Source organism: Thalassococcus sp. (genome assembly GCF_982780845.1).
In genome coordinates, this window is record NZ_CEYADA010000011.1 from 1 (window position 1) to 55,990 (window position 55,990).

Below are 55,990 nucleotides of genomic sequence, written 5' to 3' on the forward strand. Positions count from 1 at the left end.
GTTCCGTTCAGCGTGTAGCCTTCGTTCGTGCGGTCTGCGCGGGTTTTCAGTGCGGCTGCGTCCGAGCCCGATCCCGGTTCGGTCAGACAGTAGCTCAGCACCTTTTCCATGCTGATCGCATCGGGCAGCAGACGCGCCTTCATTTCGTCAGATCCGAACTTGTCGATCATGCCTGCACACATGTTGTGGATCGACAGGAATGCCGCAACGGACGGGCAGGCCATCGACAGCGCTTCAAAGATCAGGGTGCAGTCCAGGCGCGACAGGCCAGCGCCGTCGTTTTCCTCGGATACGATCAGCCCGCCAAAGCCGAGTTCGGCCAGTTGCGGCCATAGCTCTTTCGGGATGGTTCCGTCTTTTTCCCACTGCTGGGCATGGGGTGCGATGTGTTCCTGACCGAACGCATAAGCCATGTCGAAAATAGCCTGCTGGTCATCACCGAGCGCAAAATCCATCGGCTCCTCCTCCGTTGGAAAGTGTCTGAACGTTTGTTCATTTTTTGGCAGGGTTTTGAGGCCTTGGCAATATCCGGAATGCAAAATGATTTTGCGAGGATGCGTCACAATCGAATGGCGCGCGCAAATTGTATTGGTCAGCTATGTGAGACAAAGCAGCCAATGCAGATTAGGCCGTCAACGACCGATCCCAGCCCTTTTGGGGCCTTCATTCTGCAATTGCATCGGATAGCTAGACTGAGCCGCGCAGCGCAACTCTGGACGGAGCCCACCGGGGCGCTCAACTCGTGTTTTAGGTGCAGGACTTTGTTCTGGCTGGAAAAATAAGATGGCACAGAGTCCTGTGCCGGTTTAAAAAACAGAAACGGAATGCAGCGCTGATCTTTTGGAATGAAATTATGACGGAAAAGAAATTCGAAAAAGGACATTGCCCAGAGTGCGGCGCTGAACGTGCTGATGTGGTCGCACAGCACAAAGAGGAATACGACTACGGCGGCATATATGGCGCAACCTATTATTCGATTCTCGAGTGTGGCGGGTGTGGCCATCACTATTTCAAAACACTGAGTTGGAACTCGGAAGATCTCGACCATGAACACAACCCAATCACGGGTGAGTGTGACACAATAGCTCACGAACGAATTGCCTTCTGGCCTCCGGCTGCAAAGCGGCGTCGGCCAGAGTGGGCCGATGAGATCGGCTTTGAGGACCGGGTTCTGGGGTCGTTGTTCGATGATGTCTATACCGCGCTAAGCAATAATCTGGGGGTTCTTGCTGCCATCGGCATGAGGACGGTATTTGACCGGGCTTCTGAATTGCTCAAAATTGACCCGGCCAAGACGTTTCAACAAAAGCTTAATGAGTTGAAGGCTGGCGATCACATCACAGAAAAGGAAAAGGCAGTTCTCGGCGCGTTGATTGACGCCGGGAGCGCAGCGGCGCATCGAGGCTGGCAGCCAAAGCCTAAGCAACTCGATGCCATGATGACCATTCTCGAAGCCTTTCTGCATCGCGCTTTCCTGCTTGAGGATATTGGAGCCGAACTCGGCAAGGGCGTTCCTAAGCGACAACCCAAGGGCACGAAGGGAAAGAGCACTTAGAGCCCAGCAGAACGCGGTTAGGCGGGATGGGGCATGGACTAGGTGCGAGGATCGAGACAGGCGGCGCTCGCCTTTCAATCGTTCCTGATTTTGTAAGCTCCGCTATCTGTGCAACGCGGCCATTGGGTGAGAATGCAGCATCCGGCCTTTGGCCTCAAAGAAGACCTAGGCTGTGCGCCACCCATGAGGTGGTGTGAAGGATGCAAATGACCAACACGGTTGGCTGACAACCCCAAAGAAAAAGCCCGCAGGATGACCTGCGGGCTTTCTGTTTCCGTTTTTGAACCGCATCAGTCCATGGCTTTGAAGTTGAACTCGCCGCCTTCTTTGATGCCCGAGAACCAACGCGCCGTGACGGTTTTGGTCTTGGTGTAGAAGCGGAAGGCGTCGGGGCCGTATTGGTTCAGGTCACCGAATGCCGATTTCTTCCAGCCGCCAAAGGTGTGGTAGCTCAGCGGAACAGGGATCGGGAAGTTGATGCCGACCATGCCGACGTTCACGCGGTGCGCAAAGTCACGGGCTGTGTCGCCATCCGCTGTGTAGATCGCGGTGCCGTTGCCATAGGGGTTGTCGATGATCAGGTTCAGCGCGTCCTCATATGTGTCCGCACGAACCTGGCTCAGAACCGGACCAAAGATTTCTTCTTTGTAGATGTCCATGTCAGGCGTGACATTGTCGAAGAAGGACGGGCCAACAAAGAAGCCGTCTTCGTAACCCTGAAGCTGGAAGCCACGACCGTCGATCAGCAGGTCCGCACCTTGTTCGACGCCCGAATCGATCAGGCCTTCGATGCGCTGTTTTGCAGCCGCTGTGATGACGGGGCCGTAGTCGACTTCTTCGTCAGCAGTGTAGGGGCCGACTTTCAGCTTTTCGATGCGCGGCGTCAGTTTTTCAACCAGCTTGTCGGCTGTTTCCTTCCCAACCGGAACCGCAACCGAAATCGCCATGCAACGTTCGCCAGCCGCGCCAAAGCCCGCGCCGACCAGGGCGTCCGCAGCTTTGTCCAGATCGGCGTCCGGCATGATGATCATGTGGTTCTTTGCACCGCCGAAGCACTGCGCGCGTTTGCCGTTCGATGCCGCGCGGCCATAGATATACTGCGCGATCGGGGTCGAGCCGACAAAACCGACAGCTGCGATGGTTTCGTTGTCGAGGATCGCGTCAACGGCTTCTTTGTCGCCGTTCACAACCTGCAGAATACCATCGGGCAGGCCCGCTTCTTTCAGAAGTTCGGCCAGACGCAGCGATGTGGACGGGCAGCGTTCGGACGGCTTCAGGATCATGGCGTTACCGGACACGATCGCGGGGGCCATTTTCCACAGCGGGATCATTGCGGGGAAGTTGAACGGCGTGATGCCGGCCACAACACCCAGCGGCTGACGCATGGAGTAGAGGTCAATGCCGGGGCCGCCGTCATCGGTGAACTCGCCCTTCAGCATGTGCGGCGCGCCCATGCAGACTTCGACCACTTCCAGACCACGCTGAACGTCACCACGGCCATCGGGCAGGGTTTTACCGTGCTCGCGGCTGACCAGCTCAGCCAGTTCGTCCATATGTTCATTGATCAGGGCGCCGAACTTCATCATGACGCGTGCACGACGCTGGGGGTTGGTTGCGCCCCATGCTTTCTGTGCTTCTTCCGCTTTCGCGATAGCCGCGTTCATTTCTTCTACGGTTGCCAGTGGCACCTTGGCCTGAACCTCGCCGGTGGCGGGGTTGAAGACTTCTGTGAAACGGCCGGACGTGCCTTTGACGTGCTCACCGTTGATGTAGTGGGTCAGTTCGGTCATCGAGTTTCTCCTCTCTCGGAATTGACACAAATAATAGTCTTGCGAATTTGCCCGATACAGAGGCAAGTTTTCAAAAAGGTTTTGCGAAAATGCGGGGGTGTGATCATGGACAGCTGGGACGACATGCGAGTGTTTCTTTCGGTGGCGCGGAACGAAAGTCTGTCAGGGGCCGGACGTGTTCTGAAACTGGATCCGGCAACGGTTGGTCGACGCGTCGCGCGGCTTGAGGAAAATTTCGGAACGCCTTTGTTCATCAAAAGCCCCCAAGGCTACGCATTGACCGAAGCAGGTTTGCGTCTTTTGCGGCATGCGGAAGAGGCCGAACAAGCGATGACTGCGGCCAACGAGGATGTGGCAGGTCGGTCCGAAGGTCTGTCGGGGCAGATTCGAATTGGTGCGCCTGATGGCTGTGCAAACTTCGTTCTGCCGCAGGTATGTTCTGCAATTGTCGAACAAAATCCCGACCTTGATGTGCAAATCGTGTCCCTTCCGCGGGTCGTCAATCTGTCCAAGCGAGAGGCCGATCTTGCCGTCGCGGTCAGTGCGCCCACGGCAGGTCGCCTGACGGTCCAAAAGATCACCGACTATAAACTGCATCTTGCCGCCAGCCGCGGCTATTTGCGGAACGCGCCGCCGATCACGTCGTTGGACGATTTGGCGGGCCACAAATTGATTGGCTACATTCCGGATATGATTTTTGACAAGGAATTGGACTACTTAGCGGACTTGGGCGTTGAGCGTGTCCGCTTGGCATCGAACTCGGTCATGGTTCAGTTTCAGTGGATTTTGGGCAATGCGGGGATGGGTATCGTGCATGATTTTGCATTGGCCGGGATCAACCGTTTGACCAAGATCCTGCCCGAAGAATTGTCGCTTACCCGGAGCTTCTATCTGGTGCGCCATGCGGATGATCGGCGTCTTGATCGCCTGAACCGTTTCTCGGAATTGCTGAGCGAGGGCATACGAAAGGAGGTGCTGCGCCTTGAAGGTCTGTCTTGACAGATAGGTGCGGCAATACGACGCTGTAAGGACAGTGCAATGACAAAAGGAGGAATTTGTCGTGCAGGTCCAACATATCTTGAAAAATAAAGCAGATGATGGCGTTGTCACTGTATCCCCGACGACTTTGCTGCGTGATGCGGCCAAAATTCTGGCTGAACGGCGCATCGGTACGGTGGTCGTTTCCGAAGATGGTGAAACGGCGGTCGGGATTTTGTCAGAACGTGACATCGTTCGCGTTCTGTCCATGCGCGGCGCAAGCTGCCTTGATGCTCAGGTCGACGAATATATGACCCGCAACCTTCAAACATGTGCCCGTGGTGACAGTGCGGACGATGTTTTGCGTCGTATGACCGAAGGTCGTTTCCGTCACATGCCGGTTCTTGAAGAGGGGCGTCTGGTCGGTCTAATCACCATCGGTGATGCGGTCAAAGCGCGCCTGACAGAATTGGCGATGGAAAAGGATGCACTTGAAGGAATGCTGACCAACAATTGGTAAAGGGTTCATTTCTCGGTTGCATCTGGTCGGGTAATATTGTTGCGTGCGCCGGATAACTACGGAGGTCCGGCCATGCGAACAGGTCTTTATCCCGGAACTTTTGACCCGATTACAAAGGGTCACATCGATATCATTCGTCGCGCCACATCGCTGGTGGATCGTCTGGTGATCGGTGTTGCCATCAACCGCGATAAGGGCCCGCTGTTCACGCTTGATGAACGGGTTGCAATGATCGAGGCCGAGTGTGTGAAGCTTTCGGAGCAGACGGATACCGAGATCGTGGTTCATCCGTTCGAAAACCTGCTTGTACACTGCGCCCACGATGTTGGAGCATCGGTGATCGTTCGTGGGCTGCGTGCGGTTTCGGATTTCGAGTATGAGTTTCAGATGGTCGGCATGAACCGTGCGCTGGACGACTCAATCGAAACCGTGTTCCTGATGGCAGAAGCCCGCCATCAGGCGATTGCGTCAAAACTGGTAAAAGAGGTTGCCCGTCTTGGCGGCGACATTTCAAACTTCGTGTCGCCCGAGGTACAATCAGCGCTGATCAAACGCCTTCACCCGTAAATCGCGCGGAAGGCGATTTCTTTTTCACAGCCATAGACTTCAAGGTCGAGCGCCACGCGCTGCGGCATCGCGCGCAGTTCAGCCAGTGTTTTGCGATAGGCAAGATGTTTTGCCAGACGGGATTGAAGAGAAGTCAAAGTCGCCATTTCGGATGCTCCTAGAAAATGCGTCTCCCATGATTGCTATATTGGGCATGCTGCGCCGCAGCACAAATGACGGTTTTACGGATCGGGCATGCGTTTTTTGCAATTCTCGACACCGCAGCTAAGTGCCGTAAACGAAAACAGCAGGCCGATGGCCTGCTGCGTTGAGTGTGTCTATCTGATTGAAATCAGATGAATTTCGCCATCGCAACAGCGGTGTCCGCCATGCGGTTCGAAAAGCCCCATTCGTTGTCGTACCAGCTGAGGATACGGACAAAGTTGCCGTCCATGACCTTGGTCTGGTCTGTGGCAAAGATCGACGAATGCGGATCGTGGTTAAAGTCCATGCTGACCAGCTTGGAGTCTGTCACGCCCAGAATGCCTTTTAGCGGGCCTTCTGCTGCCGCGTGGATCGCCGCATTGATTTCTTCGGCTGTCACGTCACGGCCAGCTTCGAAAGTCAGGTCAACCACGGACACGTTCGGGGTGGGAACGCGGATAGCCACGCCGTCCAGCTTGCCGTTCAGTTCGGGAAGAACCAGACCAACGGCCTTGGCCGCACCTGTGGATGTCGGGATCATGGACAGGGCAGCAGCGCGGGCGCGATACAGATCTTTGTGCATGGTATCCAGCGTCGGCTGGTCGCCTGTGTAGCTGTGGATCGTTGTCATGAACCCGCGCGTGATACCGAACGCGTCGTTCAGAACCTTTGCGACGGGGGACAGGCAGTTTGTGGTGCAGGATGCGTTGGAAACAACCAAATCATCTGCCGTCAGCGTATCATCGTTCACGCCGTAAACGATGGTCTTGTCTGCCTCAGAGCAAGGCGCCGAAACCAGAACGCGCTTGGATCCGTTTTCCAGATGTAGGGCTGCTTTTTCCTTGGATGTGAAAATGCCGGTGCATTCCATCACAACGTCAACATCACCCCAGGGCAGTTCTTTGGGATCGCGAATGGCGGTTACGCGGATCGGGCCGCGGCCAACATCGATCGAGTCTTCGCCGACTTTAACCTCAACAGGGAAGCGGCCGTGAACGCTGTCGTATTGCAGAAGGTGTGCGTTTGTTTCGACCGGGCCCAAGTCGTTGATAGCGACGACTTCGACATCCGTGCGGCCGGATTCAATGATGGCGCGCAGAACGTTACGTCCGATGCGGCCAAAGCCGTTGATGGCTACCTTAACAGTCATAGGTGTGTGTCTCCGGGAGTTAGCGATACCGTTACCGCTAACAACCAAAGGCAAGCAATAAAGTCAAGCTGGCGCGTTGTCTGAATGTCAGATTGTTAACGCCAAACAGCGACCCAATCCAAAAGGTCGATGCCTTTTTTGGCAAGAAACAGAAGGTGTTCGGGTCCGTAAAACAGATAATCCGCACCGATCGCCAGAAGCAGGCCAATTCCCAGATAAACCGCAATCGTGTTCGTCATACTCGTCTTCTGCCTGTTGCCCCTGATGGTTGTCTTTTGATGCCAGAGCCCACGCCCTAAGTCACGACCGGAATTTGCCCAAGAAAAAAGCCGCCCCGAACATATCGGAGCGGCCTTTGGAATTCGTTTAAAGCGAAAGCGCTTAGTGCAGTGTGCGACCCATCGCGGCTGCGACGTCTGCCATACGGGCAGAGAAGCCCCATTCGTTGTCGTACCATGCCAGAACACGCACCAGACGCTTGCCGCTGACCTTGGTCTGGTCGGGTGCGAAGATGGACGATGCGGTGGTGTGGTTGAAGTCGATGGAAACCTTCGGCTCGGGATCGTAATCCAGAACCATGCCCATGTGGCCACCGGCAGCTTCGGCAACGATGCTGTTCACGTCGTCAACGGTCACGTCTTTGCCAGCGACAAATGTCAGGTCAACAGCGGAAACGTTCGGCGTAGGGACGCGCATCGCGGTGCCGTCCAGCTTGCCCTTTAGGTTCGGCAGAACCTCGCCCAGTGCTTTGGCGGCACCTGTGGACGTCGGGATCATCGCCATCGCAGCTGCGCGGGCGCGGTACAGGTCTTTGTGACGACGGTCCAGCGTCGGCTGGTCGCCTGTGTAGCTGTGGATCGTTGTCATCAGTCCGGATTCGATGCCGATGGCTTCGTCCAGAACCTTGGCCAGCGGTGCGAGGCAATTCGTTGTGCAAGAGCCGTTGGACACCATGTTGTCTTCGGCTGTCAGGCTGCGGTGGTTCACACCGTAAACGACAGTGCGCTGAACGTTCGACGCGGGCGCCGAGATCAGAACTTTCTTCGCGCCACGTTCAAGGTGGATCGCGGATTTCTTGCCGTCGTTGAAGTTGCCTGTGCATTCCAGAACAACATCACAACCGGACCAGTCCAGTTCTTCGGGATTATAGGTCGAGAACATCTGCATCGGGCCGCGGCCCAGATCCATTGTGTCGCCCGAAACCTTGACCTCACCGGGGAAACGGCCATGAACGCTGTCATAGCGCAGCAGGTGTGCGGATGTTTCCAGCGGTCCTGTTGCGTTGATTTTGACAACCTGCACATCGTTGCGTGCGCTTTCGGCGATATGAGCCAAAGTGCAGCGACCGATGCGGCCAAATCCGTTAATCCCAACTGTGACGGTCATGGAGGAATTCCTTCACTGGTTTGCTTGAGCGCTGTCTACAGTTCGGGGGGCGTTTGCGCAAAGGATAAAAGCTATATTTGACAATGTGTTAGCGATAACTTGGGGTGGTTTTGGGCTGATTGCGCTAACGCCCGAGCCGGTTTTGCGCTAACACGATTTCCCGTTTGCGCTCACTTTGATGTTCGGCGACTCGGTCTTGGGGGCGTAATTAGTGGGCGCTGAGAAAACCAAACGAATTTCCCCCATGACCGCGATCTCTTTACGCACTATGTCGTAACATCTGGCCAGAGGGCGCCGAAAGTCGCGGAGTAAGCGGGCTTTTGCGCTTGCGTGGTTGGAAGGGGCCGTTAGGCTCGGGCTAACTTTGTATTTGGCTGGAAACGGCCAAGCATATGATTTGGGGGCATTAAGATGAGTGGTTTGTTTGCGCTTTTGGACGACGTGGCAGGCATTGCCAAAGTCGCCGCCGCATCCGTAGACGATGTGGCGACACAAGCGCTTAAGGCGGGGTCGAAGGCCGCAGGTGCGGTGATCGACGACGCGGCCGTGACGCCGAAATACGTGCACGGCTTTCATCCGGCTCGTGAACTGCCAATTATCTGGAAGATTGCGCGCGGGTCCTTCATCAACAAACTGGTGATCCTGCTTCCCGTCGGGCTTATACTGTCTAACTTTGCGCCTTGGGCAATCTGGCCTCTGCTTTTGTTGGGCGGTTTGTATTTGTGTTTCGAAGGCGCAGAAAAGCTGTTCCATGCGTTTTTCCACCATGAAGAAAATGGCCGGAGCCCCGAAGAAAAGGTGCTGTCTGAGCAGCACCTTGAAAAATCCAAAGTCGAAGGGGCGATCAAGACCGACTTCATCCTGTCCGCGGAAATCATGACCATCGCTTTGTCGGCAATTCCGCAATCCACCTTTTGGATGGAGGCCGCAACCTTGGCGGCTGTGGCCATTCTGATCACCGTGGCGGTTTACGGAGTTGTGGCTTTGATCGTCAAAATGGATGACGTCGGCCTGTGGATGGCCGAGGTCGGCAGAACATCGGTGACACGCAAGCTCGGCATGGCGATTGTAAAATTCATGCCGCACCTTCTGAAGCTTCTGACCATTGTCGGTACCGCTGCAATGCTGTGGGTTGGTGGATCGATTATCGTGCATAGCGTTGCGATGATGGGCTGGCATTTGCCCGAGGAAGTGATCCATCACGCGGCAGAGGCGGTGGCACAGGGCGTACCTGCCGATTGGCAGGCCGCCGTTCAGTGGATCGTGACCGCCGCGATTGATGGTGTGCTGGGCATTGTTCTGGGATTCATCATGATCCCGATCGGAACCAAGATTGTTGGTCCGATCTGGGGCATGTTTTCGAAAAAGTCCGACGCGTAATCACTTCGGGCTTAGGCGCACCAGCTGACCGTTGGGGTTAGCATCGATCAGGGCGAGAATTGTCCCGTCCTGATCCTGCACCAGATCACGGACACGTCCGATACCGGTGACCAGCCGCTCTTCTTCTGTCACGCGATTACCATCAATGGACAGGCGCACCACGCCACCGGGGTTGAGCGACCCGATCAGAACATCGTTCTTCCATGCTCCAAATGCGCTGCCGGTGTAGGTCAACATGCCTGCGGGCGCGATTACCGGATCCCAGAAGTAGACGGGCTGTTCGAGGCCATCTGCGGCGGCTTTGCCAGAGCCGACAGACGAGCCATTGTAATTCTCGCCATACGAAATGATGGGCCAGCCATAGTTCTTTCCCGCTTCGATCCGGTTCAGTTCGTCGCCGCCTGCAGGTCCGTGTTCAATCGTCCAGAGCATGCCATCACGGAACATTGCACCTTGGATATTGCGATGGCCGAGCGAATAGATTTCAGGGCGTGCGCCGCTCGTTGACGTGTAGGGATTTCGAACAGGCACAGTCCCATCGATGTTGACGCGTACTGTCTTGCCAAAGGTGCTGTCCAGATCCTGTGCCTTCCGGCGATTGGTCAGGGAAAAGCGTTCGCCGGTGGTGACAAAAATGGTGTCGTTATCTTCGAACACAACGCGGCTGCCAAAGTGCATGTGCTGGCTGACGGCCGGAGTTTGCACAAACACATCGCGCAGGTCATCAATCCGGTTTTCTGCAATGTCGTAGGTGCCGCAAGCAGCGGCTGTTGCGCTTCCGTCGATCCCAATCGGTTTAGCATAGCTGAGGCAAACTACGCCGCTTTGTGCAAAATCTGGGGCCAGCGTGATGTCTAACAATCCACCCTGACGTTCGGCTTTGACCGCAGGTACACCGTCGATTTGTGTCTTGCTGCCGTCGGGGCCGATTTTCCACAACGTTCCGGTACGTTCGGTAACCAGATAGCCGCTGCCATCGGGCAGAACATCGACACCCCAAGGGTTTTCCAGCCCCGATGCAATCGCGGCGACAGCAGGCTTAATCCCGCTGTCGGTCAAAGGCGCGCGTGTTTGTTCGGGAAAGGCGGGGGCGAAATCGGTGTTCCGATCACCCCATTCCCACGGGTCGGCAAGGGCAGGGGTTGCGGCAATGGCGCAAAGGGTCAGGATGGTTTTGAACATCAAAGGCTCCTGTACAAAATGGTTTGGTTAGAATGTGGGGCGTAGGAACGATTTGGCATCTCAATTATTTGTCAGCACGCGCCTTTTCGCGTCCATAAAATGAAAAAGCCCCGAACCGAAGTTCGGGGCCATCTCATTTCAAATGCCGGATCGATTACAGCAGCGCTTTGACCTGCTCGACGATCGCATCGGCTGTGATGCCAAAGTGTTCGTACAGTTCCTCGGCCGGTGCAGATGCGCCAAAGCCCTTCATGCCGACAAAGCCGGCTTTCTGGTACTTGCCGCGCTCGCCGCACAGCCATTTGTCCCAGCCCATCTGAGCGCCAGCTTCGACAGCGACGCGAACAGGGCCAGCAGGCAGAACGCGCTTGCGGTAGGCTTCATCCTGCTGTTCGAACAGTTCCATGCAGGGCATGGACACAACGCGCGTACCGATGCCTTCGGCCTGCAGTTTTTCACGGGCTTCCAATGCCAGAGACACTTCGGAGCCAGTCGCCATGATGATCGCCTGACGTTTGCCTTCGGCATCGGCCAGAACGTAGGCACCTTGTTCGACCAGGTTCTTCGCTTTGTTTTCCTTGCGCACGGCCGGCAGGTTCTGACGGGATAGCACCAGAACCGACGGTGTCGATTTCTGTGTCAGTGCCAGTTCCCATGCTTCCGCTGTTTCAACAGTGTCAGCAGGGCGGAATGTCAGCGTGTTCGGGGTTGCGCGGCAGATTGCCAGATGCTCGACCGGCTGGTGTGTTGGGCCGTCTTCGCCCAGACCGATGGAGTCGTGGGTCATGACAAACACCGAAGGCACCTTTTGCAGCGCGGCCAGACGCATCGCAGGACGCGCGTAGTCGGTGAAGCAGAAGAATGTACCGCCGTAGGGGCGGATACCGCCGTGCAGCGCCATACCGTTCATCGCTGCGGCCATACCGTGTTCACGGATGCCGTAGTAGACGTAGCGACCTTTGCGGTTCTCGATGTCGAAGATGCCCAGATCGGCAGTCTTGGTGTTGTTGGAACCAGTCAGGTCAGCCGAGCCACCGATGGTTTCCGGCATGATGGGGTTCACGACCTCAAGCACCATTTCCGAGCTTTTGCGCGAAGCGACTTTGGGCTGTGTTTCGACCAGTTGCTTTTTCAGCGCGCGGATCGTGCCAGCCAATTTCTTGGGTGCTTCACCTGCCATTGTGCGTGCGAACTCTGCCTGACGGGATGCAGACATCGCTTCTAGACGGGTTTCCCATTCTTCACGGTCTGCTGCACCACGGCTGCCGATCGCTTCCCACTGGGATTTGATGTCGGCGGGCACTTCGAACGGGCCGGTTGTCCAGCCGTAGGCGGCTTTCGCTGCTGCCATCTGGTCTGCGTCTGTCAGCGCGCCGTGGCCTTTGGACGTGTCCTGAGCAGCGTGGCCAAGCGCAATGTGCGTTTTGCACGCGATCATCGACGGCTTGCCTGCAGCCTTGGCCGCTGTGATTGCCGCGTCGATGGCTTCGGGATCGTGACCGTCGATTTCCTGCACGTGCCAGCCCGATGCCTTAAAGCGTGCGACCTGATCAGTGCGGTCAGAGATGTCGACCGTGCCGTCGATGGTGATGTTGTTGTTGTCCCAGAAGACGATCAGCTTGGACAGTTGCTGACGACCTGCCAGTGCGATGGCTTCTTGGCTGACGCCTTCCATCAAACAACCATCACCGGCGATGACATATGTATAGTGATCGACCAGCTTCTTGGTGAAGCGGGCGCGCAGTGCTTCTTCGGCCATGGCGAAACCAACAGACATCGCGATGCCCTGACCCAGCGGGCCTGTTGTGGTCTCGATGCCTTTGGCAAGGAAGTTTTCCGGGTGACCGGCTGTCTTCGCGCCCAGCTGACGGAAGTTTTTGACCTCATCCAGCGTGATCTCTGGGTCGCCTGTCAGATACAGCAGCGAATAGATCAGCATCGAGCCGTGGCCCGCAGACAGGATAAAGCGGTCACGGTCGTGCCAGTCGGGGCGGGCTGCGTCGAACTTCAGGTGCTTTCCAAACAGCACTGTTGCAACGTCTGCCATGCCGATGGGCATGCCCGAGTGGCCGGAATTCGCCGCTGCTACTGCATCCAGTGTCAGCGCGCGGATGGCCGCGGCTTTGTTCCAGTGTTCGGGGTTCTTGGCTTTGAGCGCTTCGATATCCACGAGATCGTCCTTTGTCGCGAAGGTTTTCAAACCCGCTCATACCAGCGTTAGGGGGAAGATCAAGCGTGCCCCTTAAGCGCTTGACATATAAGGGGGCGCATTTTTGCATCCGGCTTGTTACAATTTGTCGTAACAGGGGTCTGATGATTCGCGTGCGTATCGTTGTAAGAGCACCCTGAAAATGAATTTTTGTGAGGGCATAAAGCAGACCCATGACCGAAATCGAAGAGTTTGAACGGCGGATCAACGCCGCGCTCGACCGGATCGCTTATCAGGTCGAAACTTTCGGGGATAGTTCGCCGGTTACCGCGCCTGCGGGGAATGACAGCAGCGAAGACATCGAAAAGCTGAAGTCGGACCTTGCGGATGAACGTCTTGCCAACGAACAGTTAGAAGAGCGTGTAAAGGCTATTCGTGACCGTCAGGAAAGCCAGGTGTCCGAGCTTCAGGCACAAGTCGCGGGCTTCAAGGCATCTATCGGTGACCTGGACGCAGAGCTTCAGCGTCTGCGCCATGCAAACGATCAATTGACGGCAAACAACGCCGAACTTCGCGAAGCGCTTGAGAAAAACGTCAGTGAACCACATCTGATCAATCGCGCGATGTTGGCCGAACTGGAAGGTCTGCGCGCTGCGCGGAGTGCTGATCGCGCTGAAACCCAGACATTGATCGATACACTGGAACCATTGCTGGCCGCTGCCGCACAAGAGGAGAGCGCCTGATGCCCGAAGTCGAAATCTTGATTGGGGGTCGTAGCTTTAGTGTGGCCTGTCAGGAAGGCGAAGAGCAGTACCTGTATTCTGCCGCGCATATTCTGGATGGCGAAGCGCAGGTTCTGGTCGACCAGATCGGTCGTATGCCTGAATCGCGACTTTTGTTGATGGCGGGCCTGATGCTGGCGGATAAAACCGGCGGTCTGGAAGACAAACTCAAGGCGGCAGAGGCCGAGTTGGCGACTGCGCGAAAAATGATTGGCGATCTGGAAAACCGTCCGGCACCCGATCCGGAACGTGTCGAAGTGCCCGTGCTGCCTGCAGGCGTGTCCGAGACGATGGCAGAGATTGCCGCGCGGACAGAAGCGCTAGCGACCGAACTGGAAGAAAAAGCGGGCTAGCAGAGTTTGCTAAGCACAAAAAAACGCCCGCGGTTTCGCGGGCGTTTTTTTTATTTCGATCAGATCAAGCGTTTGCTTCGCGGATCTTGTCGGCTGCTTCTTTGTCAAAGCTGACACCGTTTTCATCAAACAGCGTGTCCAGTTCGCCAGACAGAGTCATTTCGGTGATGATATCGCAGCCGCCGACGAATTCGCCTTTGACGTAAAGCTGCGGGATCGTCGGCCAATCCGAGAAATCCTTGATGCCCTGACGGATTTCTTCGTCAGCCAGAACGTTCACATCGGCGAAATCAACGCCCATGTAGTTCAGGACACCGGCAACACGGCTGGAAAAGCCGCACTGGGGCATGGATTTCGTGCCCTTCATGTAAAGAACAACGTCGTTGCCTTTGATGGTTTCTTCGATCCGAGACTTTGCATCAGTCATCGTGTTTCTCCGTATGGTCTGTGCGCTTTGGGCCGGTTTTCATATAGGGGCGCAGCGCGCCGTATGTGATCAAACCAACCAAAGCGAGTGATCCTAGAATGGGCCAGGTGTTTGCCAGAAAATCCGCCACACCCGTTCCTTTAGTCTGGCGCTTTTGTTGTCAGGGCCAGTGCGTGTAGTTCGGCATTTGCCCCGTCCATTTTGCCTTTCAGCGCTGCAAAGACAGCGCGCTGCTGCTGGACACGGTTCTTACCACGGAAGCTTTCGTCAACGACCATGGCAGACATGTGAACACCATCGCTGCCTTCGACAATGATTTTGGCATCGGGGAAGGATTCGCGCAGAAGATCTTCGATCTCTTGGGCATGCATCGGCATTTAGTGGCTCCGCGTATTTTGTTTAAGAATATGTAGGACGGCTAACGATAGGGCGCAAGCCGTCGCTCGGGATGTGTCATGCGGCAAGTTCGACCAGAACCGGTACGTGATCAGACGGTTTGTCCATCGCGCGGGCATCCTTGTCGATATAACAATCAGACAAAAGATCGGCGCAGGACGGCGTCAAAAGGAAATGGTCGATGCGGATGCCGTTGTTCCGCTGCCATGCGCCCGCCTGATAATCCCAAAAGGAATAGTGCCCCGGTCCTTGGGTGCGGGCACGGAATGCTTCGGTAAAGCCAAGGTTCAGAATACGGCGGAACGCTTCACGCGTTTCAGGCATGAACAATGCGTCGTCGCGCCAGCTGTCGGGCTTGGCCGCGTCTTCGGCTTGGGGGATGACGTTATAATCGCCAGCCATCAGGGCAGGGGTTTCGTCTGCCAAAAGCTGTTTGGCACGCTCTTCCAGCCGTTTCATCCACGCCAGTTTGTAATCGTATTTGGGGCCGGGTGCCGGATTGCCGTTGGGTAGATACAGGCCGCACAAACGGACAGCATGCGTTTCGCCCATGACGGTCGCTTCGATCCAACGGGCCTGTTCATCGCTGTCGTCACCGGGAAGCCCGCGCGTCACATCTTCTAGGGGAAGCTTTGACAGGATCGCGACGCCATTAAACGATTTCTGTCCGTGCGTTTCGACCTGATAGCCCATATCTTCGAAGTGTTCTCGTGGAAACGCTTCGTCGACAGATTTGATTTCCTGCAGCAGGGCAACATCCGGCTGCGCCTCTTCAAGCCATTTTGTCAGAGTTTCGATCCGGGCCTTGATGCCGTTGATATTGAACGTGGCGATTTTCATACCGTCCCCTTTTGGCTTGTTCGTATATCGCGCCAAGAGCGTTGGATGTGCAAGTCAAAGACCGTTTTGGGCCCGAAAATCGCAGCTATGTGACGGTGATTCTGTGATGTGTTTCTCGGAAACTTCCGTTTTCCCTGTAATCTCGGAAAATTTTTCAAAAAAATCTTTGGTTTGTGGATAACTTTTGAATCTTCTCATTCGTCGCAATTTGGTCAAAAGTATTTATGTGGATATCCTGTGGATAAGCCAGTCAGTACCGTTTAGGTTGAAAAAAGTACTTAACAAACACGGATAACGTGCAATCCTGATCTTACTCAAAATCTCGCCAACAGAGGGGAATGTAAGATCATGATGACACAGCAAAAAATCACTGCGGTCGAAGTTTTTCAGGACGCCGTAATCGGATCCAAAGTGACACGCCAAAACAGCGTGTCTGCGATCGACGGTATGGCCGTCGAAATGTTCACATCCTGGTCAGGACCAGCAGACAGCGACGCTACGATGGGCGACGCGGTCGAGATGTTTACCTCTTGGTCGGGTCCAACGGGATCCGAGACCAAGCAAGGTGATGCCGTGGAAATGTTCACATCGTGGTCTGGCCCTGCTGGCACAAACACGACGCAGGGCGACGCGGTCGAGATGTTTACATCTTGGTCCGGTCCCGCTGGCACAGCGATCAAGCAGGGCGATGCTGTCGAAATGTTCACATCATGGTCGGGCCCGCGCTCGTAAGCGCTGCCAACTTCGAAACTGGACTGGGGCGGAACGTTATTTCGTCGAACATTAACAGGAAAAAACACATGACAAATGTTCTTCAACTCAACATTCCGCCCCGTGTTCGCCCATTGAATCAACGTCTTAGCCTTCTGCTGGACAGCTTTTGCAACCACCGCCGTTCTGGCGACGATGTGTTCTGGCTTAAGGAAAATGCAGAAATTCTTAATATTTTGGAAACGTCCCGAACGGAGGCGCCAGATAATATTTGCGAAATCTACGGCGCGTTTTACGCGGAGATCGAACAGCGCTTTGCGTTCTTTCCACAATATTATCGGTTTCTGTTGTCCATATTGCTGGATCTAGAAGATCTGGGAATGAAAGGCACCAAGGGCGAGGCAATGGTTGATTGGGCTATCAAGCAGAACCTTGCAGGTGGGGAACTGTCCGATCTGCAACGAATGGAGGCCCGACGCCTGATGGCGCGCCGCGGGTTTGACCCGCTGGGTGATGACGCAGGTTTAGAACACCGGTTGCGGCGTTTTATCGGGAATTCACGTATATTCTCGGTGCCGAACAAGAAGGCTGCGTATGAATTGACACATACCGTCTTCTACCTAAGCGAATATGGTCGCAGCGATCCAGCGCTGGATCAGGGCGCCTGCGACAGCCTGCACTTCGCGGGGCTGATGGCCTATCTCGAACAGAATGCCGATCTGTTGGCCGAGATCTGTATTGCGATGAATTTTGCGAAAATCGAACCGCCAAAAGTCTGGACACAGTGGCTGTTCCATGAAAAACTTTCGTATAGGTTGTTCTGTGGGGGTGATGTGCGCGTTCAGGATGATTACCACGAATTCCTGATGTGCCACTGGTATCAGGCGCTATCAGGCGAAGCCGTCTTTGATGCGTCCATCCCGCAGGGTCGCGTACGTTTTGAACGGTCAGCAACGCGGACAGCGCCTTTGCGCGAGATGTCCGAATACATGTTGCGCCACACACATAACCGGACGGGCAATTGGCACAAAATGCGTGGCCCGATCGAAAACGAAATTTCAAGGGAAGCGGCCGACGTTTTGAATACGGCCGCACAATCGAGCGATCGGTTTGAAGCATTTTTTGAGGGGTTTGCACGGGCAGACCACGTTGGAGCGATGACATGAATCTGACGGCAACGGCGGCAATAGGGGCGATCTGCGTCGTCATTTATACCCTTGTGATCGCAGGGGCAGACGGGATCACCAAACATTTCGCCGGTGCCTATGCGGCGCCACAGTTGTTCTGCTTGTCCGCTGGCTTGGTCCTGTTGCTTTGCTTTGGTGCGAACATGGTCAAGCCGCACGAACCCCACTTTCTGGTCACCCGTTTCAAAGGGGCGATGCTGCTGCGGTCTATTCTGACGGTCGTTTCGGCGGTCTGCTTTTTCCAGGCATTTCGCCTTTTGCCGTTTGCAGACGTCTTCTTGTTCATGGGCCTCGTACCCGTCATGGCCGCTGTCATGAGTGGGCCGATTTTGGGCGAACATATTCGGCCCCAAGCGTGGATCGCCTTGGGAATTGGTGTAACGGGCATTCTGTTCTTGATGCCTGATGGTCCGACCTCGGCGCAGTCCGGCCATTTCTGGGCGATTGGAGCCACAACGACGGGCACCGCGTCCATGGTTTTGGCACGGTTTATCGGGCGGGATGAACAGAACTATCTGGCGCAGGTGTTCTATCCGAACCTTGCGATTTTCATCACAATGGCCATCGCGCTTCCGTTTGTATGGCGACCGATGGAATTGACAGATGTGGCGTTTGTTGCGCTTTACGCATTGGCATTGTTCGTTGCGCGCTGGCTGTCTGTTGTCGCGCTTCGCTTGCTGCCCGCATATGTCGCGACACCATTGATGAACCTTCAGTTCGTCTGGATGGTACTGATCGGGTTTGTCTTCTTTTCGGAATTACCCAGCATCGCCACCGTTATCGGTGTCGCTTTGGTGATGATGTCGGCAATCTGGTTGGTACTAAGCGAAAGTTCAGACCGGGATATCATGGATACCTCGACGGCCTGACACCGTTCACATCGAAAAGCTTGTTCCGCAGCCGCAGGATGAAGTGGCGTTCGGGTTTTCGATGACAAATCGCGCACCAATCAGTTCATCGGTAAAGTCGATCACCGCGTTTTCCAGAAATGGCAACGAAACTGAATCCACCACGACCTTTTGGCCTTGGCCTTCCAAAACCAGATCGTCGTCCGCCGGTGCGTCGAGTTTGATATCATACTGGAACCCGGAACACCCGCCGCCTTCCACTGCAACACGCAGGGCCTGTCCCTGATCGCCTGCGCCGATTTCGGCAAGGCGGGCAAAGGCGCGTTCGGTCACTTTCGGGGGCAATTGCATGATCATCGTCCGATTATCTGTCTTGGTCTAGATATGTCCGGCAATATGGCCTGTTTCAAGAGGCGCGGTCATTCATTGCCATGAACTTCGTGGAAATGGGAGTTTTTTAGCATTGTTCAGGGCTTGTTCACGTTGCTTCATCGAAAAACGGGCGTTTATGTGCGCAAAACAGCAGAAATGAGCCTGCAACCCTATGACACTATCCTGCGCCTGTACCCCTGACGTTTCCCGCGGACGTTTATATCCCGAAGACGAAAGTGCCTTTCGATCCTGCTATCAGCGGGACCGCGACAGGATTATCCACGCGTCGGCCTTTCGCCGGCTAAAGCACAAAACGCAGGTCTTTGTGGAACACGAAGGCGATTTTTATCGCACACGGCTGACCCATTCGATCGAGGTGGCGCAGGTTGCGCGTACCATCGCGAATGCCTTGGGGCTGAACACGGACATCACCGAAGCTGTCGCCTTGGCCCATGATCTGGGCCACACGCCGTTCGGACACACCGGCGAAGATGCGCTTGATCTTTTGATGAAGCCTTACGGAGGGTTTGACCACAACGCTCAGGCGCTGCGGATCGTGACGTCGTTGGAACGCCACTACGCGGGCTTTGACGGTCTGAACCTGACATGGGCCACGCTGGAAGGGATCGCCAAGCATAACGGTCCGGTCGAAGGGCCGCTGCCCTATGCATTGGAGGAATATAACGCCGTCCACGATCTGGAACTTCATACGCACGCCAGCGCCGAGGCGCAGGTGGCGGCGCTGTCAGACGATATTGCCTATAACAACCACGATCTGCACGACGGGCTGCGTGCAGATTTGTTTACGGTCGCTGATATTCAGGATCTGCCGCTGGTCCGCGAAGCGTTTGAAGAGGTTGATCGCGAATGGCCGGGATTGGACGCGTATCGTCGACGTCACGAAGGGTTGCGCCGTGTTTTCGGTGTGATGGTCGCGGACGTGATTGACACCTCTCGCGATAATCTGATCAACGCCGGTGCGGGCTCTGCGCAGGAGTTGCGGGATTTGGGGCGGCCTGTGATCGCGTTTTCTTCCGATATGTGGGCCAAGCTGAAGGTCATCCGCGCCTTTCTGTTCGAACGTATGTATCGTGCCCCGTCTGTCGTTGTTCAGCGCGAAAAAGTGACCCATGTGGTGAACACGCTGTTCCCGATCTATATGGATCAACCGAACCTTTTGCCGTCCCGTTGGCAGGCGGACATTGAAGCGGCACAGAATGATACCGAACTTGCACGCCTTGTTTCGGATTATGTATCAGGCATGACTGATCGCTTTGCACTTCAGGCGTATTCCGACCTTACGGGGAAGGATATATTGCACGATCAGACCTAAAACCCCTTTCCATTTCGACTTAGTGCAATAGTCTCAATCTCAGGTTCAGGTTTTTATGTTTCGCGGTTTGGTGGGGCGATTTGCTGGGATTAAGCGCTTTTAAGGGCAAAACAATTTTCTGTTTGTCGGCCTCTCATCCAATTGGTCAGCAGCTGTCCGTAAGGCTTGCCCATTTGGGTGCAACCGTAGTCGCGTTGGATTCCAACAATGACGTTCTGATGCTGCTGGCTTCTAAAAATGCCGCGCGCATCGAACCTTTGGCGATGAACTGGTCGCTGGCTTCGAACATTGACATCCTGCGCAATGCCTGGGGCACAGAACCGATCCATGGCGTTTTCGATTTTTCCTGGCTTGTCCGGAAACCAACGCAATACGCGTTGCCAGCAATTCAAAAGACAGAAAATCTGATTGGCGCCTTATCTGCCGGCCTGACAGTCGGGCAGGGGACAGTGGTTTTGGGAATGCCATCGGATAAATCGGACGACGATGTGGGTGTGCGGGCGATCAATGCCGGATTTCATCATATCGTTCCCCAAATCGCCAATGCGCTGCCCAAAATCCGGCTTATGGGCTGTATTTGCCCCAATCATGCGGACCCGAATGAAACGGAGCTGACTCAGATTACAGACGCGCTGATGATGTTATGTCACCCGATTGCGCGAAGCTTTGCTTCGGGCCAGATCATCAATTTGTTGGGTGCGACCAAAAATAGCTAACTCTTTTCTCGGAACTAAACCGCTTTCCGGTATGTTCACCTCCATATAAAACGACGGGGACGTAAATTAATGGCTGTAAGTGGCAGTGGTGGCTTGGATCCTGTTACCGCGATTGCGTTGGTAGGTGCTTTGGGTATCGGATCTCAGTGGTTGGCATGGCGTCTACGGATGCCTGCGATTGTTCTGATGTTGGCCGCCGGATTGATCGTCGGGCCAGGGCTTGGTCTTTTGGACCCATCGGAAAGCTTTGGTGACCTGCTGCAACCCATCGTGTCGATCGCTGTTGCGATCATTCTTTTCGAAGGTGGTCTCAGTCTGAAATTCCACGAGCTGAAGGACGCGGCCAAAGGCGTGCGGCGTCTGGTGATTGTGGGCGCGCCGCTTGGGTGGTTGGCGTCTGCACTGGCGCTGCATTACGTCGCTGGCTTGTCCTGGTCTACATCCGCGGTCTTCGGCGGCATTATGATTGTGACCGGACCCACAGTGATTGCACCGCTCTTGCGTCAGGCGCGGCTGCGTAGGCGTCCGGCGGCATTGCTGAATTGGGAAGCCATCGTAAACGATCCAGTAGGGGCCTTGGCCGCTGTACTCGCGTTCGAGGTGGTTCTTGTCCTGCAAACGGCAACTGGCGTCGGTGACGCCGTCTGGCAGTTGGCCGTCGGCATTATCTCAGCCTCGATCATTGGTGTTGTGGCTGGGTGGGGTCTTGCAAGGGCGTTTTCGCGCGGTCACGTTCCCGAATACATGAAGGTGCCCCTGCTGTTTGTCGGTGTGATCGCCGTCTTTACCGCATCGGATCGCATCCTGCACGAAGCGGGGCTTTTGGCCGTCACGCTGATGGGCCTGTTTATCGCAAACGTCGAATTGCCGTCTTACACAGAGCTGCGTCGTTTCAAGGAGCAAGCCACCGTGATGTTGGTGTCCGGCGTCTTTATTCTGCTTGCCGCGAATATGGATCGCGAAACGCTGATGTCTCTTGACGTGAACGCGCTGCTGTTTGTTCTGGCGGTGGTGTTTATTGCCCGTCCGGTTGCCGTTCTGCTGTCACTGGCCTTTTCTGATGTTCCCAGAGCGGAACGCTTCCTGATCGCATTTACGGGCCCGCGCGGTGTCGTGCTTGTCGCTGTGGCCGGTCTGTTCGGTCAGCGTCTTGCCGCAGTCGGGATCGAGGACGGGGCGCAAATGGGTCCGTTGGCCTTTGCGTTGGTCGCGGCATCGGTAGTGCTGCATGGCTTTACCTTGTCGCCGGTCGCGCGCTTCTTGGGCCTGACCGCAGCGGATCGACCCGGTGTTCTGATTGTAGGCAGCTCGACATGGTCGGTTCAGCTGGCAAAGGCGCTGGAAAAGCTGGACCTGCCTGTGATCGTATCCGATCCCAATCACGCCCATCTGCGCACTGCGCGCGAAGCGGGCGTCGAGGTGTTCTTTGGCGATATCCTGTCCGAGGTCGCGGAAGACCGGCTTGAACTGGTTCGCTACGAACAGGTGATCGCCGCGACAGACAACGATGCCTACAACACGCTGGTCGCAACCGACCTTGGGCCGGAGTTCGGTCGCGACAAGGTGCATCAGATCAAACGCGTGAAGCACGGCGCGCGTTATGCGCTGCCCGCCACATTGGGTGGCCGTCCGCTTGGGGTGGATGAAACCTATTTCGACCTGAACGAACGTATCCGCAATGGTTGGGAATTCCGCGTGACCAAACTGTCCGAGGAATTCACGTTGGAAGACTGGCGCGAAATCAATCCGGACTCGGTCATCATTGCTGAATTCGGATCGCAAGGCGTTTTGCGTTTTCTTGAACCTGACATGAAGCCTCAGGGCACCAATAGTGCCCAGTTAGTGGTGTTCGGTCCCCAGCGCGAAGAGCGGAAAGACGTCTAGTCGTTGACCTTACCGGATGCCGTGTTAAGACGCGGGCCGAATGATGTGAGGACACGACATGAACCTCTTTGCCCAGATCCGCAGCCTGGTGCTGACCGCGGTTGAAGAAATGCAGAAAGACGGCAGCCTTCCTGAGGGGCTGAACCTTGCGCCCATTACGGTCGAGCCGCCGCGCGATCCGTTGCATGGTGATATGGCGACGAATGCTGCGATGGTGCTGGCAAAACCCGCCGGTCAAAAGCCGCGCGATATCGCTGATGCACTGGTGGCCAAGCTTGCTGCAGACGACCGTATCACCACTGCCGAAGTGGCGGGGCCGGGGTTCATCAATCTGCGTCTGGATGGGGCGGTCTGGCAGGACGTGACTAAGGCGGTTCTGGATCAGGGCGCGGAATACGGCCGTTCTGATATGGGCGCGGGGCAGAAGGTGAATGTCGAATACGTGTCGGCAAACCCGACCGGTCCTTTGCATGTCGGTCATACACGTGGCGCTGTGTTCGGTGATGCATTGGCGTCGCTTCTGCAATTCGCAGGCTACGACGTTACGCGCGAATACTACATCAACGACGGCGGTGCGCAGGTCGACGTCCTCGCACGGTCTGTGTACCTGCGCTACCTTGAGGCGCACGGTCGGGATGTTGAATTCGCGGATGGCACCTATCCGGGCGATTACCTTGTGCCGGTCGGCGAAGCGCTGAAAAACATGGTCGGCGATGAATACGTCGATCAGCCGGAAGACGTCTGGCTGGAAAAAGTGCGCACTTTCGCGACCGATCAGATGATGGACCTGATCCGTGAAGATCTGGCGCGTTTGAATGTGACCATGGATCACTTCTTTTCCGAGAAGTCGCTTTACGGCACAGGCCGCATCGAAGCAGCGATTGACGATCTGAAAGGTAAGGGTCTGATCTATCGCGGCACGCTTGAGCCGCCCAAAGGCAAGCTGCCCGAAGATTGGGAGCCGCGTGAACAGACGTTGTTCAAATCCACGGACTACGGCGACGATGTTGACCGCCCGATCATGAAGTCGGACGGCAGCTGGACCTATTTCGCACCGGATATCGCCTATCACTACGATAAGCTCACCCGTGGTTTTGATGCCTTGATCGACGTCTTTGGCGCCGATCACGGTGGCTATGTGAAGCGGATGAAAGCGGCGGTTGCGGCACTGTCCGAAGCCAAAGTTCCGGTCGACATCAAACTGTGCCAGTTGGTGAAGCTTTATAAAAACGGCGAGCCGTTCAAAATGTCCAAGCGGGCAGGGACGTTTGTTACCCTGCGGGATGTCGTGGACGAGGTCGGCTCGGACGTGACGCGTTTCGTGATGTTGACGCGCAAGAACGACGCGCCTTTGGACTTCGACTTTGAAAAGGTTCAGGAACAGTCCAAGGACAACCCTGTCTTCTACGTCCAATACGCCCATGCCCGTGTGCATTCGGTTCTGCGTAAGGCGAAAGAGGCGGGCATTGACGTGTCGATCCCGACATTGGCCGCAGCGGACCTGAGCAACCTGTCCCATGAGGCCGAGGTCAACGTCGCCAAGAAACTGGCGGAATGGCCGCGTCTGGCAGAGATTGCGGCGCGTACGCACGAACCGCATCGTGTGGCCTTCTACCTGTATGAACTTGCCTCCGACTTCCACAGCCTGTGGAACCGTGGCAACGATGAGGTGTCGCTGCGCTTCCTGCAGGATGGCGATGCCGCAACCAGCCAAGCGAAAATCGCGCTGGCACAGGCCGTCGCGGTTGTTATTTCCGCAGGTCTTGGTATTTTGGGCGTCAAACCGGCAGAAGAAATGCGTTAAAAAACGCCAGCGCCGGTCTGAAATCGAGCAGGCATATGGTGGATCGCGTCGCGGTCCGCTGTAGGAGTAGGGCAGGCATGGCAGACTACTATCGCACTGATAACGCGCCCGCAGCCGCAACCAGCGGCGTGCGGCGTTTGACGAACCTTGCTGGCGCAGGGGTATCGTTGGCGCTGATCGTGGGCGTCGGCATCTGGGGAACCGAACTGGTGATGCGGGACGTCAGCGGCGTACCGGTTGTACGCGCCGCAGAAGGCCCCATGCGCATTGCACCGGAAAACCCAGGTGGTCGCCCGGCGGATCACCAAGGTTTGGCCGTGAACGATGTGGCCGGAAGCGGCACAGCCGCCGCGCCTGCAGATACATTGCGACTTGCACCGCAAAGCGCTGGCCTGACCGAAGAAGATATGGCCGTTGCGGAACTGCGTCAGCAAACCCAGCAGATCGAACGTATCCAGCCCGCCTCGGCTCCGACCGAAGAGGCCGTCGACTCAACACTGCCCAGCATGATGGAACTGACCGGCGCGGATGATGCCGAGAAGTTGCTTCAGGCATTGGCTGATCAAATCGCCGGAGATGCGCAACCGTTTACGCCCTTGGCTAAGGTCGAGGAAGAGGCCGATCCTGTGGTGATAGCGGCCTTGGCGGCCAACGACGTTGTCGAAGAACCGGCTGCGCAACCCGTAAAGGCGATTATTCCTGCAGATGTTGCAGGCGTCGCCAAGTCTTTGCGCCCGATCCGCCGTCCGCAAGGGCTCCAGACGGCATCGCTCTCTGCGCCCGCAGCACCAGTTGCGACGGGTACAAAAGAGCTTGACCCCGCTGCGCTTCCCAAGGGAACGCGTCTGGTGCAGCTTGGTGCCTTTGACAGTGTCGAGGTCGCACGTTCCGAATGGACCCGTCTACAGGGCCGCTTTGGGGATTATCTGGAAGGCAAAGATCGTGTGATCGAAAAGGCCAGCTCGGGCGGCAAGATTTTCTATCGCCTCCGTGCCCATGGCTTTGACGACATGTCGGATGCCCGCCGTTTCTGTGCTGCGTTTGTGGCCGGCAAGGCGGACTGCATTCCGGTGGTCACACGATGACCCAGCCGCGTTTCGGGGCGGCAATCCTTGGATGTGAGGGGCTTTCGGTAAGCCAAAGCGAAAAGGCGTTCTTTCGGGATGCCAATCCGTTGGGCTTTATCCTGTTTGCGCGCAATCTTGAAACAGCCGATCAGATACGGGCGCTGACAGACGGTCTTCGCTCGAGTGTCGGCTGGCAAGCCCCTGTTTTCATTGATCAAGAAGGCGGTCGCGTCCAACGTCTACGCCCACCCTTGGCGCGCGAATGGCCCGCGCCTTTGGATCATGTCGAAGCGTCGGGAAAAAACGCAGAGCAGGCCATGTACCTGCGCTATCGTATCATTGCGGCGGAGCTTCTGTCGCTCGGGATCGATGGCAATTGCGCGCCCATGCTGGACATCGCCCGCGATGGGACGCATCCGTTTCTGCGCAACCGGTGTTATGGCACCGATCTGGATCAGGTTGTTCGCATAGGTCAGGCAGTTGCCAAGGCCCATCTGGACGGCGGCGTTTTTCCGGTCGTGAAACACATTCCGGGACATGGTCTTGCGCAGATGGACAGCCATCTGGAACTGCCGCGCATTTCACTGCCCGCAGATGAGCTTTATGCAACCGATTTCGCGGCCTTTAAACCTTTTGCGGATCTGCCCTTTGGCATGACCGCCCATCTGGTGTACGAGGCGCTGACAGACGAACCGGCGACAACCAGCAAAATGATGATCGATTTGATCCGGAACGAGATCGGGTTCAAAGGGTTCATCATGACCGACGATATCTCGATGGAGGCGCTGTCGGGTACCGTTGCCGAACGCGGGGCCGCTTCCATTGCCGCGGGCTGTGATGCCGTTCTGCATTGCAACGGCCATCTGGACGAAATGATCGCCCTTATGGACCAGATCGGCGTTATGTCTGATGCGGCGCAAGCCCGCGCAGAACAGGCGCTTAATGCCCGTAAAACCGCACCACAGGTTGACATTGACGATCTGACGGCCAAGCTATCCGCGCTTGAAGAGAAGCGCGTGGATGACTGAGACACAGGACAACCTACCATTAGATACCGTCAGCGTCGCCGAACGGCTTGAGGCCGAGGCGCTGATCGTTGACGTGGACGGTTTTGAGGGACCTCTTGACCTTCTTCTGATGCTGTCACGGTCGCAAAAGGTCGATCTGCGCAAAATCAGTGTTCTGGAACTGGCGCGTCAGTATCTGAGCTTTGTCGAGAAAGCTAAAGAACTGCGGATCGAACTGGCCGCCGACTATCTGGTGATGGCCGCTTGGTTGGCGTTCCTGAAATCACGTCTGTTGCTGCCGCCCGATCCAACCGAGGAAGGCCCGTCAGGCGAAGAACTGGCCGCGCATCTTGCCTATCAGCTGGAACGCCTTCAGGCGATGCGCGATGTGGCGGCGCGGCTTATGGGGCGCGATCAGAAGGGCCGCGATTTCTTTGTGCGCGGCATCCCTGAAAAGATGCAAAGCGTGCGAAAGGTCAAATACACAGCAACCCTGCTGGACCTGATGCAGGGCTATGCCCGCATCCGCACCAAAGACGAATTCCGCCCCTTCATTCTGGACCGCGACCGTGTCTTTACGATGGAGCAGGCGCTGGAACGTTTGCGCGGTATGATCGGTTTTGCGGGGACTTGGACGGATATCGTCAGTTATTTGCCCGACGGCTGGGGCGACGACCCTGTGATGCGCCGCTCGGCCACTGCTGCGACTTTCGCGGCCTCTCTTGAGCTGGTGAAAGAGGGCAAGGCCCAAATCAAACAAGAAGAAATGTTTGCCCCGATCATGGTACGGCGCGCTGAGCGCAAATCGGAAAGCTAGAGTTATGAACGACGACGATTTGTCCACCACAGAAAGCGAAGAACGTCAGCCGATCGAAAATGACAGCCTGTTCGACGCACCGCCAATGGGCGAACAGGAACGGATGGTCGAAGCGATCCTCTTTGCCTCTGCCGAACCCCAAACCGTAAAAGACCTGAACGACCGGATGCCCCACGGCTGCGACGCGGCCGAGGCGTTGGTACATCTGCGCAAGCGGTATGAGGGCAGGGGCGTGAACGTGGTTAAAGTGGGTGATGCTTGGGCCATTCGCACAGCACCCGATCTTGGTTTCCTGATGCAAAAGGAAACGGTCGAGGTGCGCAAGCTTAGCCGTGCGGCCATCGAAACGCTGGCGATTATTGCCTATCACCAGCCCGTCACGCGCGCCGAGATCGAAGAAATCCGAGGCGTGTCTGTCAGCCGCGGCACAGTAGACCAGCTTCTTGAGATGGAGTGGATCCGCTTTGGCCGCCGCCGGATGACGCCAGGCAGACCTGTGACCTTCGTTGTGACCGAAGAATTCCTTGATCATTTTGGTCTTGAAAGCGCGCGGGATCTACCGGGCTTGCAAGAGCTTCGTGCTGCGGGCCTGTTGGACAATCGCCCGCCTCCGGGCGCGATCCCGACGCCGGGCGAAGGGGATGTGGATTCCGAGGAAGAAACGTCAGAGGGCCAGTCCGAGATGTTCGAAGACTAAGGCCAGAAAATTCCGGCGTTTTTGCCAGTTTTCGGCGCAATTGTCTGTCAGACAGAGCCGAAAGAAAACTCCAAGAGGCAGATCATGAACGCAAATGGCTTGATCAATATGGTTGTTCGTATGGTTTTGGGGCGTGTCATTCGTCGTGGCATTGATGCCGGCTTTAACCGGTTCACGCGTAAGCCTGAGGGAAATCAAACAGCGCCTCAGCCTCCACAGCAGGCGGCGGTTTCGCCACACCACGAACGCCGCGCGCAAAGCGGTATTGCCCAAGCGCAACGTGCCTTGGCGTCGCGTCGAAACTCTAGATAACTAGCTGGCTTTTATTAACTTTTGAAATGTTTGGACAGTTTCAGGCCTTGGCCCTGATAGTTGGATGCAATGCCAGCGCCGTACAGTTGCGCGGGCATCTCGTCCATACGTTCGTAAACCAGACGACCAACCACCTGACCGTGTTCCAGAACAAACGGCGCTTCATGGCAGCGAACCTCTAGAACACCGCGTGATCCATGGCCGCCTGCTGCGGCATGGCCAAAGCCTGGATCAAAGAAGCCCGCATAATGCACGCGGAATTCACCTACCATTGCCAAATAGGGCGCCATTTCGGCGGCGTATTGCGGCGGGATATGCACCGCTTCGCGGCTGACAAGGATGTAGAAGGCATCGGGATCAAGAATGATCTGTCCGTTCGTTGTGCGCAGTTCTTCCCAGAAATCGGCAGGATCGTATTCGCCGATCCGGTCCAGATCGATGACACCTGTGTGCGGCTTGGCGCGGTAGCCCACCAGATCGGTGCCTTCGGGTTTCAGATCAACCGAGAATCCCAGACCGTCTCCGATAACAGCAGGACCACCGGACACCAGCGTATCGCTTTCATGCAGCGCGGTCAGTTCTTGATCGGTCAAAACAGATTGACCGTTGCGGAACCGGATCTGGTTCAGGCGCATGCCGGGGCGCACGAGCACCGAGAATGAACGCGGACAAATCTCGGCATACAGCGGACCTGTGTAGCCTTGGGCAATGCGGTCAAATTCGGCACCACCATCGGTGATGGTGCGTGTCAGCAGGTCCAGACGACCGGTCGAACTTTTGGCGTTAGCGATGGCCTGAATGCCGTCGGGCAGGGCGAGGCTTTCCATCAAGGGCACGACGTAAACACAGCCCTTTTCCAGAACCGCACCATTCGTCAGGTCGATCCGGTGCATTTCGAATTCTTCGATACGCTCGGCCACTGTCTGGCCTTCGGGCGCAAGAAACGACGCGCGGACACGATAGGCGACATTGCCCAAACGCAAATCAAGGCTGGCCGGTTGGATCTGACCGTCGACCAAAGGCTGCGCGACCGTGATGGCGCCTTTCGCGATCATGTCTTCGATTTGCTGGCTCGCAAGTACTCCGGCCATATCAACCCCCGTGACGTTTGGTTTTGACTTCCTAGCAAGGGTTTGGGGGCAAGTGGAATAACAAACACCACATCCACGCAGAAAAGCCTGCGCTTATGGCGATTTTCCAGCAAGTCGGTGAAAATGGTCGGGCTAGCAGGACTCGAACCTGCGACCTTCCGTCCCCCAGACGGACGCGCTACCAGGCTGCGCTATAGCCCGACTTGTGCTGTGTGTCATAGCGGTTTTGCCAGCGGTCGCAACCCCTTGGTTGCTAGAATTTAGACACTCGCTGACGAATTATCGTGTTGCAGCTTTGATTGCAGTTCCTGAACAAAGGGCGCGATTTGGCTTGCCTTGTTCGGGCTCAGCTTAGTGATGCGTGCGGCAAGGCTTAGAACACCGGAAGTGGGGGCCTCGGACATGGATGTCGAATCAGGAAGGGCTGCGGGCGCCGCTTCTGGTGTGTCATCCTCGACCACCTGAACATCGTCGTCTGCTTTCGTATCTGCAAACATATCGCCGAACAAATCGGGTTGCAGGCTGTCCTCGCCGGTGGGCGTTTCTGTATCTTCCGAAGATGTCACAACTTTTTCAGCGGCGACTTCTGTGCGCTGGAACGGAACTACGTTGGGTTCCGGCTGGCTCATTTCCGCGAAGGGAGCTTCGTCCACTTCGGGCTTATCTGCCGCATTATCCAGACGTGCGGGCGTGTCGCCTGCGTCATTCAGCGGTGTCGCTGTGTCGTCTGCTTCCAAAGGCTGGGACAATGCTGCGACCGCTTTGATACCTTTGTCCGAAAGCACCTTTTGCGCGCCTTTGATGGTCAGGCCATCGTTGTGCAACAGCTGTTTGATGCCGCCCAAAAGCAGCATGTCGGAAGGACGATAATAACGACGGCCTCCAGCGCGCTTTACCGGTTTCACTTGGGAAAACTTGCTTTCCCAGAACCGCAAAACATGCGCTGGCGTATCAAGCCATTCCGCCACCTCACTGATTGTTCGGAAGGCGTCGGGCGATTTACTCATTCAGTTAGCCTCAGCTTTTGTTGCCGTCCGCAACGCGATCTTTCATCAAATGAGACGGCCGGAATGTCAGGACGCGGCGGGGCTGAATAGGTACTTCTTCGCCGGTCTTCGGATTACGACCCACGCGGGCAGCTTTGGATCGTACCGAAAATGTTCCAAACGAAGAAATCTTGACCTGTTCCCCACGCACAAGTGCGTCGGACATATGTTGCAGAACGGATTCTACCAGATCTGCGCTTTCATTTCTGGACAGGCCCACTTCACGAAACACAGCTTCGCTAAGGTCCATCCGCGTCAGGGTTTTCTCACCCATGTCTCCAAATCCCTATGCTTTTAGGAAGCATAGGCCGAGCGAATTTTCCGAGTCAATATCAATGGGTTGGCGACCGCATTTTCCGTGGCCTTTTGCTTACCAGCGAATGACCACAGCACCCCAGGCAAGTCCGCCACCTATGGCTTCTGTCACCACCAGATCGCCAGTTTTGATCTGACCGCGCTCTTTGCCGACCGATAGGGCCAGAGGAATGGACGCGGCAGATGTGTTGCCGTGATCCTGAACCGTGACAACCACCTGTTCCATCGGCAAACCAAGTTTTTTGGCAGTGCCCTGAATGATGCGGATGTTGGCCTGATGCGGGACCACCCAATCGACATCGTCACTGGTAAGCCCTGCGTTTTCAAGGGCTTGCGATGCAGTCTGCGCCAGTTTCTCAACCGCGTGGCGGAAAACTTCGCGGCCTTCCATCTTAAGATGTCCAGTTGTCTGCGTAGACACGCCACCGTCGACATACAGGATATCGCGATGGCGACCGTCCGAGTTCAGATCGGTCGACAGAACGCCGCGATCGTCCGTTGTTCCTTTACCTGTCTGACCCTCAAGGATCAGCGCGCCAGCACCGTCGCCGAACAAAACGCATGTGGATCTGTCGGTGTAGTCCAGAATGCGGCTGAATGTTTCGGCACCGATCACCAGAACGCGTTTTGCCTGACCGGACAGAATCAGCGCGTTGGCGTTTGTCAGGGCAAAGACGAACCCTGCACATACCGCTTGGACGTCAAATGCAAAGCCGCGGGTCATGCCAAGCTTTGCCTGCACCATGGTTGCGGCCGAAGGGAAGGTCAGGTCGGGTGTCGACGTTGCAACGATGATTGCGTCGATGTCGTCCGCGTTCAGACCAGCGTCATCCAGCGCGTTCTGCGCTGCTTTTGATGCAAGATCCGATGTGGTTTCACCGTCCGCTGCAAAATGTCTGCGTTCGATTCCTGAGCGCGCGCGAATCCATTCATCGCTGGTCTCAAGGCTTTGTTCGAATTCCGAGTTCGGGACGACCCGTTCAGGAAGATAGTGGCCACAGCCCGTAACCACAGCTCGGAGTGTCATATTGCAGGTCCGTTCGTTTCATTTTCACTGACATCCTGTGCCCGCTCGGCGGCGGATGCAACCCGTGCTGCAATCCGATCGGTAAATCCGGTCTGTGCGAGCTGGAATGCCAGTTTAACCGCAGCCGAAACGCCCGTGGCATCCGCTGCTCCGTGGGATTTCACCACAGTTCCGTTAAGGCCCAGAAAAACACCGCCATTTACACGACGCGGGTCGATGCGTTTTTTCAGACGCTTCAACGATGTCAGGGCCAGAAGAGATGCGACGCGGGACATGAAGGAATAGGCAAAAGCCTGCTTCAGGAAATCACTGATAAGGCTTGCTGTGCCTTCACCGGTTTTCAGGGCGATGTTGCCTGTAAAGCCGTCTGTGACAATGACGTCGCATTTATTACCGGGAATATCGCCACCCTCGACGAAACCGACAAATTCGAAATGCCCATCCTCGGCAATGTCGCCGATCAACTCGTGGGCTTCTTTCAGTTCAGCACGGCCTTTGTGTTCTTCCGTGCCGACGTTCAAAAGACCCACACGCGGGTTTTTCAGGTTCAGACCGTTCCGGGCATAGGACACGCCCATCAGCGCATATTGCAGCAGGTCTTCTGCATCCGCGCGGATGTCAGCGCCCACATCCAGCATCACGTTAAACCCTTGCGGGTTCCGCGAGGGCCAGAGAATCGCAATAGCAGGGCGGTTCACGCCTGGCAGTTTGCGCAGCCGGATCATCGACAGCGCCATAAGCGCGCCGGTGTTGCCACAACTGACCGCAACTGTCGCTTCGCCCTGACGGACCGCTTCCAGCGTGGACCACATCGAGGTGTCCTTGCCGCTGCGCATGACCTGACTGGGCTTGTCATCCATGCTGACAACACCAGAGGCGTCGCGAATATCGCAACGGCCGGTCAGTTCGCTTTTCTTGGCGACAAGCGGTTCAAGCTGATCTTTTGGACCATGCAGAATGAACCGGATTTCCGGGTTCTTTTCTGCGGACAAAGCAATACCGGCGACAACAGCCGCCGGTCCTTGATCTCCGCCCATGGCGTCGATCGAAAGTACAACCGGGTTTTCGCCCGCCTTCATGTGATCCCGTTCAGAGGTCATGGAAGTGGGCCTTGACGGTTGTTTATGCTGCGTCTTCGTCCAGATCGATTTCGTCGTTCTGTGCAACGACTTCGCGTTCCGCGTAATGGCCGCAGGACGGGCATACGTGGTGCGGGCGCTTCAGTTCGCCACAGTTGTCACATTCGTTCGGGTTCGCTGCGACGAGCGCATCATGCGCACGACGGTTGTTGCGACGCGATTTGGATACTTTGTTCTGTTGGACGGCCATGTCTCAACCTCAATTTAAGCGTGTCGGGGCATGGCACACATGCCCTATGTCTTGGATTGTTCGGGCACATACGCTGGTAGGCGTGGCTCTGGCAACCCTGAATCTCGTGAAGGCGCGAAAATACGTATCGTTTTCTTGAACGCAAGGGGGTAATTTGCGTTTCGCCTTAATCTTTTTGCCCATCCGGGTCGGAAAGTTTGTCCCGAAGTGCGGCCAAACCGGCAAATGGCTTGGTTTCTTCGTCTTTTATCGGTTCTGCACCCTCAGGGATCGCGCTGATGTTGGACAGTTCGGCATCTGCTGCGCGGGGATAATCAGGGATCGCGATCGCCAAAGCTTCGATCATGACGCCGTAGACGTCGATATCGGTCCCCAGTTCCTCGATACTGTCGTCTTCGGGAATCTCAGTCTCGCTGCCTTCTGTCGGGGTATGCAGCTGGGCCGGCGGCACAAATGTGCGCAAGACATCAGAATCAATTCGCGTCGTGACTGGTGTAAGTGTGACGACGCAGGGCTGGACGACAGTCGCACCCAATTTCCCGTTCAACCTCCATCCGCGTTTGCCCAATGGCGCGATCTGGCCCGAGAACGTTAGCTTTTTAATGGATGTTGCATCCAGTTCTGTGGCGACCGTAGCCCTGTCTTCTGCGGACAACGGCAGATCAAATTTGGTCGCATGGGCTTGTGAAAGGTCGGCGACCCTGAAAACCTTGGGCGAATGGGCACGTTCAGTCATTTTCCAGAGCGTTCCTTTACTTGATCGAATGTCTGTCCTTCTGTAAGCGGGATAGAAGGCAATAGAAGCCGAAACAAGAGGGGCGGGAACTTGGGCAAGGCAACAATGCGCAAAAGCAGTGTTTTGATGGCGTTGGCAGTATCGACGGCCATTCTGGCCGGGTGCACAGCACAATATCGCAATCACGGATATGTTCCGCCCGAAGAAGATCTTCAGCAAATCGTACCGGGCGTGGATACACGCGCCACTGTCGAAGAACTGATCGGTGTGCCGACAACATCCGGCGTCCTAAGCGAGAGCGCCTATTATTACGTAGGTTCGACCGTCAAACATTTCGGCCCCAAAAAGCCCGAGATCGTCGACCGCACGGTTTTGGTCATTTCGTTCGATGAAGCGGACGTTGTGGCCAACATCGAAGAATTCGGACTGTCCGACGGGATGGTTGTTCCGATTTCCAGCCGTGTCACGACATCCGGCAGCAACATCGGCCTGATCCGCAAACTGTTCGGCAACATCGGACAGCTGAGCGCGGATACGCTTCTTGGCGGCGGCTAAACCGTGATAATGTCATGTTTCTGATAGCATCGTGATGTAGCGATGCTGACGATACAGGGCAGGAGTACGGCCATGCTAGGGTTGGCGAAGGGGCGTTACAGCGCCAGACTTGCCCGTGAAGATCGCGATCTTGAGACCGCCCAGCGACTAAGGCATCTGGCTTTTCGCGGCAGTGAGGGCATCGACAGTGATGTGTTCGATGCTGTCAGTGATCATGTGATTGTCGAGGACGTCTCGAACGGTACGATTGTCTGCTGCTTCCGCATGATGCCCTTCAAAGACGGTGCCTTGATCCAGTCCTCCTATTCCGCGCAGTTCTATGAATTGTCGGCATTGGAGCGGTTTAAAGGCCCGATGGTTGAAATGGGCCGGTTTTGCATCCATCCGGATTACCGCGATCCTGATATCCTGCGCGTCGCATGGGGGGCTATGACCTCATATGTGGATGACAACGGGGTCGAGCTTTTGTTTGGCTGCGCGTCCTTTGCTGGGACGGACGCGGCCAGCTATGCGGATGCCTTTGCGATGTTGAAAGCAAAACACCTTGGTCCGAAACGCTGGCTTCCCGAGATCAAGGCGCCGAATGTGTTTCGCTATGCTTCGCGGTTGCGACGCAGACCGGATGCCAAAAAGGCCATGTTGCGGATGCCGCCGCTGCTACGGACCTATCTGTTGATGGGGGGGTGGGTCAGTGATCATGCGGTGATCGACACCGACATGAACACGCTCCATGTCTTTACAGGCGTCGAGATCGGGCGCATTCCGCCGGAACGCAAACGGCTGCTACGCGCGGTTCTGGCCTGATCACAGCGCCTCTTGCTGTTGTCACGCGCTCCTGCCATATCGCGGGCATGGCACAGATACCTCTTCTTCAGCTTTCTGATATCTCTCTGACCTTCGGCGGAAATCCCGTTTTCGATGGCTTGTCTTTGATCGTGCACCAAGGCGACCGTGTCGCGTTGGTCGGGCGAAACGGTTCCGGCAAATCGACGCTGCTTAAGGTCATGGCCGGACTGGTCGAACCGGATCGCGGCGAACGGGTCGTGCCGCCGGGGATTACCGTCGGGTATATGGAGCAGGACCCTGATCTGAAAGGCTTTGAAACGCTGGGCGACTATGCCGCCGAAGGCCTTGATCCGGGCGAGATGTACCGCGTTGAACGCGCCGGCGAAGGCCTGAAGTTCGATCCCGCACGGCCTGTGTCCACGGCATCCGGAGGTGAACGTCGTCGGGCGGCTTTGGCGCGTATGTTGGCGCGTGATCCGGATTTGATGCTGTTGGACGAACCGACAAACCATCTGGACATCGAGGCGATCAATTGGCTGGAAAGTGAATTGAAAACAACGCGCAAGGCCTTTGTCCTCATCTCGCACGACAGGCGCTTTCTGACCGAACTGACACGTGCCACGCTCTGGGTGGATCGTGGCGAAGTCCGCCGTCAGGAGCAGGGTTTCAGCGGGTTCGAAGCATGGCGCGATAAGGTCTGGGCCGACGAAGACATGCAGCGCCACAAGCTTGATCGCAAAATCAAGTCCGAGGCGCGTTGGGCCGTCGAAGGCATCAGCGCACGCCGGAAGCGGAACCAAGGTCGCGTTCGCGCCCTTCAGGATCTGCGCAAGGAACGGTCCTCGATGATCCGCCGTCAGGGCACGGCCGCGATGGAACTGTCCGCCGGCCCGACCTCGGGCAAAAAGGTGATCGAGGCTGTGGGTCTGTCCAAAGCCTATGGCGATAAGGTCATCGTCAAAGATTTCTCGCTGCGCGTTCAGCGTGGGGATCGCGTGGGCTTTGTCGGCCCGAATGGCGTGGGTAAGACAACGCTTTTGCGGATGTTGATGGGGCAGGAAGCGCCTGACAGTGGTGAAGTCTCGCTGGGTACGAACCTGATGCCCGCAATTTTCGATCAGTCGCGTGCCCAGCTTGATCCTGACATGACCCTTTGGGAATCGCTGACCGGTGATCCGGAAATGCGGGTATCAGGGAAAGCGGATCAGGTTCTGGTGCGTGGCCAGCCCAAACATGTGGTCGGCTACCTGAAGGAATTCCTGTTCGACGAACGTCAGGCCCGTGCGCCTGTCCGGTCTTTGTCGGGCGGTGAAAAGGCGCGACTGCTGCTGGCCAAGATCATGGCCAAGGAATCAAACCTTCTGATCCTTGACGAACCGACCAACGATCTGGACGTCGAAACGCTGGACCTGTTGCAGGATTTGATCGGGGAATATGATGGCACTGTCGTGCTGGTCAGCCACGACCGTGATTTTCTGGATCGTACCGTCAGCACAACCATCGCGATGGAAGGCGATGGCAAAGCCACCGTTTATGCCGGTGGCTGGAGCGATTATCAGGCCCAGCGCGCCGAGACGAAGAAGGCCGAAACGCAGGATAAATCCGCCAAGTCCAAAGATCCGGTGGAAGAAAAACCGAAAGCCAAACCGGCCAAGCCCAAGGGCCTCAGTTTCACTGAAAAGCACCGGCTTGAAGCCCTTCCGGCAGAAATCGAACGTCTTGAGGCCGAGATTGGCAAACTGAATGAACTTCTGGGTGATCCCGAGCTGTTCACGCGCGAGCCGGTCAAATTCCGCAAAGCGACCGAAGCCTTGGCTGAACGGCAGACCAAGCTAGATGCCGCTGAAATGGAATGGCTCGAGCTTGAGGAAAAGGCCGCAGAGGCGTCTTGATCCACTAGGCGCGGTCTGGGGATAGGCGGACGGTGCCATGACGGAATTGTTCATCGGATCAAACATCTATCGCGGTTCCAGCTATGGGCCGCTACATCCGTTGTCCATTCCGCGCGTGCCAGTGGTGATCGATCTGTCACGGGCGCTAGGCTGGCTTTCGCCGGAACGGTACCGAACTTCGCCGATGGCCAAACCCGTGGCTTTGGAACGGTTTCACACGCCCGCGTATGTGGATGCGTTACTGTCTGCGGAGAAAGAGCAATCTGTTTCCGAGGCGACACGGACGCGCCACCATTTGGGCACTCTGTCCAATCCGGTTTTCACCGAAATGTATCGCCGACCTGCGACGGCTGTGGGTGGTGGCCTGCTGGCCGCGGAACTGGTTGCAGCTGGCGGTGTCGTGTTCAATCCCGGGGGCGGGACCCATCACGGGATGGCGGATCGGGCAGGGGGATTCTGTTATCTGAATGAACCCGTCCTCACGATCCAACGGCTGCTAGAGCTTGGCTGTCAGCGTGTGGCCTACGTCGATATCGATGCACATCACTGTGATGGCGTGGCTGAAGCATTTTACGGCGCGGACAATGTGCGGATGGTGTCTGTCCATGAAGCCAATCGCTGGCCGTTCACAGGCGGCATCGATGATGATGCAGGCGGGGCAGCGCTCAATCTTCCGGTGGCGCGTGGGTTCAATGACACTGAATTCGATCTGGTTCTGGATCAGGTCATCCTTCCAGCCCTCCAGTCGTTCAAACCCGACGCGATATTCCTGCAATGCGGGGCAGATGCGGTAAGCGAAGACCCTTTGGCGCGCCTGACGCTATCAAATCAATGTCACGTCAAAACCGTGCGCGCCCTACGGCCACTGGCCCCGCGCTTGGTGGTGTCGGGCGGTGGGGGATATAATCCGTGGACAGTGGGCCGTGCATGGACCGCCGTTTGGGCCGAAATCGCTGGGTTCGAGGTGCCGGATGTTTTGCCGTCAGAGGCGTCAGACATCCTTCGCGCTCTATCGTGGCCGCGGAAAGCCAAACCGGATCACACGCTGCTGACAACGCTTTTGGATGCGCCGCGGAGCGGGCCGATCCGCGACGACATAAGGCGCGATGTAGCCGTGCTTTCAGAAAGATTGAAAGGGTGGAGCGGGTAACGGGAATCGAACCCGTAACAAGAGCTTGGGAAGCTCGTGTGATACCTTTTCACCATACCCGCGCAGGCCAATCCATAGCAGCGAACGCGCGCGGTTCACAAGCAGGATCGCACAGCTTGTGTTTCATTTGCGCGCATACATGTGAATTGCCTGAATGACCAACTCGGGGCAAACTAAACGCATTGGTTCAATATGACAGGAGGGCCAAATGCATATTTCCAGACGCCGAGATTTTGGCCTGATCAAAGCCGCCATTCTGGTCGCGTTGATGGTCGTTGGACAGATGCTGAGCGGCAGCATCGCAGGCGCTGATAATGCCAGCGTTGCATTCTTGGATGCCTTCAAACTCTGCTAAGACCTAGCTGTTGACACCGGTCCCCTGAAGCACACCGTGTTCCAGCGCATAACGGGTCAGGCCTGCGGTCGAGCTGATGCCAAGCTTGCGCTTGATGTTCTTGCGGTGCGTTTCGACGGTTCGCACGGAAATGTCCAATGCGTTCGCGACGTCCTTGTTCGACATGCCTTGGGCAAGTTGCAGCAGGATCGTCTGTTCGCGGTTGGTCAGCTGTTCACGGGTATCGCTGGCAGTCGGTTCCAACGAACCTTGGGCGCCCGTACATAGATACCGCTGGCCGGACATCACAGCATCGATGGCATGCTTGATTTCCTCGGTGGGGACGTCTTTCAAAACGTACCCTTTGGCCCCATGGCTTAGCGCGGTCGAGATGTATTCGGGGCTGTCGTGCATGGACAGGATCAGAATGCGCGTTTCTGGACGCCGCTCAAGCAGCATTTCCGTCGCTGACAGGCCCGACAGGCCGGGCATGTTCAAATCCATCAGGATCACATCCGGCGACAGATCATCGATGCGGTCGATGATTTCCTTACCGTCAGACAGCGTGGCTACGACCGAGATGTCGTCGTAACATTCCAGAATGGCTTCGATCCCTTCGGCGACCATAGGATGGTCGTCAACGATGGCAACGCGGATCGGAGTGGTCATGTGCCGTTCCTTCAAGCTTTATGGTTCAGGGGGCAACAAGTGCGTCAATGGCACCCGCGCTTCAATAGTAGTGCCGTTGGCACTGGATTTCACGGTCAGTGTCCCGCCCAATTGATCAACGCGTTCTTGCATATTGCGCAGACCAATCCCAGAGCGAGCTTTGCGGTTTTCGGCCTTGGGCATGCCTTGGCCATTGTCGGAAATCCGCAAGGTTGCACCGCGTGTGTGGCCGCGCAAATCGATGTTGACCATGGTCGCTTGTGAATGACGTTCGACGTTGGTCAGCGCCTCTTGAGCGATGCGGTAAAGGGCGATCCGTGCCTCTTGGTCCAGACGGTTGCGGAAGACAACGGTTTCGAACTTCGTTTCAATATTGGTGCGGGCGCGGAAATCATCGGCCAATGCCTTGATCGCCGGACCAAGTCCCAGATCATCCAGCACGCCCGGACGCAAGTCGCGCGAAATGCGGCGGACTTCCTGAATGGCGCCTGACAGGTTGTCGATGCCTTTATCCAGCGTCTCGGCCGCACGTTTGTCTTCGTTGGTCACGCGGCGTTTGGCGATATCGAGCGAATATTTCACGCCGACAAGAATCTGGCTGATACTGTCATGCAATTCGCGCGCAACGCGGCCCCGCTCTTCTTCCTGCGCATCAAATACCCGCTGTGTCAGTTCACGCAGCTTTGCATCAGCGAGCTTCTTTTCATGTATGTTCAGCAAAAGGCCGGACATAAATACCAACAACAGCGAAAACGCCGTGATGGCACCGATATAGATAAATGTGCGCCGGATACGTGCCTCCATATCAGCCCGGGCGGCTGCGACCGATGACACAACGTCATCGATGAACACACCGGTGCCCACGGCCCACTGCCAAGAAGGGAAAGACGTCACATAGGTGATCATCCGCGCTTCTTTGCCGGTTGATGGTTTGGGCCAGAGATATTCGTGATAGCCAGCGCCCTGACGCGCGATGCGGATCAGTTCATCAACGATCGGTGTGCCTTCGCTGTCAGTCATGCCGGTCCAATCCTTGTTGATCAGATTGGTCTGGCGCGGGCTGACGATGTTGGTACCGTCATAGTCGTAGACAAAGAAAAAGCCTTCATCGCCATAGATCATCGCGGCAAGGATTTGTTTGACCTGTTCCTTGGCGGCCTCATCATCCGGCGCTGCGTTGCCGTAGATGAAATAGAACCCGTTGCGTGCCTGCGTGACGTAGTTGCGCAGTTCGGCCTTTTTGGCTTCCAGCAACTGTGTCTCAAGGCTTCGGATTTCGCGTTCTGCGAGGGATCGGGATTGGTTGGCAACGACCAATGCGATGGCGGCTGCCGCTAGGATCAAAGGGACCGCTGCCAGAAGGAAAAGCTTCTGGCTATAGCGTATCTGGATGCCTTCGATGATCCTCCTCATGCCTTTGGACTAACCGATAAAAAACAAATCCGGAAGCACCCAGAAATACGGATGGATTTGCACTGGTCTTCCCGTGCCGCCTGCGTCAGTCTGCCGCAAAACAGGAGGGGCCATGTCACACACCGTATTCAGCGACACATACTGCACCTTGGGCGAGGGTCCATTGTGGCATCCCGATCAACAGGCGCTGTTCTGGTTCGATATCCTGTCCCACAAACTGTATCGCCGTGGCGATCACGGTGAAACGGTGTGGACGTTTGATCGCCCCGTTTCCGCTGCGGGCATCATCGACAAAGACCGCCTTCTGGTGGCCAGTTCCCGTAACCTGTTCATCTTTGACACAGCCACGGGCGAGGAAACCCATGTTCTACCGCTGGAGGCAGATAATTCTGTGACGCGTTCGAACGACGGGCGTGCGGATCCGTGGGGCGGTTTCTGGATCGGGACAATGGGGTTCAACGCCGAGGACGGCGCGGGGGCGATCTACCGATATTTCGAAGGCAAGCTGACTTTGCTTTTCGATAACATCACGATCTCGAATGCCATCTGTTTTGCCCACGACAAATCCTGTGCCTATTTCACAGACAGCCCGACCTATGTTGTTATGAAGGTGGCGTTGGATGAAAACGGCTGGCCTGTGGGTGAGCCGGAACCATTTCTTGATCTGAACGAGGCGGGGACAAAACCCGACGGTGCGGTCATAGACGCCGACGGACAGTTCTGGAGCGCCCAGTGGGGATCAAGCCGCGTCGCGTGCTACTCGCCCGAGGGCCAGTTTGTGACGGCCTTCGGTTTGCCTGCGGCACAAACCAGTTGTCCGGCGTTCGGCGGGCCTGATTATTCGACGCTTTTCGTGACGTCGGCAGGTGTTGATACGGGCGATGACGATCCCATGGCGGGATCGACCTTCGCGATCGAAACCAGCTTTCGCGGCATGCCTGAATATCGCGTCTTAATCGACTGATATTTAGGTATAATCAGGTGATAACGTCGGGTTTTTCGCGCCCCGTACGTTTCGCGATTTCGCCCACAGACTGTGCCACATCAATGATAGACGCCAAGGCCTTTTGCGGGTCTTGGCCCATCTTGGATGGATCGGTTTCGACCTGTTCCAGATAGACACGCAAGGTCGCGCCTTCGGTGCCTGTCCCGGACAACCGCATTACGATGCGTCCACCCGATGCAGTGGTTAAACGCAGCCCTTGGCCTTCGCTGCGCGACCCATCAACCGGATCGTCATAGGCAAATTCATCGGCCGTTTCGATGGTTTCTCCGGCGATTGTTGTGCCGGGCAGCGTTTCCAGTTGATCGCGGATCGACGCAACAAGGTCGTTGGCTGCACTGCTATCCACGGCCTCGTAATCATGGCGGGAATAATAGTTGCGGCCATAGGTGGCCCAGTGATCCTTCATCAGATCAGCAACCGAAGTCTTTCGTTTGGCAAGGATGTTCAGCCAGAACAGCACCGCCCAAAGCCCGTCTTTTTCACGCACGTGGTCAGACCCCGTGCCTGCGCTTTCTTCACCGCAAAGCGTCACGCGGCCATCGTCCAGCAGGTTGCCGAAAAACTTCCATCCCGTGGGCGTCTCGTAGCATTCGATGTTCAGGGCTTTGGCCACACGGTCCACTGCGCGGGATGTGGGCATCGATCGCGCCACGCCGGCCAAACCCTTGGCATAGGCCGGAATGCAGATGGCGTTTGCTGCTAGCACGGCAAGGCTGTCAGACGGGGTGACATAGCAGTGACGCCCCACGATCATGTTCCGGTCGCCGTCGCCGTCCGACGCCGCGCCAAAGTCCGGCGCATCGGGGCCCATCATTTCGTCCATCAATGTTTTGGCCCAGATCGGATTGGGATCGGGGTGACCGTTGCCGAAATCGGGTGAGGGCGTGCCATTAACCACGGTACCCTCTGCCGCGCCAAGGCGGCCTTCCAGAATGGCTTTGGCATAGGGGCCTGTCACCGCGTGCATCGCGTCAAACCGCATGCGGAAGCCGGATTTGAAGAGCGCAGAGAGAGCATCGAAATCAAAAATGCCTTCCATCATTTCGGCGTAGTCCGCGACCGGATCGACGACCTCGATCTCCATATCGGCCAAATTCGTCGTGCCGATCTGGTTCAGGTCCACATCCTGCGCTTCGATGATGTCGTAGCCTGTGATTTCCTTGGTTGCTGCAAAAATCCGGTCGGTTGTTTTTTCATTCGCGGGGCCACCGTTTGCGGCATTATACTTGATCCCGAAATCGCCGTTGGGGCCACCGGGGTTGTGGCTGGCAGACAGGATGATGCCGCCATCTGCCTTGCGTTTCCGGATCAGGTTCGAAGCCGCAGGGGTGGAAAGTAGGGCGTTCTGGCCGACGATCACTTTGGTCGCCCCAGAGGCTGCGGCCATGCGCAGAACGACATGTGCCGCACGGTCGTTGAAGTATCGCCCGTCGCCGCCCAGAACCAGCGTTTTGCCCTTTACGCCGCCGATACCCGTCCAGATCGACTGCACGAAGTTTTCCAGATAGTGCGGCTGCATGAAAACGGTGGTCTTCTTGCGAAGGCCGGACGTCCCGGGTTTCTGACCGTCGATAGGTTTGGTCTGGATACGGGTGATCGTCATGGCGGCTCCTGCAAGCTGTTATTTCTGCTTTGCTTCTGTGTGCCGTGAAATGTCGCGAAATCAAAGGGTCAAGCGCGCGGAACCGCGCCATAGTCGGGAACTATTGCGAAAAAGTGCCGGATTGGTGGGCGCTCTTAGTGGCGGAGTTCTTCCAGATGGCAGGCGCAGCCGGTGAGTGCAGCATAGTCGTTGGCGACCAGATGCACGGGGAATTGCGCCATGAAATCTGTAAAGCGGCCCTTGGCGGCAAAGGCCTTGCCGAAGGTGTCCATGGTCAGGTGCGGCGCAAAATGCTGGGCAACGCCACCACACAGATAAATCCCGCCAAGGGGCAGGGTGATCAGCGCAAGATCGCCCACATACCCACCCAAGATACGCGAAAATGTCTGAACGGTTCGCATTGCAAGCGGGTCGCTGTGAACGGACGCCATGATATCAGCGGCAGAGCGTTCTTCGTTCTGGCCAGCCTCGTGGCTGATCCATGCATAGATTCGTTCAAAACCACGGCCGGACAGGACATCTTCGATGCCGGGTTCAGGATGCTTGCGGGCAATGAAATCGTGCAGGCGCAACTCTTCTTCGCTGCGCACTGGCAGCGATACGTGGCCGGATTCAGATGCGGGAATGACGGTGCTATTGCCGACGCTGTAGATCGGCGCGGCGTTCAGGCCCGTTCCCACACCGACTACCAGTTTGGGCGCGTCTGTCTGGATGCTTTCGCGTGGCAGGATCGGCACCAGATCATTACCGCTAAGCGATGCCAGCGCGTGGCCTTGTGCCTGCAGGTCATTCAGAACTGCCACGCGGCCCGCGCCTGTCGCGCGCGCGATCACGTCGCGGTCGATGGCCCAGTCGAGGTTGGTCAAACGGCCAACGCCGTCGCGAACCGGACCAGCCATCGCAACGCAAGCCGCATCAGGGCTGACGTCGTTCTGGCCCAGATAGTCCGTCAGGATTTGCGTCAGTCCGGTCTGGCTGGCGTTTTTGTAGCGCTTGATCGAGGTCTCGACGATGTCATGCCCCTTGGCGATGGCAACGCGGGTGTTGGTCCCGCCAATATCGGCGACAACTGCTGTTTGGGGCGTGTGCGACATGGTCTAGGTCCTCAATGCCTTTGAAAGCGCGTGGTAAGAGGCTTTGGGCGTGCGTTCAAGGCTTTCAAAGTCGACGTGGACCAATCCAAAGCGTTTTTCGTAGCCTAATGCCCATTCATAGTTGTCCAAAAGCGACCAGACAAAGTAGCCTTGAACCGGAACGCCGTCTGCTTTTGCCTGACGCACCGCATCAAGATGGAGATCAATGAATTCCATGCGATGTGTGTCGTCTATCGTATCACCGATCAGATCGTCCGAGGCCGCCATGCCGTTTTCAGTCACGAACAGTGGCAGGTCGCCGGTGTATTCATCCGCGGTGCGTTTCAGGAAGTCATAGAGTCCTTGCGGATAGATTTCCCAGTTCATGAAGGTTTTCGGAAGTGGGCCTTCAACGGTTTTCACGCCGGGCCAAGGGCCACTGTCAGGCGCCATGACGCTGCGGGTGTAATAATTGATACCGCACCAGTCGACGGGGCTTTGAATGATCGGAAAATCGTGCTGCCAGTTCTTGGGAAGGTGTTCTTCAATCCCATCTAGGATGATCTCGGGGTAGGAACCCTTAAAGACCGAATCCAGAAAGAACCGGTTGTAATAACCGTCATGAAGCTCGGCCGCGCGTTTTGCGGCAACGCTGTCATCTGCCGGTGTTGCCCATTCCAGATTGAACACGGCCCCAAGATTCTCGTGACCTTGTGCACGAAGCGCCTGAATTGCTGTGCCATGCGCCTTCAACGCATGGTGCATCGCGCGGGCCGTGGCGCGGATGTCGCGATGACCGGGTGCGTGATGGCCCAGAAAGTGGCTCAGCCACGTGACACACCAGAATTCATTGATCGTCGCGATGGAATGCATCCGGTCGCCAATGCGATCCATGATGATGGTGGCAAAGTCGGCAAACCAGTTTGCGACATCGGGGTGGGTCCAGCCGCCAAGATCAGATAGGGCCGATGGCATTTCCCAATGATACAGCGTGACACAGGGTTTGATGCCGCGTTCCAGCATCGCGTCTGTCAGGCGGTCGTAATAGTCCAGACCTTCCTGATTGATCGTCCCGCGACCCTCGGGCAGAACGCGCGCCCAGCTGGTGGAGAAGCGGTATGCGTCAAAGCCAGCATTTCGAACAAGATCGAAATCTTCGTCAAACCGGTGGTAATGGTCGCAGGCGCGGGCCCCGTTTTCGCCGCGCACCACATTGCCCGGCGTGGCGGCGAATGTGTCCCAATGGGTCGGTCCGGCGCCGCCGAATCCGTGGCCTTCGATCTGATAGCTGGACGTCGCGACGCCAAACAGGAAATCGTCAGCAAAATCAGAGCGTTTATTGCGCATCTTTATGTCCGTCAAAAAGGGGCAGGGCCGGTGGACCCGCCCAGGATCATGTCAGCCTCAAGCAAGTGCTGTTTCGGTGTGTCGCTGGGATTGGCGATCATATCCAGCAACATATCCGCACCCTGTCTTCCTGCTTCACGCACGGACGACCGAGTCGCGGTAAAGATCGGCACGTCGCCGCCATTGCGCAGGTAGCCGAGGTCATCGTCATGGGTGATGATCGACACATCGCGCCCCATGACAAGGTTCCGGTCCTGAAGCGCACGCCTGACACCCAAAGCAACGACAAGTGAGGACGTCAGAAACGCCGTGGGCGGCTCTGGCAGATCCAGCATCTTCATCGCGTTGGAATACCCGTGTTCTTCCGTCATTTCGCCGCCCGCGATATAATCGTGGTTCGGCTTGATGCCCGCGGATTCCAGAGCGGTCAGATGTCCGAGCTTCCGGCGATGGGCGAAGTCCATAAACTCAAGACCGTTGATCAGAGCGATGCGTTTGTGGCCGAGCGTAATCAGGAACTCTGTCGCGCGGCAAAACGCACGGAAGTTGTTCATATCGATCCACGAATAGGGGGTCGTGACATCAGTCGCCCGACCGTGGACCACAAAGGGCAATTCCAGTTCGTTCAGAAGTTCGATACGACTGTCGTGCATCCTGGGGCCGTGTACGATGATGCCGTCTACATTCCCGCGCGCTTTGATAGTGCGGTAATGCTCTTCTTCCTTGCCGTCTTCGACCAAGGAGAGCATCAGATCGTATCCAGATGCCAGAAAGCTTTCGGCAGCGCCGGTTACGAAATCGCCGAAAACGGGGTTCACCATTTCATGTTTTTTCGAAAGCGGAATCACATGACCGACCGTCATGGTGCGCCCGGTAGCAAGGCTTTTGGCGCGACCGTTCGGGGTGTAGTTATTCGCCCTCGCGGCGGCCTCGACACGCAGGCGCGTTGCTTCCTTGACCTCCGGGTAGCCGTTTAGGGCACGACTAACCGTGGTTTGTGACAGGTTCAGGTGCTCTGCGAGTTCTTTCAGGTTCATACTGGCTTTCAAAGCGCTTTCAAAAACTCATTAACATTTGGCACAGTTGCCAAGGTGTTGGAAGCCCATTTTTCGCGCAACCCTAGCTGCAATGCAGCATTAAAGTCTGTTTAAAAGAATATTTCGGCCATTGACAGTTGTTCCGCTGTGCGACAGTTTCAGATTTATCAAAGCGCTTTGAAAAACTTTGAAACGATTCTTCAAAGCGATGGTTTTTGGGAGGACAACTGGAATGATGAAAACTTTGTTGGGGACAGCAGCTGCCGCTGCTCTGGTCGCTGGTGGCGCACATGCCGCTGGCCATTTGCCGTTTAACGAAGGCGAAGGTGCCTTTAACTGGGATAGCCTTGCGGCCATCGCGGATGCGTACAACCTTGAAGGTGAAACGATCACCATGACCGGCCCGTGGACCGGCGTCGAAAAGGAAAAGGTCGATATCGTCTTGAACTATTTCGAAGAAGCCACCGGCGCGACCGTGAACTACTCCGGTTCCGACAGCTTCGAGCAGGACATCGTGATCTCGGCGCGTTCCGGTTCGGCACCGAATATCGCAGTCTTTCCGCAGCCCGGTCTGGCCGCTGATCTGGCCAAGCAAGGCTTCCTGACGCCGATGCCGGAAGGTACGGCGGATTGGGTCAAAGACAACTTCGCTGCTGGTAGCTCGTGGGTGGATCTGGGCACATATGCCGACCCCGATGGCAACGATCAGCTGTACGGCATGTTCTACCGCGTCGACCTGAAATCGCTGGTTTGGTATTCGCCGACCGCGTTTGATGAAGCGGGCTATGACATCCCCGAAACCATGGAAGAGCTGAAAGAGCTGACTGATCAGATCGTCGAAGATGGCGGCACACCATGGTGTATTGGTCTGGGTTCCGGTGCTGCAACAGGTTGGCCGGCGACAGACTGGGTAGAAGACCTGATGCTGCGCACGCAAGAGCCTGCGGTTTATGACCAGTGGGTGTCGAACGAGATGAAGTTTGACGATCCGAAAGTCGTCGAAGCCATCGAAGAGTTCGGCTATTTCGCCAAGAACGACGCCTATGTTCAGGGCGGCGCGCAGGCAGTTGCCACAACAGACTTCCGTGATAGCCCGAACGGCCTGTTCGCAATTCCGCCCGAGTGCTACATGCACCGTCAGGCGTCCTTCATTCCTGCGTTCTTCCCGGAAGGCACAGCAATGGGCGATGATGCCGATTTCTTCTACTTCCCGGCGTATGAGGGCAAAGATCTGGGTAAGCCGGTTCTGGGTGCGGGCACATTGTTCGGCATCACAAATCCGTCCGATGCAACCAATGCCCTGATCGAGTACTTCAAAACACCGATCGCGCATGAACTTTGGATGGCGCAGGGCGGCTTCCTGACCGCACATGCGGGTGTGAACCTTGATAACTACGCAGATGAGTCCTCGAAGGCGCAGGGCGAAATCCTGCAGAATGCATCGACCTTCCGTTTTGACGCGTCCGACCTGATGCCGTCTGAAATCGGCGCGGGCGCATTCTGGACCGGTATGGTTGACTACGTCACAGGCGCAAGCGCGGGTGATGTGGCGACTGCCATTCAGGAACGTTGGGACTCGATCCAGTAAGCGAACTGCTTGAAACTGTTGGCCCTGCCATTTGGTGGGGCCAACATTGTCATCGGGTGTTTGCCTGATGAGAGGCGCTGAAGGTTCAGGGGAAGGACGCGCGTTATGTCACCAGTATTGCAGGGAATTCTGACGATCCTGATCGGGGTGGGCGGCTGTATCGCCTACTTTTACGGATCGAACCTGATCCTTGATAAGCTGATCTTTCCTGCGCGGAACGACGATCACGGAAGAAACATCAATCGCGCCACGATGGTGCGCCCGTGGCTGTTTCTGTTTCCGGCTTTGTTCGCGCTGAGCCTTTATCTGATTTATCCCGTGATCGGTAGCTTTATCCGGTCGCTCTACAACCGATCCGGCGACAAATTCATCGGACTTGGCAACTACGTACAGATGTTTTCGGAGGACGGCTTTCGAACGGCCTTTCTTAACAACGTACTTTGGGCCTTGGTTGTGCCCGCCGCCGCCACATTCTTTGGCCTTCTGGTGGCGCAACTAACTGACAGGCTTCGCTGGGGGAATATTGCGAAATCACTGATTTTTATGCCGATGGCGATTTCGTTTGTAGGCGCATCGCTGATCTGGAAATTCGTCTATGCCAATGATCCCGATATCGGGATCATCAACGCTGTACGCGACTATTTCGGGATGTCCCCGATTGATGTGTTGCAGATCCCGTTTTGGAACAACTTTTTCTTGATGGTCATTCTTGTTTGGATTCAAACCGGCTTTGCCATGGTGATCCTGTCGGCGGCGCTGCGGGGTATTCCGGAAGAAACGGTCGAGGCGGCGATCATTGATGGCGCGAACCCGTTCCAGATTTTCTTCAAAATCAAAGTCCCGCAGATCAAAGGCACAATTGTGGTTGTCTGGACGACGATCACCATCCTCGTGCTGAAGGTCTTCGACATCGTCTATGCGATGACGGGCGGCAACTTTGCGACCGAAATTCTGCCCAGCTACATGATGGACTTCATGTTCCGCGACGACGGGCGCGCGACTGCTGTGGCCTTTGTCATCATGCTGATCGTGCTGCCTGTCATGATCTGGAATATCCGCCAAGCGCGGTCGGAAATGCGCTGAGGAGGCAGGGACATGGACAATATCGCAGGACAAAAATCGTCTCTTTCCATCGTTAGCAACCTGTCGGTGCTGTTGCTGGTCATCCTATGGCTGGTTCCCACCGTGGGTCTGTTGGTGTCTTCGTTCCGTGACCGAGACCAGATTGGTCAGTCGGGTTGGTGGGCGTCGATGTTCCCAGTGGAACAAGCCTATCGCATTAACCCAGAGCCCGAGGGCGTTCAGCAGATCGATGGGTTGTATGTTTTGGAAGGCAACGTCTTTGGTGAAGGAAGCGGCAGTGTCGCCGCCTTTGGTATCCAAGCCCGTGAGCCCGGTGCGGCAAAGGTCGGGCAGACGTACACACGCTTCGTGGTGGATGTGACCGAGCCCGACGGCAAGGTTGACGATATCAAGCTTGAACTGGCCTATCCGGCTGGGGACGCGCCCGTATTTCCGGAGCTGGACGAAGACGGCAATAAGATAATTGCTGAAACAGCCCAGATCGACCGATCGCTTACCGTGATGGGCAACGGTGATTTTTCGTACGCATCTGCCAAAGACATCAAGCGCGCGCCATCCGTTTATATCATGGCGGAAACGCCGCCCGAATTTACACTGATCAACTATGAAACGATCCTTGGATCGGCAGGCATGGACCGAGCGTTCATCAACACGCTGACAGTGACCATTCCGGCCACGATCATTCCGATCCTGATCGCGGCCTTCGCGGCTTACGCTTTGGCGTGGATGGATTTCGCCGGTCGCGGCTTTTTGGTGGCTGTGGTCGTGGGGCTGTTGGTTGTGCCGCTTCAGTTGGCGCTGGTCCCTATGCTGACGTTCCATAACAAAGTGGGGATTGGCCAAAGCTTTCTCGGGATTTGGCTGGCGCATACCGGTTTCGGTCTGCCGCTCGCGATTTACCTGCTGCGGAACTACATGGTTGGCCTGCCGCGTGACATCATCGAAAGCGCCAAGGTGGACGGGGCGACAGACTTTCAGGTCTTCACCAAGATCGTGCTGCCACTGTCCTTTCCGGCTTTGGCGTCCTTCGCGATCTTCCAGTTCCTGTGGACTTGGAATGACCTGCTGGTGGCCAAAGTGTTCCTGCCGTCGAACTCCGAAAGCTGGGTGATGACCGTCAAGATTGCTGACGACCTTCTGGGTTCGCGGGGCGGTGACTGGGGCATTCTCGCGGCCGCGGCCTTTGTGTCGATCGCGGTTCCGCTGTTCGTTTTCTTCGCAATGCAGAAATACCTCGTTCGCGGCCTGCTGGCCGGTTCGGTGAAGTAAAGAAAGACCACAATGACAAAAGAGTTGGAGCATCCGGTAATGGCGGGCGCAGACGTAGACAAAGATTGGTGGCGCGGTGCGGTGATCTATCAGATCTATCCGCGCAGTTTTCAGGATTCCAACGGTGACGGGATCGGCGATTTGTTGGGAATTTCCCAGCGTTTGCCGCATATTGCGTCACTTGGTGTGGACGCGATCTGGATTTCGCCGTTCTTCACATCGCCGATGAAGGATTTTGGATACGACGTGTCCGACTACTGCGATGTCGATCCGATGTTCGGGTCGCTTGCAGACTTCGATGTGCTGGTATCGACCGCACATCGTCTGGGTCTGAAGGTTATGATCGATCTGGTGCTGTCGCACACATCAGATCAGCACGCTTGGTTCAAGGAAAGCCGTCAGTCCAAAGACAACGACAAATCCAACTGGTACGTCTGGGCCGATGCAAAAGAGGACGGCACACCACCCACCAACTGGCTGTCGATTTTTGGCGGATCCGCATGGGAGTGGGATACAGGCCGCTGTCAGTACTACCTGCACAACTTCCTGACCGAACAGCCCGATCTGAACTTCCATGAACCGCAGGTTCAAGAGGCGCTGTTGAACGTCGCGCAGTTCTGGCTGGATCGTGGTGTGGATGGCTTCCGTCTGGATACGATCAATTTCTACGTTCATGACAAAGAACTGCGGGATAACCCGCCACTGCCCAAGGAAAAGCGTAGCCCAATCATCGCGCCCGAGGTGAATCCCTATACTTGGCAGATTCATCTTTATGATAAGAACCGCCCGGAAAACCTTGAATTCTTGCGGAAACTTCGCGCCTTGATGTCGCAATATAACGCTGCCGCAGTCGGCGAAATCGGCGACGATCTCCGTGGTTTGGAAATCCTTGGTGAATACACCAGTGGCGATGATCTGATGCACATGAGCTATGCGTTCGAGCTGTTGTCATCAAAGCAGCCAACGGCCGCATATATCGCGGATGTGTTCGCGCAGATTGATCAGGTCGCTGCCGATGGCTGGGCGTGTTGGGCGTTTTCCAACCATGACGTGCCGCGTCACGTCAGCCGGTGGGGGCTATCCGATGCGGCGGCGCGTTGCTTTGCAACACTGATGCAGTGTTTGCGCGGCTCTACCTGTATTTATCAGGGGGAAGAACTGGCGCTTCCCGAAGCGGAGGTGGCGTTCGAGGACCTGCAAGATCCTTACGGCATTCGTTTCTGGCCCGCGTTCAAGGGCCGTGATGGTTGCCGGACGCCGATGGTTTGGGAACAGTCCAATCAGAACGGCGGCTTTTCGACGGGTCGCCCGTGGTTGCCGGTCAGCAACGATCACCTGCACCGGACGGTGGCTGATCTAGAACAGGATCCTGCAACTATCCTTCATCACTACCGTAAGGCCATTGCCTTCCGCCATGCACACAAAGCGATCCTGAAGGGTATGCAGACGGACGTCACGGTCACCGGTGACGTTCTTACATTCCTGCGGTCTTATGGTCAGGAGGACATTTTCTGCGCCTTTAACCTGAGCGGAGAGCCGGGCGTTGTCGACATGCCAGACGGCAATTGGCACCAGATCGGAGTTGAACTGGGCAGCACCGGCGCGGCGCCGGATGGCAAATTGCATCTTGGTCCGTGGCAGCCGGCCCTGATGATCAAAATCGCATCCTAAGGGGGGAAGGATATGGCGAACCTGAAACTGACGGATGTGTCCAAGACGTATGGCGGTTCCGTCGAGGTGCTGAAGGGCATTGATCTGGATATCCAGCAGGGCGAGTTGATCGTTTTTGTTGGGCCATCCGGCTGCGGCAAATCCACATTGTTGCGGATGATTGCTGGACTGGAAAAGATCAGCGGCGGCACGTTGGAGATCGACGGCCAGGTGGTCAACGATGTACCGCCCGCACAGCGCGGGATCGCCATGGTGTTCCAGTCATATGCGCTCTATCCGCATATGACGGTGCGCGAAAACATGTCCTTTGCGCTGAAGATCGCCAAGAAACCTCAGGCCGAGATTGATGAGGCTGTCGAGCGCGCGGCCAAGATGCTGCAGCTTGATCAGTACCTTGATCGTCTGCCCAAAGCCTTGTCCGGCGGTCAACGCCAGCGTGTTGCAATCGGTCGGTCCATTGTGCGTGATCCCAAGGTTTATCTGTTCGACGAACCGCTTTCGAACCTTGATGCCGCGCTGCGTGTGGCGACACGGATCGAAATCGCGCAGTTGAAAGAGAAGATGCCTGAATCGACGATGATTTATGTCACCCATGATCAGGTCGAAGCGATGACGTTGGCGTCGCGTATCGTGGTTCTGGCAAACAAAGGCATTGCGCAGGTTGGCACGCCGCTAGAGCTGTATGAGACGCCCAACAGCGAATTCGTTGCGCAATTCATCGGCTCGCCTGCAATGAACCTGCTTCCGGGTGAGGTCATTGAAACCGGTGAGCAGACCAAGGTGAAGCTGGCAGATGGCGGTGTTGCGATTTCCAACGTTCCGACGAATGCCGATGATTTGGGGATGCAGGTTAATGTGGGTGTCCGTCCTGAGGATTTTGTCTCAGCGACCGATGACTTCATTTTCCATGGCACAGTCCAGATCACCGAAGCCTTGGGTGAGGTCACCTTGCTCTATTTCCAAGAGGTGAACGGCAATCCTGTGATCGGCAAGTTGCAGGGCATTCATTCAGGCCTACGCGGCACAGATGTGCGCCTGACAGCGGACCCTGCGAAGGTGCATTTGTTCGCCAACGGCACGTCGCTTTTGTACCGCTGACGGTAACCGAACTCCTCCTGAAAGGCGCGGGCGAATTGGCCTGCGCCTTTTTTTGTGCGACATAGACGGCTGCACACGTATGTTCGCACTATGTTCTCATTTTGTTGTTGGCGAATGGCGTGGGCGCGACTATGTGTAAACCATCCGTTAATGGGGTGATCATGGCTGAGCAGAAGTTTATCGAAGTTCGCGGCGCGCGAGAGCACAATCTCAAAGGGATTGATGTGGATATTCCGCGCGACCAGTTGGTCGTGATCACCGGCCTTTCCGGATCGGGTAAGTCGTCTTTGGCGTTCGACACGATCTATGCTGAAGGCCAACGTCGCTATGTCGAAAGTCTGTCCGCCTATGCGCGGCAGTTCCTTGATATGATGGAAAAGCCAGATGTGGATCACATCTCGGGCCTAAGCCCCGCGATTTCTATTGAACAAAAGACGACGTCGAAAAACCCGCGTTCGACCGTGGGTACGGTTACCGAAATCTACGACTACATGCGTCTGCTGTTCGCGCGGGCAGGGACGCCCTATAGCCCTGCAACCGGCGAACCGATCGAGGCGCAGCAGGTTCAGGACATGGTCGATCGTGTTATGGACATGGAAGAGGGCACACGTGGCTACCTGCTGGCGCCTATCGTTCGTGACCGGAAGGGTGAGTACAAGAAAGAATTCCTTGAACTGCGCAAGCAGGGCTTCCAGCGCGTCAAAGTAGATGGTGAGTTCTATGAGCTCGACGAACCGCCGACGCTGGATAAGAAATTCCGTCATGACATTGATGTTGTCGTTGACCGGATCGTTGTGCGTGAAGGCATGGAAACGCGTTTGGCGGATTCATTCCGCACAGCGCTGGATCTGGCCGATGGCATCGCCATTCTGGAAACCGCGCCGAAAGAGGGCGATCCAGAACGGATCACCTTCTCGGAAAACTTTGCTTGTCCGGTTTCCGGCTTCACAATTCCGGAAATCGAACCGCGCCTGTTTTCGTTCAACGCTCCGTTCGGGGCCTGTCCTGAATGTGACGGCTTGGGCGTCGAGCTGTTCTTTGATGAACGTCTGGTTGTTCCGGATCAAAACCTGACGATCGGTGACGGGGCCATTGCGCCGTGGCGCAAGGGCAAGTCGCCATATTTTACGCAAACAATCCAAAGCCTTGCCAAGCATTATGGATTTAAAACATCGACGAAATGGAAAGACCTGCCCAAACATGTTCAGCAGGTTTTTCTGTATGGTTCCGGCGATGAAGAAATCGCCTTCCGCTATGATGAAGGCGGTCGCGTCTACAACGTGACGCGCGTGTTTGAAGGCGTCATCCGCAATATGGAACGCCGATATCGCGAGACGGATTCAAGCTGGGTGCGCGAAGAATTCGAACGCTTCCAGAACAACCGTGCGTGCGGAACTTGCGGCGGATACCGTCTGCGCGAAGAGGCGCTGGCCGTTAAAATCGGTGGTCTGCACGTGGGGCAGGTTGTCGAGATGTCGATCAAGGATGCCTACGCCTGGACGCAAAGTGTGCCGGATGCCTTGAGCAAACAAAAAAACGAAATCGCCCGCGCGATCCTGAAGGAAATTCGCGAACGGCTAGGGTTTCTGAACAACGTGGGTCTTGAGTATCTGACGCTGTCGCGGAACGCAGGCACGCTATCGGGCGGCGAAAGTCAGCGTATCCGTCTGGCCAGCCAGATTGGTTCGGGTCTGACGGGTGTTCTGTATGTTCTGGACGAACCGTCAATTGGTCTGCACCAACGCGACAATGATCGACTGCTGACGACGCTGAAAAACCTGCGAGATCAGGGGAACACGGTGATCGTGGTTGAACATGACGAAGACGCCATTCGCGAGGCGGATTATGTGTTCGATATTGGTCCGGGTGCCGGTATCCACGGCGGTCAGGTCGTCAGCCACGGCACCCCGAAACAGGTAGCCGATGACGAGAACTCGGTCACCGGCCAGTATCTGTCTGGAACGCGCGAGATTTCTGTTCCGGCCGAGCGGCGGCCTGGGAACGGTAAGGCCGTGCGCGTTGTCAAAGCGACGGGCAACAACCTGAAAGACGTGAGCGTCGATTTCCCATTGGGCAAATTCGTTTGCATCACGGGTGTTTCAGGCAGTGGTAAATCCACGCTAACGATCGAGACACTGTTCAAAACCGCATCCATGCGCCTGAACGGGGCCAAGCAAACGCCCAGCCCGTGTGAAACGATCAAAGGGTTGGAGCAGTTGGACAAGGTCATCGATATTGACCAACGTCCGATTGGCCGAACCCCGCGGTCGAACCCCGCGACGTACACTGGTGCATTCGGTCCGATCCGAGACTGGTTCGCGGGCCTGCCGGAAGCCAAGGCGCGTGGTTACAAACCGGGGCGTTTTTCGTTCAACGTCAAAGGCGGACGATGCGAGGCCTGTCAGGGTGACGGCGTCATCAAGATCGAAATGCACTTTCTGCCGGACGTCTATGTGACTTGCGAAACCTGCAAGGGCGC

Annotated in this window: 55 protein-coding genes and 2 tRNA genes (1 of these 57 cut by a window edge); 30 read left to right on the plus strand and 27 right to left on the minus strand. The window is 56.3% G+C overall.

The window, feature by feature from the left end:
• The coding region (locus tag AC4FIA_RS12800; protein ID WP_490366182.1) for an acyl-CoA dehydrogenase family protein at window positions 1-455 on the minus strand (455 nt) is incomplete at its 3' end.
• A 398-nt stretch (window positions 456-853) separates the two neighbouring features.
• Between AC4FIA_RS12800 and AC4FIA_RS12805 the strand changes: the two genes are divergently transcribed.
• Window positions 854-1,555 (plus strand): DUF4145 domain-containing protein, encoded by a 702-nt coding sequence (locus AC4FIA_RS12805; RefSeq protein ID WP_490366183.1) that lies wholly within the window; start codon window positions 854-856, stop codon window positions 1,553-1,555.
• 290 nt (window positions 1,556-1,845) lie between these two features.
• On the opposite strand, the gene AC4FIA_RS12810 is transcribed toward AC4FIA_RS12805, so the two are convergent.
• Window positions 1,846-3,345 carry a CoA-acylating methylmalonate-semialdehyde dehydrogenase gene (locus AC4FIA_RS12810; RefSeq protein ID WP_287475959.1) on the minus strand — a complete coding sequence of 500 codons (1,500 nt, stop codon included), beginning with the start codon at window positions 3,343-3,345 and terminating at the stop codon, window positions 1,846-1,848.
• Window positions 3,346-3,450: 105 nt separating this feature from the next.
• On the opposite strand from AC4FIA_RS12810, the gene AC4FIA_RS12815 reads away from it, so the two are divergent.
• The 3 genes from AC4FIA_RS12815 to coaD all read left to right on the plus strand — a co-directional run bounded on the left by AC4FIA_RS12815 (window position 3,451) and on the right by coaD (window position 5,410).
• A complete protein-coding gene (locus tag AC4FIA_RS12815) occupies window positions 3,451-4,344 on the plus strand; it encodes a LysR family transcriptional regulator (protein ID WP_103909940.1) in 894 nt (297 codons plus the stop codon).
• 61 nt (window positions 4,345-4,405) lie between these two features.
• Window positions 4,406-4,843: a CBS domain-containing protein gene (locus AC4FIA_RS12820; RefSeq protein WP_103909939.1), complete on the plus strand. Its 438-nt coding sequence runs from the start codon at window positions 4,406-4,408 to the stop codon at window positions 4,841-4,843.
• A 72-nt stretch (window positions 4,844-4,915) separates the two neighbouring features.
• Window positions 4,916-5,410 (plus strand): pantetheine-phosphate adenylyltransferase, encoded by a 495-nt coding sequence (gene coaD, locus AC4FIA_RS12825; RefSeq protein WP_490366184.1) that lies wholly within the window; start codon window positions 4,916-4,918, stop codon window positions 5,408-5,410.
• On the opposite strand, the gene AC4FIA_RS12830 is transcribed toward coaD, so the two are convergent.
• From AC4FIA_RS12830 to gap (AC4FIA_RS12845), 4 genes are all read right to left on the minus strand, one after another.
• The gene (locus tag AC4FIA_RS12830; RefSeq protein ID WP_490366185.1) at window positions 5,401-5,556 is read right to left on the minus strand and encodes a hypothetical protein; all 156 of its coding nucleotides are present in this window, start codon (window positions 5,554-5,556) and stop codon (window positions 5,401-5,403) included. The genes coaD and AC4FIA_RS12830 overlap by 10 nt on opposite strands.
• A 185-nt stretch (window positions 5,557-5,741) precedes the next feature.
• Window positions 5,742-6,743 carry a type I glyceraldehyde-3-phosphate dehydrogenase gene (gene gap / locus AC4FIA_RS12835; protein WP_490366186.1) on the minus strand — a complete coding sequence of 334 codons (1,002 nt, stop codon included), beginning with the start codon at window positions 6,741-6,743 and terminating at the stop codon, window positions 5,742-5,744.
• Window positions 6,744-6,838: 95 nt separating this feature from the next.
• Entirely contained in the window at window positions 6,839-6,982 is a 144-nt protein-coding gene (locus tag AC4FIA_RS12840) for a hypothetical protein (RefSeq protein WP_287475968.1), read from the minus strand.
• Between the two features lie 142 nt (window positions 6,983-7,124).
• Complete coding sequence (gene gap, locus AC4FIA_RS12845; RefSeq protein ID WP_103909936.1) at window positions 7,125-8,129, minus strand: type I glyceraldehyde-3-phosphate dehydrogenase; 1,005 nt, start codon at window positions 8,127-8,129, stop codon at window positions 7,125-7,127.
• 411 nt (window positions 8,130-8,540) lie between these two features.
• Here gap (AC4FIA_RS12845) and AC4FIA_RS12850 point away from each other — a divergent pair, with 411 nt between their 5' ends.
• Window positions 8,541-9,509, plus strand: a complete 969-nt coding sequence (locus AC4FIA_RS12850) for a DUF808 domain-containing protein (protein ID WP_490366187.1) — start codon at window positions 8,541-8,543, stop codon at window positions 9,507-9,509.
• On the opposite strand, the gene AC4FIA_RS12855 is transcribed toward AC4FIA_RS12850, so the two are convergent.
• Window positions 9,510-10,691: a PQQ-dependent sugar dehydrogenase gene (locus AC4FIA_RS12855; protein ID WP_490366188.1), complete on the minus strand. Its 1,182-nt coding sequence runs from the start codon at window positions 10,689-10,691 to the stop codon at window positions 9,510-9,512.
• A 154-nt stretch (window positions 10,692-10,845) separates the two neighbouring features.
• The gene (gene tkt, locus AC4FIA_RS12860; protein WP_490366189.1) at window positions 10,846-12,861 is read right to left on the minus strand and encodes a transketolase; all 2,016 of its coding nucleotides are present in this window, start codon (window positions 12,859-12,861) and stop codon (window positions 10,846-10,848) included.
• A gap of 212 nt (window positions 12,862-13,073) precedes the next feature.
• Between tkt and AC4FIA_RS12865 the strand changes: the two genes are divergently transcribed.
• Entirely contained in the window at window positions 13,074-13,583 is a 510-nt protein-coding gene (locus AC4FIA_RS12865; protein ID WP_287475973.1) for a hypothetical protein, read from the plus strand.
• Window positions 13,583-13,975, plus strand: coding sequence for a cell division protein ZapA (locus AC4FIA_RS12870; protein WP_103909931.1), 393 nt, complete (start codon window positions 13,583-13,585; stop codon window positions 13,973-13,975). Before AC4FIA_RS12865 ends, AC4FIA_RS12870 begins: the two co-directional genes overlap by 1 nt.
• Window positions 13,976-14,039: 64 nt before the next feature.
• Here AC4FIA_RS12870 and grxD read toward each other — a convergent pair whose 3' ends face one another.
• From grxD to xth, 3 genes are all read right to left on the minus strand, one after another.
• Window positions 14,040-14,402, minus strand: coding sequence for a Grx4 family monothiol glutaredoxin (grxD, locus tag AC4FIA_RS12875; RefSeq protein ID WP_287475975.1), 363 nt, complete (start codon window positions 14,400-14,402; stop codon window positions 14,040-14,042).
• A gap of 140 nt (window positions 14,403-14,542) precedes the next feature.
• Window positions 14,543-14,779: a BolA/IbaG family iron-sulfur metabolism protein gene (locus AC4FIA_RS12880; RefSeq protein ID WP_103909929.1), complete on the minus strand. Its 237-nt coding sequence runs from the start codon at window positions 14,777-14,779 to the stop codon at window positions 14,543-14,545.
• A gap of 76 nt (window positions 14,780-14,855) precedes the next feature.
• Complete coding sequence (xth, locus tag AC4FIA_RS12885; RefSeq protein ID WP_490366190.1) at window positions 14,856-15,638, minus strand: exodeoxyribonuclease III; 783 nt, start codon at window positions 15,636-15,638, stop codon at window positions 14,856-14,858.
• 348 nt (window positions 15,639-15,986) lie between these two features.
• Here xth and AC4FIA_RS12890 point away from each other — a divergent pair, with 348 nt between their 5' ends.
• The 3 genes from AC4FIA_RS12890 to AC4FIA_RS12900 are packed head-to-tail and all read left to right on the plus strand — an operon-like array spanning window position 15,987 to window position 18,405.
• Window positions 15,987-16,370: a hypothetical protein gene (locus tag AC4FIA_RS12890; protein ID WP_490366191.1), complete on the plus strand. Its 384-nt coding sequence runs from the start codon at window positions 15,987-15,989 to the stop codon at window positions 16,368-16,370.
• Window positions 16,349-17,515: a DUF6902 family protein gene (locus AC4FIA_RS12895; RefSeq protein ID WP_490366192.1), complete on the plus strand. Its 1,167-nt coding sequence runs from the start codon at window positions 16,349-16,351 to the stop codon at window positions 17,513-17,515. The genes AC4FIA_RS12890 and AC4FIA_RS12895 overlap by 22 nt, the downstream gene beginning before the upstream one ends.
• Window positions 17,512-18,405, plus strand: coding sequence for a DMT family transporter (locus AC4FIA_RS12900; protein ID WP_490366193.1), 894 nt, complete (start codon window positions 17,512-17,514; stop codon window positions 18,403-18,405). Before AC4FIA_RS12895 ends, AC4FIA_RS12900 begins: the two co-directional genes overlap by 4 nt.
• A 6-nt stretch (window positions 18,406-18,411) precedes the next feature.
• On the opposite strand, the gene AC4FIA_RS12905 is transcribed toward AC4FIA_RS12900, so the two are convergent.
• Complete coding sequence (locus tag AC4FIA_RS12905) at window positions 18,412-18,735, minus strand: HesB/IscA family protein (protein WP_103910324.1); 324 nt, start codon at window positions 18,733-18,735, stop codon at window positions 18,412-18,414.
• Between the two features lie 193 nt (window positions 18,736-18,928).
• Between AC4FIA_RS12905 and AC4FIA_RS12910 the strand changes: the two genes are divergently transcribed.
• The 8 genes from AC4FIA_RS12910 (at window position 18,929) to scpB (ending at window position 28,081) form a co-directional block, all read left to right on the plus strand.
• Window positions 18,929-20,089 (plus strand): deoxyguanosinetriphosphate triphosphohydrolase, encoded by a 1,161-nt coding sequence (locus tag AC4FIA_RS12910; RefSeq protein ID WP_490366194.1) that lies wholly within the window; start codon window positions 18,929-18,931, stop codon window positions 20,087-20,089.
• 80 nt (window positions 20,090-20,169) lie between these two features.
• On the plus strand, window positions 20,170-20,805 hold the full coding sequence (locus AC4FIA_RS12915; protein WP_490366195.1) for a Rossmann-fold NAD(P)-binding domain-containing protein: 636 nt from the start codon (window positions 20,170-20,172) through the stop codon (window positions 20,803-20,805).
• A gap of 69 nt (window positions 20,806-20,874) precedes the next feature.
• On the plus strand, window positions 20,875-22,689 hold the full coding sequence (locus AC4FIA_RS12920) for a cation:proton antiporter (RefSeq protein WP_490366196.1): 1,815 nt from the start codon (window positions 20,875-20,877) through the stop codon (window positions 22,687-22,689).
• Window positions 22,690-22,747: 58 nt separating this feature from the next.
• Window positions 22,748-24,493, plus strand: coding sequence for an arginine--tRNA ligase (gene argS / locus AC4FIA_RS12925; RefSeq protein ID WP_490366197.1), 1,746 nt, complete (start codon window positions 22,748-22,750; stop codon window positions 24,491-24,493).
• Between the two features lie 77 nt (window positions 24,494-24,570).
• On the plus strand, window positions 24,571-25,578 hold the full coding sequence (locus AC4FIA_RS12930) for an SPOR domain-containing protein (RefSeq protein ID WP_490366198.1): 1,008 nt from the start codon (window positions 24,571-24,573) through the stop codon (window positions 25,576-25,578).
• Window positions 25,575-26,588, plus strand: coding sequence for a glycoside hydrolase family 3 N-terminal domain-containing protein (locus AC4FIA_RS12935; RefSeq protein ID WP_490366199.1), 1,014 nt, complete (start codon window positions 25,575-25,577; stop codon window positions 26,586-26,588). The genes AC4FIA_RS12930 and AC4FIA_RS12935 overlap by 4 nt, the downstream gene beginning before the upstream one ends.
• Window positions 26,581-27,384 (plus strand): segregation and condensation protein A, encoded by an 804-nt coding sequence (locus tag AC4FIA_RS12940; RefSeq protein WP_490366200.1) that lies wholly within the window; start codon window positions 26,581-26,583, stop codon window positions 27,382-27,384. Before AC4FIA_RS12935 ends, AC4FIA_RS12940 begins: the two co-directional genes overlap by 8 nt.
• A 4-nt stretch (window positions 27,385-27,388) precedes the next feature.
• Complete coding sequence (gene scpB / locus AC4FIA_RS12945) at window positions 27,389-28,081, plus strand: SMC-Scp complex subunit ScpB (protein ID WP_287476000.1); 693 nt, start codon at window positions 27,389-27,391, stop codon at window positions 28,079-28,081.
• A gap of 326 nt (window positions 28,082-28,407) precedes the next feature.
• Here the strand turns inward: scpB and AC4FIA_RS12950 are convergent, their stop codons facing one another.
• The 8 genes from AC4FIA_RS12950 to AC4FIA_RS12985 form a co-directional block, all read right to left on the minus strand.
• Entirely contained in the window at window positions 28,408-29,484 is a 1,077-nt protein-coding gene (locus AC4FIA_RS12950) for a 2'-deoxycytidine 5'-triphosphate deaminase (protein ID WP_490366201.1), read from the minus strand.
• A 124-nt stretch (window positions 29,485-29,608) separates the two neighbouring features.
• Window positions 29,609-29,685 (minus strand) — tRNA-Pro (locus AC4FIA_RS12955).
• Between the two features lie 59 nt (window positions 29,686-29,744).
• Window positions 29,745-30,491 (minus strand): MerR family transcriptional regulator, encoded by a 747-nt coding sequence (locus AC4FIA_RS12960; RefSeq protein WP_490366202.1) that lies wholly within the window; start codon window positions 30,489-30,491, stop codon window positions 29,745-29,747.
• A 10-nt stretch (window positions 30,492-30,501) separates the two neighbouring features.
• Complete coding sequence (gene ihfA / locus AC4FIA_RS12965; protein ID WP_103909913.1) at window positions 30,502-30,804, minus strand: integration host factor subunit alpha; 303 nt, start codon at window positions 30,802-30,804, stop codon at window positions 30,502-30,504.
• A 96-nt stretch (window positions 30,805-30,900) separates the two neighbouring features.
• Complete coding sequence (locus tag AC4FIA_RS12970) at window positions 30,901-31,872, minus strand: beta-ketoacyl-ACP synthase III (RefSeq protein ID WP_490366203.1); 972 nt, start codon at window positions 31,870-31,872, stop codon at window positions 30,901-30,903.
• Window positions 31,869-32,972 carry a phosphate acyltransferase PlsX gene (gene plsX / locus AC4FIA_RS12975; protein WP_490366204.1) on the minus strand — a complete coding sequence of 368 codons (1,104 nt, stop codon included), beginning with the start codon at window positions 32,970-32,972 and terminating at the stop codon, window positions 31,869-31,871. The genes AC4FIA_RS12970 and plsX overlap by 4 nt, the downstream gene beginning before the upstream one ends.
• 22 nt (window positions 32,973-32,994) lie before the next feature.
• A complete protein-coding gene (gene rpmF / locus AC4FIA_RS12980) occupies window positions 32,995-33,201 on the minus strand; it encodes a 50S ribosomal protein L32 (protein WP_103909910.1) in 207 nt (68 codons plus the stop codon).
• Between the two features lie 166 nt (window positions 33,202-33,367).
• Complete coding sequence (locus AC4FIA_RS12985) at window positions 33,368-33,937, minus strand: YceD family protein (protein WP_490366205.1); 570 nt, start codon at window positions 33,935-33,937, stop codon at window positions 33,368-33,370.
• A gap of 126 nt (window positions 33,938-34,063) precedes the next feature.
• On the opposite strand from AC4FIA_RS12985, the gene AC4FIA_RS12990 reads away from it, so the two are divergent.
• From AC4FIA_RS12990 to AC4FIA_RS13005, 4 genes are all read left to right on the plus strand, one after another.
• Window positions 34,064-34,492: an outer membrane protein assembly factor BamE gene (locus AC4FIA_RS12990; RefSeq protein WP_490366206.1), complete on the plus strand. Its 429-nt coding sequence runs from the start codon at window positions 34,064-34,066 to the stop codon at window positions 34,490-34,492.
• A gap of 72 nt (window positions 34,493-34,564) precedes the next feature.
• Complete coding sequence (locus AC4FIA_RS12995; protein WP_490366207.1) at window positions 34,565-35,296, plus strand: GNAT family N-acetyltransferase; 732 nt, start codon at window positions 34,565-34,567, stop codon at window positions 35,294-35,296.
• A gap of 47 nt (window positions 35,297-35,343) precedes the next feature.
• A complete protein-coding gene (locus AC4FIA_RS13000) occupies window positions 35,344-37,170 on the plus strand; it encodes an ABC-F family ATP-binding cassette domain-containing protein (protein ID WP_490366208.1) in 1,827 nt (608 codons plus the stop codon).
• 37 nt (window positions 37,171-37,207) lie between these two features.
• On the plus strand, window positions 37,208-38,320 hold the full coding sequence (locus AC4FIA_RS13005) for an acetoin utilization protein AcuC (protein WP_490366209.1): 1,113 nt from the start codon (window positions 37,208-37,210) through the stop codon (window positions 38,318-38,320).
• Here AC4FIA_RS13005 and AC4FIA_RS13010 read toward each other — a convergent pair.
• Window positions 38,309-38,382 (minus strand) — tRNA-Gly (locus tag AC4FIA_RS13010). The genes AC4FIA_RS13005 and AC4FIA_RS13010 overlap by 12 nt on opposite strands.
• A gap of 146 nt (window positions 38,383-38,528) precedes the next feature.
• Between AC4FIA_RS13010 and AC4FIA_RS13015 the strand changes: the two genes are divergently transcribed.
• Complete coding sequence (locus AC4FIA_RS13015) at window positions 38,529-38,675, plus strand: hypothetical protein (protein ID WP_160006802.1); 147 nt, start codon at window positions 38,529-38,531, stop codon at window positions 38,673-38,675.
• Between the two features lie 3 nt (window positions 38,676-38,678).
• Here AC4FIA_RS13015 and AC4FIA_RS13020 read toward each other — a convergent pair whose 3' ends face one another.
• Together AC4FIA_RS13020 and AC4FIA_RS13025 are read right to left on the minus strand one after the other, a co-directional pair.
• The gene (locus AC4FIA_RS13020) at window positions 38,679-39,323 is read right to left on the minus strand and encodes a response regulator transcription factor (protein WP_490366210.1); all 645 of its coding nucleotides are present in this window, start codon (window positions 39,321-39,323) and stop codon (window positions 38,679-38,681) included.
• A gap of 18 nt (window positions 39,324-39,341) precedes the next feature.
• The gene (locus tag AC4FIA_RS13025) at window positions 39,342-40,736 is read right to left on the minus strand and encodes a cache domain-containing protein (protein ID WP_103909903.1); all 1,395 of its coding nucleotides are present in this window, start codon (window positions 40,734-40,736) and stop codon (window positions 39,342-39,344) included.
• Window positions 40,737-40,848: 112 nt separating this feature from the next.
• On the opposite strand from AC4FIA_RS13025, the gene AC4FIA_RS13030 reads away from it, so the two are divergent.
• On the plus strand, window positions 40,849-41,700 hold the full coding sequence (locus AC4FIA_RS13030) for an SMP-30/gluconolactonase/LRE family protein (protein WP_490366211.1): 852 nt from the start codon (window positions 40,849-40,851) through the stop codon (window positions 41,698-41,700).
• Between the two features lie 13 nt (window positions 41,701-41,713).
• On the opposite strand, the gene AC4FIA_RS13035 is transcribed toward AC4FIA_RS13030, so the two are convergent.
• The 4 genes from AC4FIA_RS13035 to AC4FIA_RS13050 all read right to left on the minus strand — a co-directional run bounded on the left by AC4FIA_RS13035 (window position 41,714) and on the right by AC4FIA_RS13050 (window position 46,802).
• Window positions 41,714-43,345, minus strand: coding sequence for an alpha-D-glucose phosphate-specific phosphoglucomutase (locus AC4FIA_RS13035; protein ID WP_490366212.1), 1,632 nt, complete (start codon window positions 43,343-43,345; stop codon window positions 41,714-41,716).
• A 134-nt stretch (window positions 43,346-43,479) separates the two neighbouring features.
• Window positions 43,480-44,439: a glucokinase gene (locus AC4FIA_RS13040; protein ID WP_490366213.1), complete on the minus strand. Its 960-nt coding sequence runs from the start codon at window positions 44,437-44,439 to the stop codon at window positions 43,480-43,482.
• A gap of 3 nt (window positions 44,440-44,442) precedes the next feature.
• Entirely contained in the window at window positions 44,443-45,765 is a 1,323-nt protein-coding gene (locus AC4FIA_RS13045) for a GH1 family beta-glucosidase (RefSeq protein WP_490366214.1), read from the minus strand.
• An 11-nt stretch (window positions 45,766-45,776) separates the two neighbouring features.
• Window positions 45,777-46,802 (minus strand): LacI family DNA-binding transcriptional regulator, encoded by a 1,026-nt coding sequence (locus AC4FIA_RS13050; protein WP_490366215.1) that lies wholly within the window; start codon window positions 46,800-46,802, stop codon window positions 45,777-45,779.
• Window positions 46,803-47,034: 232 nt separating this feature from the next.
• On the opposite strand from AC4FIA_RS13050, the gene AC4FIA_RS13055 reads away from it, so the two are divergent.
• The 6 genes from AC4FIA_RS13055 to uvrA all read left to right on the plus strand — a co-directional run.
• Entirely contained in the window at window positions 47,035-48,390 is a 1,356-nt protein-coding gene (locus AC4FIA_RS13055) for an ABC transporter substrate-binding protein (RefSeq protein ID WP_490366216.1), read from the plus strand.
• A gap of 105 nt (window positions 48,391-48,495) precedes the next feature.
• Window positions 48,496-49,473, plus strand: coding sequence for a carbohydrate ABC transporter permease (locus tag AC4FIA_RS13060; RefSeq protein WP_490366217.1), 978 nt, complete (start codon window positions 48,496-48,498; stop codon window positions 49,471-49,473).
• Between the two features lie 12 nt (window positions 49,474-49,485).
• Complete coding sequence (locus AC4FIA_RS13065; protein WP_490366218.1) at window positions 49,486-50,742, plus strand: carbohydrate ABC transporter permease; 1,257 nt, start codon at window positions 49,486-49,488, stop codon at window positions 50,740-50,742.
• A 12-nt stretch (window positions 50,743-50,754) separates the two neighbouring features.
• Window positions 50,755-52,413 carry an alpha-glucosidase gene (locus AC4FIA_RS13070; RefSeq protein ID WP_490366219.1) on the plus strand — a complete coding sequence of 553 codons (1,659 nt, stop codon included), beginning with the start codon at window positions 50,755-50,757 and terminating at the stop codon, window positions 52,411-52,413.
• A 12-nt stretch (window positions 52,414-52,425) separates the two neighbouring features.
• On the plus strand, window positions 52,426-53,511 hold the full coding sequence (locus tag AC4FIA_RS13075) for an ABC transporter ATP-binding protein (protein WP_490366220.1): 1,086 nt from the start codon (window positions 52,426-52,428) through the stop codon (window positions 53,509-53,511).
• 161 nt (window positions 53,512-53,672) lie between these two features.
• On the plus strand, window positions 53,673-55,990 hold the 5' portion of the coding sequence (gene uvrA, locus AC4FIA_RS13080; protein ID WP_490366221.1) for an excinuclease ABC subunit UvrA. 541 nt of this gene lie beyond the right edge of the window; the window shows 2,318 of its 2,859 coding nt (coding positions 1-2,318); the start codon lies at window positions 53,673-53,675; the stop codon falls past the right edge of the window.

What these genes read in the sequence shown, in the direction of transcription:
- AC4FIA_RS12805 (WP_490366183.1), top strand. Translation starts at nt 854, where the DNA reads ATGACGGAAAAGAAATTCGAAAAAGGACATTGCCCAGAGTGCGGCGCT.
- AC4FIA_RS12810 (WP_287475959.1), bottom strand. Translation starts at nt 3,345, where the DNA reads ATGACCGAACTGACCCACTACATCAACGGTGAGCACGTCAAAGGCACG.
- AC4FIA_RS12815 (WP_103909940.1), top strand. Translation starts at nt 3,451, where the DNA reads ATGGACAGCTGGGACGACATGCGAGTGTTTCTTTCGGTGGCGCGGAAC.
- coaD (WP_490366184.1), top strand. Translation starts at nt 4,916, where the DNA reads ATGCGAACAGGTCTTTATCCCGGAACTTTTGACCCGATTACAAAGGGT.
- AC4FIA_RS12830 (WP_490366185.1), bottom strand. Translation starts at nt 5,556, where the DNA reads ATGGCGACTTTGACTTCTCTTCAATCCCGTCTGGCAAAACATCTTGCC.
- gap (WP_490366186.1), bottom strand. Translation starts at nt 6,743, where the DNA reads ATGACTGTTAAGGTAGCCATCAACGGCTTTGGCCGCATCGGACGTAAC.
- AC4FIA_RS12840 (WP_287475968.1), bottom strand. Translation starts at nt 6,982, where the DNA reads ATGACGAACACGATTGCGGTTTATCTGGGAATTGGCCTGCTTCTGGCG.
- gap (WP_103909936.1), bottom strand. Translation starts at nt 8,129, where the DNA reads ATGACCGTCACAGTTGGGATTAACGGATTTGGCCGCATCGGTCGCTGC.
- AC4FIA_RS12850 (WP_490366187.1), top strand. Translation starts at nt 8,541, where the DNA reads ATGAGTGGTTTGTTTGCGCTTTTGGACGACGTGGCAGGCATTGCCAAA.
- AC4FIA_RS12855 (WP_490366188.1), bottom strand. Translation starts at nt 10,691, where the DNA reads ATGTTCAAAACCATCCTGACCCTTTGCGCCATTGCCGCAACCCCTGCC.
- AC4FIA_RS12865 (WP_287475973.1), top strand. Translation starts at nt 13,074, where the DNA reads ATGACCGAAATCGAAGAGTTTGAACGGCGGATCAACGCCGCGCTCGAC.
- AC4FIA_RS12870 (WP_103909931.1), top strand. Translation starts at nt 13,583, where the DNA reads ATGCCCGAAGTCGAAATCTTGATTGGGGGTCGTAGCTTTAGTGTGGCC.
- grxD (WP_287475975.1), bottom strand. Translation starts at nt 14,402, where the DNA reads ATGACTGATGCAAAGTCTCGGATCGAAGAAACCATCAAAGGCAACGAC.
- AC4FIA_RS12880 (WP_103909929.1), bottom strand. Translation starts at nt 14,779, where the DNA reads ATGCCGATGCATGCCCAAGAGATCGAAGATCTTCTGCGCGAATCCTTC.
- xth (WP_490366190.1), bottom strand. Translation starts at nt 15,638, where the DNA reads ATGAAAATCGCCACGTTCAATATCAACGGCATCAAGGCCCGGATCGAA.
- AC4FIA_RS12890 (WP_490366191.1), top strand. Translation starts at nt 15,987, where the DNA reads ATGATGACACAGCAAAAAATCACTGCGGTCGAAGTTTTTCAGGACGCC.
- AC4FIA_RS12895 (WP_490366192.1), top strand. Translation starts at nt 16,349, where the DNA reads ATGGTCGGGCCCGCGCTCGTAAGCGCTGCCAACTTCGAAACTGGACTG.
- AC4FIA_RS12900 (WP_490366193.1), top strand. Translation starts at nt 17,512, where the DNA reads ATGAATCTGACGGCAACGGCGGCAATAGGGGCGATCTGCGTCGTCATT.
- AC4FIA_RS12905 (WP_103910324.1), bottom strand. Translation starts at nt 18,735, where the DNA reads ATGCAATTGCCCCCGAAAGTGACCGAACGCGCCTTTGCCCGCCTTGCC.
- AC4FIA_RS12910 (WP_490366194.1), top strand. Translation starts at nt 18,929, where the DNA reads ATGACACTATCCTGCGCCTGTACCCCTGACGTTTCCCGCGGACGTTTA.
- AC4FIA_RS12920 (WP_490366196.1), top strand. Translation starts at nt 20,875, where the DNA reads ATGGCTGTAAGTGGCAGTGGTGGCTTGGATCCTGTTACCGCGATTGCG.
- argS (WP_490366197.1), top strand. Translation starts at nt 22,748, where the DNA reads ATGAACCTCTTTGCCCAGATCCGCAGCCTGGTGCTGACCGCGGTTGAA.
- AC4FIA_RS12930 (WP_490366198.1), top strand. Translation starts at nt 24,571, where the DNA reads ATGGCAGACTACTATCGCACTGATAACGCGCCCGCAGCCGCAACCAGC.
- AC4FIA_RS12935 (WP_490366199.1), top strand. Translation starts at nt 25,575, where the DNA reads ATGACCCAGCCGCGTTTCGGGGCGGCAATCCTTGGATGTGAGGGGCTT.
- AC4FIA_RS12940 (WP_490366200.1), top strand. Translation starts at nt 26,581, where the DNA reads ATGACTGAGACACAGGACAACCTACCATTAGATACCGTCAGCGTCGCC.
- scpB (WP_287476000.1), top strand. Translation starts at nt 27,389, where the DNA reads ATGAACGACGACGATTTGTCCACCACAGAAAGCGAAGAACGTCAGCCG.
- AC4FIA_RS12950 (WP_490366201.1), bottom strand. Translation starts at nt 29,484, where the DNA reads ATGGCCGGAGTACTTGCGAGCCAGCAAATCGAAGACATGATCGCGAAA.
- AC4FIA_RS12960 (WP_490366202.1), bottom strand. Translation starts at nt 30,491, where the DNA reads ATGAGTAAATCGCCCGACGCCTTCCGAACAATCAGTGAGGTGGCGGAA.
- ihfA (WP_103909913.1), bottom strand. Translation starts at nt 30,804, where the DNA reads ATGGGTGAGAAAACCCTGACGCGGATGGACCTTAGCGAAGCTGTGTTT.
- AC4FIA_RS12970 (WP_490366203.1), bottom strand. Translation starts at nt 31,872, where the DNA reads ATGACACTCCGAGCTGTGGTTACGGGCTGTGGCCACTATCTTCCTGAA.
- plsX (WP_490366204.1), bottom strand. Translation starts at nt 32,972, where the DNA reads ATGACCTCTGAACGGGATCACATGAAGGCGGGCGAAAACCCGGTTGTA.
- rpmF (WP_103909910.1), bottom strand. Translation starts at nt 33,201, where the DNA reads ATGGCCGTCCAACAGAACAAAGTATCCAAATCGCGTCGCAACAACCGT.
- AC4FIA_RS12985 (WP_490366205.1), bottom strand. Translation starts at nt 33,937, where the DNA reads ATGACTGAACGTGCCCATTCGCCCAAGGTTTTCAGGGTCGCCGACCTT.
- AC4FIA_RS12990 (WP_490366206.1), top strand. Translation starts at nt 34,064, where the DNA reads ATGGCGTTGGCAGTATCGACGGCCATTCTGGCCGGGTGCACAGCACAA.
- AC4FIA_RS12995 (WP_490366207.1), top strand. Translation starts at nt 34,565, where the DNA reads ATGCTAGGGTTGGCGAAGGGGCGTTACAGCGCCAGACTTGCCCGTGAA.
- AC4FIA_RS13000 (WP_490366208.1), top strand. Translation starts at nt 35,344, where the DNA reads ATGGCACAGATACCTCTTCTTCAGCTTTCTGATATCTCTCTGACCTTC.
- AC4FIA_RS13005 (WP_490366209.1), top strand. Translation starts at nt 37,208, where the DNA reads ATGACGGAATTGTTCATCGGATCAAACATCTATCGCGGTTCCAGCTAT.
- AC4FIA_RS13015 (WP_160006802.1), top strand. Translation starts at nt 38,529, where the DNA reads ATGCATATTTCCAGACGCCGAGATTTTGGCCTGATCAAAGCCGCCATT.
- AC4FIA_RS13020 (WP_490366210.1), bottom strand. Translation starts at nt 39,323, where the DNA reads ATGACCACTCCGATCCGCGTTGCCATCGTTGACGACCATCCTATGGTC.
- AC4FIA_RS13025 (WP_103909903.1), bottom strand. Translation starts at nt 40,736, where the DNA reads ATGAGGAGGATCATCGAAGGCATCCAGATACGCTATAGCCAGAAGCTT.
- AC4FIA_RS13030 (WP_490366211.1), top strand. Translation starts at nt 40,849, where the DNA reads ATGTCACACACCGTATTCAGCGACACATACTGCACCTTGGGCGAGGGT.
- AC4FIA_RS13035 (WP_490366212.1), bottom strand. Translation starts at nt 43,345, where the DNA reads ATGACGATCACCCGTATCCAGACCAAACCTATCGACGGTCAGAAACCC.
- AC4FIA_RS13040 (WP_490366213.1), bottom strand. Translation starts at nt 44,439, where the DNA reads ATGTCGCACACGCCCCAAACAGCAGTTGTCGCCGATATTGGCGGGACC.
- AC4FIA_RS13045 (WP_490366214.1), bottom strand. Translation starts at nt 45,765, where the DNA reads ATGCGCAATAAACGCTCTGATTTTGCTGACGATTTCCTGTTTGGCGTC.
- AC4FIA_RS13050 (WP_490366215.1), bottom strand. Translation starts at nt 46,802, where the DNA reads ATGAACCTGAAAGAACTCGCAGAGCACCTGAACCTGTCACAAACCACG.
- AC4FIA_RS13055 (WP_490366216.1), top strand. Translation starts at nt 47,035, where the DNA reads ATGATGAAAACTTTGTTGGGGACAGCAGCTGCCGCTGCTCTGGTCGCT.
- AC4FIA_RS13060 (WP_490366217.1), top strand. Translation starts at nt 48,496, where the DNA reads ATGTCACCAGTATTGCAGGGAATTCTGACGATCCTGATCGGGGTGGGC.
- AC4FIA_RS13065 (WP_490366218.1), top strand. Translation starts at nt 49,486, where the DNA reads ATGGACAATATCGCAGGACAAAAATCGTCTCTTTCCATCGTTAGCAAC.
- AC4FIA_RS13070 (WP_490366219.1), top strand. Translation starts at nt 50,755, where the DNA reads ATGACAAAAGAGTTGGAGCATCCGGTAATGGCGGGCGCAGACGTAGAC.
- AC4FIA_RS13075 (WP_490366220.1), top strand. Translation starts at nt 52,426, where the DNA reads ATGGCGAACCTGAAACTGACGGATGTGTCCAAGACGTATGGCGGTTCC.